The organism is Cedecea selenatireducens (genome assembly GCF_042138895.1).
GTDB classification, from domain to species: Bacteria; Pseudomonadota; Gammaproteobacteria; order Enterobacterales; family Enterobacteriaceae; genus Cedecea; species Cedecea selenatireducens.
The window spans coordinates 57,672-115,342 of sequence record NZ_JBHIKW010000003.1 but is presented as its reverse complement, the minus strand read 5'-3'; the positions used below and the strand labels follow the sequence as shown (position 1 = coordinate 115,342).

53 protein-coding genes and 1 other annotated feature (1 of these 54 only partly in view) are annotated in these 57,671 nt (G+C 55.1%); of the genes, 36 read left to right on the top strand and 17 right to left on the bottom strand.

The genetic code is table 11. The features are described from left to right. Positions 1-110 precede the first annotated feature (110 nt). Positions 111-584 (top strand): protein CreA, encoded by a 474-nt coding sequence (gene creA, locus ACE38U_RS05910; RefSeq protein WP_038475740.1) that lies wholly within the window; start codon positions 111-113, stop codon positions 582-584. Positions 585-727: 143 nt separating this feature from the next. Further along, entirely contained in the window at positions 728-1,630 is a 903-nt protein-coding gene (locus ACE38U_RS05905; RefSeq protein ID WP_038475737.1) for a LysR substrate-binding domain-containing protein, read from the top strand. Between the two features lie 129 nt (positions 1,631-1,759). Here ACE38U_RS05905 and ACE38U_RS05900 read toward each other — a convergent pair whose 3' ends face one another. Further along, positions 1,760-2,059, bottom strand: a complete 300-nt coding sequence (locus ACE38U_RS05900; protein WP_038475734.1) for a CBU_0592 family membrane protein — start codon at positions 2,057-2,059, stop codon at positions 1,760-1,762. A 192-nt stretch (positions 2,060-2,251) separates the two neighbouring features. Between ACE38U_RS05900 and ACE38U_RS05895 the strand changes: the two genes are divergently transcribed. Genes ACE38U_RS05895 through ACE38U_RS05875 form a run of 5 tightly spaced genes read left to right on the top strand, consistent with a single transcriptional unit; the run spans position 2,252 to position 9,259 of the window. Beyond that, positions 2,252-3,841: an ABC transporter substrate-binding protein gene (locus tag ACE38U_RS05895; protein WP_375529338.1), complete on the top strand. Its 1,590-nt coding sequence runs from the start codon at positions 2,252-2,254 to the stop codon at positions 3,839-3,841. Beyond that, positions 3,841-4,788, top strand: coding sequence for an ABC transporter permease (locus tag ACE38U_RS05890; protein WP_038475728.1), 948 nt, complete (start codon positions 3,841-3,843; stop codon positions 4,786-4,788). The genes ACE38U_RS05895 and ACE38U_RS05890 overlap by 1 nt, the downstream gene beginning before the upstream one ends. A 3-nt stretch (positions 4,789-4,791) precedes the next feature. Beyond that, complete coding sequence (locus ACE38U_RS05885; protein WP_038475725.1) at positions 4,792-5,622, top strand: ABC transporter permease; 831 nt, start codon at positions 4,792-4,794, stop codon at positions 5,620-5,622. Further along, the gene (locus ACE38U_RS05880) at positions 5,619-7,241 is read left to right on the top strand and encodes an ABC transporter ATP-binding protein (protein ID WP_176982205.1); all 1,623 of its coding nucleotides are present in this window, start codon (positions 5,619-5,621) and stop codon (positions 7,239-7,241) included. The genes ACE38U_RS05885 and ACE38U_RS05880 overlap by 4 nt, the downstream gene beginning before the upstream one ends. Continuing rightward, on the top strand, positions 7,238-9,259 hold the full coding sequence (locus ACE38U_RS05875; RefSeq protein WP_375529337.1) for a CocE/NonD family hydrolase: 2,022 nt from the start codon (positions 7,238-7,240) through the stop codon (positions 9,257-9,259). Before ACE38U_RS05880 ends, ACE38U_RS05875 begins: the two co-directional genes overlap by 4 nt. Positions 9,260-9,315: 56 nt before the next feature. On the opposite strand, the gene arcA is transcribed toward ACE38U_RS05875, so the two are convergent. Then, the gene (gene arcA / locus ACE38U_RS05870) at positions 9,316-10,032 is read right to left on the bottom strand and encodes a two-component system response regulator ArcA (protein ID WP_008461663.1); all 717 of its coding nucleotides are present in this window, start codon (positions 10,030-10,032) and stop codon (positions 9,316-9,318) included. 96 nt (positions 10,033-10,128) lie between these two features. Between arcA and yjjY the strand changes: the two genes are divergently transcribed. The 6 genes from yjjY (at position 10,129) to thrC (ending at position 16,390) form a co-directional block, all read left to right on the top strand. Continuing rightward, positions 10,129-10,269 (top strand): YjjY family protein, encoded by a 141-nt coding sequence (gene yjjY, locus ACE38U_RS05865; protein ID WP_144244039.1) that lies wholly within the window; start codon positions 10,129-10,131, stop codon positions 10,267-10,269. Positions 10,270-10,672: 403 nt separating this feature from the next. Continuing rightward, positions 10,673-11,359, top strand: a complete 687-nt coding sequence (locus tag ACE38U_RS05860) for a tRNA/rRNA methyltransferase (RefSeq protein ID WP_375529336.1) — start codon at positions 10,673-10,675, stop codon at positions 11,357-11,359. 197 nt (positions 11,360-11,556) lie between these two features. Continuing rightward, positions 11,557-11,625 carry a thr operon leader peptide gene (gene thrL / locus ACE38U_RS05855; RefSeq protein WP_071530522.1) on the top strand — a complete coding sequence of 23 codons (69 nt, stop codon included), beginning with the start codon at positions 11,557-11,559 and terminating at the stop codon, positions 11,623-11,625. Next, positions 11,564-11,681 (top strand) — a sequence feature (Thr leader region). Its footprint overlaps the gene before it by 62 nt. Positions 11,682-11,706: 25 nt before the next feature. Next, a complete protein-coding gene (thrA, locus tag ACE38U_RS05850; protein WP_038475716.1) occupies positions 11,707-14,169 on the top strand; it encodes a bifunctional aspartate kinase/homoserine dehydrogenase I in 2,463 nt (820 codons plus the stop codon). A gap of 1 nt (position 14,170) precedes the next feature. Beyond that, positions 14,171-15,100 carry a homoserine kinase gene (gene thrB, locus ACE38U_RS05845; protein ID WP_375529335.1) on the top strand — a complete coding sequence of 310 codons (930 nt, stop codon included), beginning with the start codon at positions 14,171-14,173 and terminating at the stop codon, positions 15,098-15,100. A 3-nt stretch (positions 15,101-15,103) separates the two neighbouring features. After that, positions 15,104-16,390, top strand: coding sequence for a threonine synthase (gene thrC / locus ACE38U_RS05840; protein ID WP_375529334.1), 1,287 nt, complete (start codon positions 15,104-15,106; stop codon positions 16,388-16,390). A gap of 158 nt (positions 16,391-16,548) precedes the next feature. Here the strand turns inward: thrC and yaaA are convergent, their stop codons facing one another. Both yaaA and ACE38U_RS05830 read right to left on the bottom strand, forming a co-directional pair. Continuing rightward, a complete protein-coding gene (gene yaaA / locus ACE38U_RS05835; protein WP_176982202.1) occupies positions 16,549-17,322 on the bottom strand; it encodes a peroxide stress protein YaaA in 774 nt (257 codons plus the stop codon). Positions 17,323-17,394: 72 nt separating this feature from the next. Continuing rightward, complete coding sequence (locus ACE38U_RS05830; protein ID WP_375529333.1) at positions 17,395-18,834, bottom strand: alanine/glycine:cation symporter family protein; 1,440 nt, start codon at positions 18,832-18,834, stop codon at positions 17,395-17,397. 217 nt (positions 18,835-19,051) lie between these two features. Between ACE38U_RS05830 and tal the strand changes: the two genes are divergently transcribed. The 3 genes from tal to ACE38U_RS05815 all read left to right on the top strand — a co-directional run bounded on the left by tal (position 19,052) and on the right by ACE38U_RS05815 (position 22,138). Further along, on the top strand, positions 19,052-20,005 hold the full coding sequence (gene tal / locus ACE38U_RS05825; protein ID WP_038475706.1) for a transaldolase: 954 nt from the start codon (positions 19,052-19,054) through the stop codon (positions 20,003-20,005). A gap of 109 nt (positions 20,006-20,114) precedes the next feature. Next, entirely contained in the window at positions 20,115-20,702 is a 588-nt protein-coding gene (mog, locus tag ACE38U_RS05820; RefSeq protein WP_176982200.1) for a molybdopterin adenylyltransferase, read from the top strand. Between the two features lie 125 nt (positions 20,703-20,827). Beyond that, positions 20,828-22,138: an MFS transporter gene (locus ACE38U_RS05815; protein WP_375529332.1), complete on the top strand. Its 1,311-nt coding sequence runs from the start codon at positions 20,828-20,830 to the stop codon at positions 22,136-22,138. A gap of 52 nt (positions 22,139-22,190) precedes the next feature. On the opposite strand, the gene satP is transcribed toward ACE38U_RS05815, so the two are convergent. Next, positions 22,191-22,757, bottom strand: coding sequence for an acetate uptake transporter (gene satP, locus ACE38U_RS05810; RefSeq protein WP_038475702.1), 567 nt, complete (start codon positions 22,755-22,757; stop codon positions 22,191-22,193). Positions 22,758-23,054: 297 nt separating this feature from the next. Here satP and dnaK point away from each other — a divergent pair, with 297 nt between their 5' ends. The 4 genes from dnaK (at position 23,055) to nhaR (ending at position 28,524) form a co-directional block, all read left to right on the top strand. Beyond that, positions 23,055-24,977 (top strand): molecular chaperone DnaK, encoded by a 1,923-nt coding sequence (gene dnaK / locus ACE38U_RS05805; RefSeq protein ID WP_375529331.1) that lies wholly within the window; start codon positions 23,055-23,057, stop codon positions 24,975-24,977. Positions 24,978-25,061: 84 nt separating this feature from the next. Beyond that, the gene (dnaJ, locus tag ACE38U_RS05800) at positions 25,062-26,195 is read left to right on the top strand and encodes a molecular chaperone DnaJ (RefSeq protein ID WP_038475698.1); all 1,134 of its coding nucleotides are present in this window, start codon (positions 25,062-25,064) and stop codon (positions 26,193-26,195) included. A 196-nt stretch (positions 26,196-26,391) separates the two neighbouring features. Then, positions 26,392-27,564 carry a Na+/H+ antiporter NhaA gene (nhaA, locus tag ACE38U_RS05795; RefSeq protein ID WP_375529330.1) on the top strand — a complete coding sequence of 391 codons (1,173 nt, stop codon included), beginning with the start codon at positions 26,392-26,394 and terminating at the stop codon, positions 27,562-27,564. A gap of 66 nt (positions 27,565-27,630) precedes the next feature. Continuing rightward, positions 27,631-28,524, top strand: a complete 894-nt coding sequence (gene nhaR, locus ACE38U_RS05790) for a transcriptional activator NhaR (protein ID WP_038475694.1) — start codon at positions 27,631-27,633, stop codon at positions 28,522-28,524. 64 nt (positions 28,525-28,588) lie between these two features. Here the strand turns inward: nhaR and rpsT are convergent, their stop codons facing one another. After that, the gene (gene rpsT / locus ACE38U_RS05785; protein WP_008461694.1) at positions 28,589-28,852 is read right to left on the bottom strand and encodes a 30S ribosomal protein S20; all 264 of its coding nucleotides are present in this window, start codon (positions 28,850-28,852) and stop codon (positions 28,589-28,591) included. A gap of 326 nt (positions 28,853-29,178) precedes the next feature. Here rpsT and ribF point away from each other — a divergent pair, with 326 nt between their 5' ends. From ribF to ACE38U_RS05745, 8 genes are all read left to right on the top strand, one after another. Further along, a complete protein-coding gene (gene ribF / locus ACE38U_RS05780) occupies positions 29,179-30,111 on the top strand; it encodes a bifunctional riboflavin kinase/FAD synthetase (protein WP_038475692.1) in 933 nt (310 codons plus the stop codon). A 32-nt stretch (positions 30,112-30,143) separates the two neighbouring features. After that, entirely contained in the window at positions 30,144-32,960 is a 2,817-nt protein-coding gene (ileS, locus tag ACE38U_RS05775) for an isoleucine--tRNA ligase (RefSeq protein WP_375529329.1), read from the top strand. After that, a complete protein-coding gene (gene lspA, locus ACE38U_RS05770; RefSeq protein WP_038475688.1) occupies positions 32,960-33,463 on the top strand; it encodes a signal peptidase II in 504 nt (167 codons plus the stop codon). The genes ileS and lspA overlap by 1 nt, the downstream gene beginning before the upstream one ends. Positions 33,464-33,466: 3 nt before the next feature. Beyond that, positions 33,467-33,937 carry an FKBP-type peptidyl-prolyl cis-trans isomerase gene (gene fkpB, locus ACE38U_RS05765; protein ID WP_038475687.1) on the top strand — a complete coding sequence of 157 codons (471 nt, stop codon included), beginning with the start codon at positions 33,467-33,469 and terminating at the stop codon, positions 33,935-33,937. Continuing rightward, positions 33,918-34,868: a 4-hydroxy-3-methylbut-2-enyl diphosphate reductase gene (ispH, locus tag ACE38U_RS05760; RefSeq protein WP_375529328.1), complete on the top strand. Its 951-nt coding sequence runs from the start codon at positions 33,918-33,920 to the stop codon at positions 34,866-34,868. The genes fkpB and ispH overlap by 20 nt, the downstream gene beginning before the upstream one ends. A gap of 71 nt (positions 34,869-34,939) precedes the next feature. Beyond that, entirely contained in the window at positions 34,940-35,857 is a 918-nt protein-coding gene (gene rihC / locus ACE38U_RS05755) for a ribonucleoside hydrolase RihC (protein WP_375529327.1), read from the top strand. Positions 35,858-36,007: 150 nt separating this feature from the next. Continuing rightward, a complete protein-coding gene (locus ACE38U_RS05750; protein ID WP_038475683.1) occupies positions 36,008-36,568 on the top strand; it encodes a glucose-6-phosphate isomerase family protein in 561 nt (186 codons plus the stop codon). After that, positions 36,561-37,343, top strand: coding sequence for a glucose-6-phosphate isomerase family protein (locus ACE38U_RS05745; RefSeq protein ID WP_038475681.1), 783 nt, complete (start codon positions 36,561-36,563; stop codon positions 37,341-37,343). The genes ACE38U_RS05750 and ACE38U_RS05745 overlap by 8 nt, the downstream gene beginning before the upstream one ends. A 36-nt stretch (positions 37,344-37,379) precedes the next feature. Here the strand turns inward: ACE38U_RS05745 and ACE38U_RS05740 are convergent, their stop codons facing one another. Genes ACE38U_RS05740 through ACE38U_RS05720 form a run of 5 tightly spaced genes read right to left on the bottom strand, consistent with a single transcriptional unit; the run spans position 37,380 to position 41,687 of the window. Next, entirely contained in the window at positions 37,380-38,198 is an 819-nt protein-coding gene (locus ACE38U_RS05740) for a PTS system mannose/fructose/sorbose family transporter subunit IID (RefSeq protein ID WP_038475679.1), read from the bottom strand. Next, the gene (locus ACE38U_RS05735) at positions 38,198-38,992 is read right to left on the bottom strand and encodes a PTS mannose/fructose/sorbose/N-acetylgalactosamine transporter subunit IIC (RefSeq protein ID WP_038475677.1); all 795 of its coding nucleotides are present in this window, start codon (positions 38,990-38,992) and stop codon (positions 38,198-38,200) included. Before ACE38U_RS05735 ends, ACE38U_RS05740 begins: the two co-directional genes overlap by 1 nt. A gap of 10 nt (positions 38,993-39,002) precedes the next feature. Continuing rightward, positions 39,003-39,497: a PTS sugar transporter subunit IIB gene (locus ACE38U_RS05730; protein ID WP_038475675.1), complete on the bottom strand. Its 495-nt coding sequence runs from the start codon at positions 39,495-39,497 to the stop codon at positions 39,003-39,005. A gap of 9 nt (positions 39,498-39,506) precedes the next feature. Beyond that, positions 39,507-39,935, bottom strand: a complete 429-nt coding sequence (locus tag ACE38U_RS05725) for a PTS sugar transporter subunit IIA (RefSeq protein WP_038475673.1) — start codon at positions 39,933-39,935, stop codon at positions 39,507-39,509. Positions 39,936-39,938: 3 nt separating this feature from the next. Further along, positions 39,939-41,687 carry a class I mannose-6-phosphate isomerase gene (locus tag ACE38U_RS05720; protein ID WP_375529326.1) on the bottom strand — a complete coding sequence of 583 codons (1,749 nt, stop codon included), beginning with the start codon at positions 41,685-41,687 and terminating at the stop codon, positions 39,939-39,941. Between the two features lie 195 nt (positions 41,688-41,882). Here ACE38U_RS05720 and ACE38U_RS05715 point away from each other — a divergent pair, with 195 nt between their 5' ends. The 8 genes from ACE38U_RS05715 (at position 41,883) to folA (ending at position 52,267) form a co-directional block, all read left to right on the top strand. Beyond that, on the top strand, positions 41,883-42,896 hold the full coding sequence (locus ACE38U_RS05715) for a LacI family DNA-binding transcriptional regulator (protein ID WP_176982191.1): 1,014 nt from the start codon (positions 41,883-41,885) through the stop codon (positions 42,894-42,896). Between the two features lie 153 nt (positions 42,897-43,049). Then, complete coding sequence (dapB, locus tag ACE38U_RS05710; protein WP_375529325.1) at positions 43,050-43,871, top strand: 4-hydroxy-tetrahydrodipicolinate reductase; 822 nt, start codon at positions 43,050-43,052, stop codon at positions 43,869-43,871. Positions 43,872-44,329: 458 nt separating this feature from the next. Then, positions 44,330-45,478, top strand: coding sequence for a glutamine-hydrolyzing carbamoyl-phosphate synthase small subunit (gene carA / locus ACE38U_RS05705; protein WP_038475665.1), 1,149 nt, complete (start codon positions 44,330-44,332; stop codon positions 45,476-45,478). Positions 45,479-45,494: 16 nt separating this feature from the next. After that, positions 45,495-48,719, top strand: a complete 3,225-nt coding sequence (carB, locus tag ACE38U_RS05700; RefSeq protein WP_038475663.1) for a carbamoyl-phosphate synthase large subunit — start codon at positions 45,495-45,497, stop codon at positions 48,717-48,719. A gap of 139 nt (positions 48,720-48,858) precedes the next feature. Then, the gene (locus ACE38U_RS05695) at positions 48,859-49,092 is read left to right on the top strand and encodes a YgdI/YgdR family lipoprotein (protein ID WP_038475661.1); all 234 of its coding nucleotides are present in this window, start codon (positions 48,859-48,861) and stop codon (positions 49,090-49,092) included. A 104-nt stretch (positions 49,093-49,196) separates the two neighbouring features. Then, on the top strand, positions 49,197-49,727 hold the full coding sequence (gene kefF, locus ACE38U_RS05690; protein WP_038475659.1) for a glutathione-regulated potassium-efflux system oxidoreductase KefF: 531 nt from the start codon (positions 49,197-49,199) through the stop codon (positions 49,725-49,727). After that, entirely contained in the window at positions 49,720-51,582 is a 1,863-nt protein-coding gene (gene kefC, locus ACE38U_RS05685; protein WP_375529324.1) for a glutathione-regulated potassium-efflux system protein KefC, read from the top strand. Before kefF ends, kefC begins: the two co-directional genes overlap by 8 nt. A 205-nt stretch (positions 51,583-51,787) precedes the next feature. Further along, positions 51,788-52,267 carry a type 3 dihydrofolate reductase gene (gene folA / locus ACE38U_RS05680; protein ID WP_176982189.1) on the top strand — a complete coding sequence of 160 codons (480 nt, stop codon included), beginning with the start codon at positions 51,788-51,790 and terminating at the stop codon, positions 52,265-52,267. Between the two features lie 37 nt (positions 52,268-52,304). On the opposite strand, the gene apaH is transcribed toward folA, so the two are convergent. The 6 genes in view from apaH to lptD are tightly spaced (at most 58 nt apart) and all read right to left on the bottom strand, a layout consistent with a single transcriptional unit that may run on beyond the window. Beyond that, positions 52,305-53,156 (bottom strand): bis(5'-nucleosyl)-tetraphosphatase (symmetrical) ApaH, encoded by an 852-nt coding sequence (gene apaH, locus ACE38U_RS05675; protein ID WP_038475653.1) that lies wholly within the window; start codon positions 53,154-53,156, stop codon positions 52,305-52,307. A gap of 4 nt (positions 53,157-53,160) precedes the next feature. Then, a complete protein-coding gene (apaG, locus tag ACE38U_RS05670; RefSeq protein WP_038475651.1) occupies positions 53,161-53,538 on the bottom strand; it encodes a Co2+/Mg2+ efflux facilitator ApaG/CorD in 378 nt (125 codons plus the stop codon). A 3-nt stretch (positions 53,539-53,541) separates the two neighbouring features. After that, a complete protein-coding gene (gene rsmA / locus ACE38U_RS05665; protein ID WP_038475649.1) occupies positions 53,542-54,366 on the bottom strand; it encodes a 16S rRNA (adenine(1518)-N(6)/adenine(1519)-N(6))-dimethyltransferase RsmA in 825 nt (274 codons plus the stop codon). Further along, on the bottom strand, positions 54,363-55,352 hold the full coding sequence (gene pdxA / locus ACE38U_RS05660) for a 4-hydroxythreonine-4-phosphate dehydrogenase PdxA (protein ID WP_176982188.1): 990 nt from the start codon (positions 55,350-55,352) through the stop codon (positions 54,363-54,365). The genes rsmA and pdxA overlap by 4 nt, the downstream gene beginning before the upstream one ends. Further along, the gene (gene surA, locus ACE38U_RS05655; RefSeq protein WP_375529323.1) at positions 55,345-56,637 is read right to left on the bottom strand and encodes a peptidylprolyl isomerase SurA; all 1,293 of its coding nucleotides are present in this window, start codon (positions 56,635-56,637) and stop codon (positions 55,345-55,347) included. Before surA ends, pdxA begins: the two co-directional genes overlap by 8 nt. Before the next feature lie 58 nt (positions 56,638-56,695). Then, positions 56,696-57,671, bottom strand: the final stretch of a protein-coding gene (gene lptD / locus ACE38U_RS05650) for an LPS assembly protein LptD (RefSeq protein ID WP_038475643.1). 1,388 nt of this gene lie beyond the right edge of the window; only the last 976 of its 2,364 coding nucleotides appear in the window; its start codon lies beyond the right edge, outside the window; its stop codon occupies positions 56,696-56,698.

Below are 57,671 nucleotides of genomic sequence, written 5' to 3'. Positions count from 1 at the left end.
CCAAATTTGCCGATTGTGGAGGCAGGTTTTGCTAATAATGTGATATTCAACGATTTTTCATCCAATTGTTGAATAGTCCCGCAGGGTGATCTTTGAAAAATGGTAACAATATGAAATATAAAGCTTTAGCACTTTGCAGTGCGATTCTGGCCGCCAGCTTTGGGGCGAGCGCAGAGCAGATTGGTTCGGTCGATACGGTGTTTAAGGTCTTTGGCCCCGATCACAAGATCGTTGTGGAAGCTTTTGACGATCCCGATGTGAAGAACGTGACCTGCTATATCAGCCGCGCTAAAACCGGCGGTATCAAAGGCGGCCTTGGCTTAGCCGAAGATACTTCTGATGCGGCAATCTCCTGCCAGCAGGTTGGGCCGGTTGAGCTGAGCGACAAAATTAAAGCCGGCAAAGCGGAGGGCGACGTGGTGTTCCAGAAACGGACCTCGTTGGTGTTTAAAAAGCTGCAGGTTGTTCGTTTCTATGACGCCAAACGTAACGCTCTGGCCTACCTTGCCTACTCTGACCGGGTGGTAGAAGGCTCGCCGAAGAACGCTATCAGCGCGGTGCCGATTATTCCGTGGGGTAAATAATCCGCTGCACCCACGCACAACCTATGTGCACCCGCGATACCTTCATGAGAAGCCTGATGTATTTCTGATGCATCGGGCTTGTCAGCCCCTGCCTTCCTTATTAGTGTGTTGAGACCGTTCCGTTGCCTTTTAAGGCTTCATTGATGCAGATTGAGCCGCTACCGCCCCTCAATACCCTTATCGCCTTCGAATGCGTTGCCCGCTACGGCAATATTTCTCGTGCTGCGGAAGAGTTAAACCTGACGCAAAGCGCGACCAGCCGCCAGATCCTGCAGCTGGAGGAAATGCTGGGCTGTAAGCTTTTTACCCGAACTCAGCGGCGCGTATTGCTCACGCCGAGGGGTGAAGCGTATGCCACTCACGTGCGGCAACAGCTGGCGGCATTGTCACATGCTACGGCGGAAGTGATGGGCTGGACGGGGTTGCCGCAGGTGACCATCGCCTGCACCAGCGCCATGAGTTCGCTTTGGCTGTCGTCGCGCCTTTCGGCGCTGCATCGTGAGCTGCCGGATTTGCAGGTTCGCATGAAAATCACCGACAATTTCTCCGAACTGCGTTCATCGGAATTTGATCTGGCTATTTTTTACCTTCGGGATGTTCCGGTGGGGTTTCATGCCACGCCGATTTTCGACGAGGTCTGCTACCCGATGTGCTCGCCGGCGTTTCTGTCACGCATCGGGCCTGGCGCTCCCGCAGAAGCGCTGCTGCAGCACACGCTGCTGATTCAGGACGATCCGCAGCGAGAGTGGACCGGCTGGAGCGACTGGTTTGCTTCGCAGAGTGTCCTGAGCTTTGTCCCGCGTCAGACCTGGCGCGCCAATAACTATCCGTTTTTGGTTGAGACTGCGGTGCGAGGAGACGGGATATTACTCGGCTGGGAAGGGCTGGTGCAGGATTATCTTAATAGGGGAGAGCTTGTTGCGGCGCACCCTGGAAAGCTGGCGGCCGCCAGTAAATGTTTCCTGCTTATCCCTCAGGATCGCTATATGAAGCCGATTGTTCGCCATGTCATGAACTGGTTGCAGCGACAGCCTTCGGCGGAATAAGCAGAAAACAGACGTTAATCATATAAGATGATTATTTTATTATTGCCGCGATCAATAAATTATTTAACCTTTCTTTAAGCCATAACCTTTTCTTATATAAAGGCGAGAAAAAGAAACATTTAAAACATCTTAATCCTTTGGTTTATTTATGGTGTCCAGATCCAGAGGCGGTATTTTATTTTTTAACTCCCCCCGGCGGCGATAAGAAGTATGCATACCTACCAGCGTGAAGACCAACCACATCGACTGTGATATGACCGACGCCAAATTAAAGTCATGGCTCAGTGAATACAGCCCGCCCACGCACCCCGCGATGTTAAGACAAGCATAACCATTTGAATCTATTGATAGCCTTCGCATCTGAACCAGTGCGTAGGCCAGCAGGTAACAAAAGACGCCAATTAAGCCTACAAGGGTATGCAGTTCCACATTTTCTTTCCTGGTGTGACTCCGTGATCGGGAAATTATCTTTTTTGCTGCGGCTCTGCTGCGCGTTTTTTTCATAGTCTGATACGAAAAACTCATGCATCAGTGTTTAGCGGTTTTGATATAAATCATAAATAGATGTGCTATGGCATCTGGCCGGTGGTCAGACAAACAAATAATAACGGAGAAAAATAAATGAAAGACGATCGTTCAGACGTGAAAAAATACCTGCAAGGCGTGAACATGAGCCGCCGTTCATTTATCAACACGGCGGCGCTGATTGGGATGGGCAGTGCGTTATCGCTTTCGCCGTTGGCGGGTTTTGCCGGCGAGGCCACGCCTAAAAAAGGCGGCGTGCTCAAGCTGGGAATGTCGGGAGGCAATACCAGCGATTCTCTCGATCCTACGCTCTTTAGCGACTGGGTGCCGCTCAATCAGGCCTACATGCTGATGAACGGTCTGGTAGAAATTGATGAAACTAACCAGGCCACGCCGGAGCTGCTGGAAAGCTGGGAGGCGAAGCCGGGCGCGCAGGAATGGACGTTTAAAGTGCGCCAGGGCGTGACCTTCCACAACGGTAAAACCCTCACCGTCGAAGATATTCTCTACTCGATCAACCTGCACCGTGGCGACCAGTCGCGTAGCGCGATCAAAACTCAGCTGGCGGCCATCAAAGAGCTGAAAAAGAGCGGCGAGAACGAAATTACCTTAACCCTGGACAGCGGCAACGCCGATTTACCGTTCCTGTTGGCGGACTACCATCTGGTTGTGGTCCCGGACGGATTTACCGACTGGAAGCACCCGATTGGCACCGGCGGCTTCGTCTTTGACCAGTATCAGCCGGGCGTGCGCTCCTACTTCAAGCGCAACCCTAATTACTGGAAGCCAAACCGCGCGTTTGTGGATGCCGTTGAAGTGTTGGTTATCAACGATGCGACCGCGCGCACCAATGCCCTTATCTCGGGCCAGGTACACGCCATCAACCGCGTTGACTTTAAAACCGTCGATTTCCTGAAGCGCAGCCCGGCGTTAAACATTGTGCGCGCGGCCGGGGGGCAGCATTTCACCTTCCTGATGGACTGCCGGGTAGCCCCGTTTAACAACAACGATGTGCGTACGGCGATTAAATACGGTATCGATCGTGAAAAATTACTGGCTACCGTCCTTCGGGGTTACGGCACGCTCGGCAACGATCATCCGATCCCGAAAACCGATCGCTTCTTCAACAAGAGCCTGGAGCAGCGTGCCTACGATCCTGATAAGGCGAAGTTCTTCCTGAAAAAAGCGGGGCTTAGCGCGCTGCCGCTCGAGCTGTCCTCATCGGATGCGGCTTTTGCCGGGGCGCTGGACGCCGCCGCGCTGTTCCAGGGCGAAGCCGCCGCGGCGGGGATCCAGGTCAGCATCAAACGTCAGCCGGCGGACAGCTACTGGGATGACGTCTGGATGAAAGCACCGTTTAGCATGGGCTACTGGGGCGGGCGCCCAACCGCGGATCAGATGTTTTCCACCGCCTGGCAGTCAACGGCGAAATGGAACGACACCCACTGGAAAAACGACAAGTTCGACAGCCTGCTCATTCAGGCACGTTCGCTGCTGGACGAGCAAAAACGTGCGGAAATTTATGGCGAGCTGCAAAGCATTGCCCGTGATGAAGGTGGCGCAATGATCCCGCTGTTTGGTGACTACCTGGATGCCACCAGCAAGAAAGTCGGCGGCGTAAAACCTCACCCGCTGTTCAACTTCATGGGTGGCCGCCTGGCCGAACGCGTCTGGCTGGAGTCGTAATGAAAAAACAGATCCTTCATCGTTTATTGCTGGGCGTGCTGACGCTGTGGCTGGTTTCGGGGCTGATCTTCGTCGGTACCGAGTTACTGCCCGGCGACGTGGCGAGCGCCATCCTGGGCCAGAACGGCACGCCGGAAACCATCGCCGCGCTGCGCCTACAGCTGGGCCTCGATCAGCCTGCGGTTTACCGCTACCTGCACTGGCTGTCCGGTGTGCTGCACGGTGACCTGGGCACTTCGCTTGCCAATAACCAGCCTATCGGTGCCGAGCTGCTGCCTCGCCTGGCGAACACGCTGTTCCTTGCCGTTTATGCCGCGCTGATAGCGATTCCGTTAGCGGTGGTGCTGGGCATTGCCTCGGCGGTATGGCGTGGCTCCTGGTTCGACCGCCTGGCGAATACGCTGACGCTGATGAGCATTTCGGTGCCGGAGTTTTTCGTGGGCTACCTGCTGGTAATCTTCTTTGCCATTCGCCTGGCCTGGTTCCCGAGCCTGGCGCTGGTCGACCCTGATGCCAGCCTCCTTGAGCGGCTCTATGCCTGCACGTTGCCTATGCTGACGCTGGTGCTGGTGGTCCTGGCGCATATGCTGCGCATGACGCGTGCCTCAGTCGGCGCGGTGATGTCCAGCAGCTATATCGAAACGGCGCTGCTAAAAGGGCTTTCCCGCTGGCGGATCGTGCTCAGCCACGCGCTGCCGAACGCGCTGGCGCCGATCATCAACGTCATTGCTTTTAACCTGGCGTACCTGGTGGTGGGCGTCATCCTGGTCGAGGTGGTCTTCGTCTACCCGGGCATTGGGCAACTGATGGTGGATGCGGTAACGAAGCGTGACCTGCCGGTAGTACAGGCCTGCGGGCTGCTGTTTGGCGGGACCTATATCCTGCTGAATACGGCGGCGGACCTGCTGGCTATCTGGTGCAACCCACGCCTGCGACATGCGAGGTAGTCTATGAAAAATATTAAAATTCGCACGGTGCCGCTGTCGGCAATATTGGGCCTGGCCATCATTGCCATCAATTTGATTGCCGCGCTTTTTGCTCCCTGGCTGGCGCCACACAGCGAAACGGCGCAGGTGGGTGACATCTGGATGCTGCCGTCCAGTTCGATGCCGTTCGGCACTGATAGCCTCGGGCGGGACATGCTTTCGCGCATTCTGTTCGGTGCCAGAACTACCATTGCCATCGCGCTGGCGATCACCGCTATCTCGTTTGTGGTGGGCATTATTACCGGGTTTACCGCCGCTATTTACGGGCGCTGGGTGGACGTCGTGCTCACCCGCATCGTTGATACGCTGATGTCGATTCCGGTCCTGATTTTGGCGCTGATCGTGCTGTCCGTGCTGGGAACGTCTATTCCCGTCCTGGTCGGGACTATTGCGCTATTAGATGCGACCCGTGTTTTCCGCCTTGCCAGGCTTGTCGCACAGGGGATTGTTTGTCTCGAGTACGTGGAGGCGGCACGCCTGCGTGGAGAAGGGCTGTGGTGGATTGTGCGCAAAGAGTTTCTGCCTAACGCCATGCCGCCGCTGCTGGCAGAGTTTGGTATGCGCTTTTGTTTTACCTTCCTGTTTATTGCCGGGCTGAGCTTCCTTGGGCTGGGTATTCAGCCGCCGTGGGCGGACTGGGGCAGTATGGTGCGCGACAACGCTCAGGCCATCAATTTTGGTCAGTTTGCTCCGCTTTACCCTGCCGCGGCCATTGCCCTGCTGACGATTGGCGTCAACCTGGTGGTCGACTGGCTGCTGGTGCGTAATAACCTTTCGCTGGGAGAAGAGGGATGACACAACCGATCTTACAGATGCGCGATTTACGCATTGAGACCGAGCAGGGGCTGCCGCTGGTGAAAGGTATCTCTCTAAGCCTGATGCCCGGTGAAGTGCTGGGACTCATTGGTGAGTCCGGCGCAGGTAAATCGACCATTGGCCTGGCCGCTTTGGGCTACGCCAGGCCGGGTTGCCGTATTGCGGGCGGTGAAGTGCTGGTTGCCGGGCAAAACATTGTGGCGCTTTCCAGCAAAGAGAAACGGGAGTTTCGCGGTAAACGCGTGGCCTATGTTGCGCAGAGCGCCGCCGCGGCGTTTAACCCGGCGCTAACCATCGGCAAGCAGGTTTGCGAGGGGCCACTTCGGCACGGTTTGATGAATCAGGAGGAGGCGCAGGCCTGGGCCGTGACGCTGTTTAAAGCGCTGGATCTCCCCGAACCTGAAACGATCGGCCAGCGTTATCCGCATCAGCTCTCTGGCGGCCAGCTCCAGCGCGCGATGGCGGCGATGGCGATGTCCTGCAGGCCGGATATTCTGGTGCTGGATGAACCTACCACCGCGCTGGACGTCACCACCCAAATCGAGGTGCTGGTGATGCTGCGTAAGCTGGTCAGAGAATTTAATACCGCCGCGCTGTACATCACCCACGATCTGGCGGTCGTGGCCCAAATTGCCGACCGCATCATGGTCCTGCGGCAGGGAAGCGAAGTGGAAAGCGGCAGCACCGCCGATATTCTGCAAAATCCTGCCGAAAGCTACACCCAGCGGCTGGTGTCGGAACGTGCTCATGCCCTGACGCCGGTTCACGCCGGAAGTAAACCTGAAGGGCGGCTCCTTGCGCTGGAAAATCTCTCAACCGGGTACAACGGTAAGGCCGTCGTGCACAACGTCTCTCTGAGTATTGCCAAAGGAGAAACGATGGCCATTATCGGCGAGTCCGGCAGCGGGAAGAGTACGCTGGCTCGCGCCCTGTGCGGCCTGCTGAGCGACACGAAGGGAACGGTCACCTTCGCCGACAAGACGCTGGCCAACCGCTACCAGCAGCGTGATAAAGAGACGCTGCGGCGTATTCAAATGATCTATCAGCTGCCCGACGTGGCGCTCAACCCAAGACAGACCGTGCTTGAGGCTATTGGTCGCCCGGTGGCTTTTTATTTTGGCCTCGATAAACAGCAGGTTCGTGCGCGGGTGCTTGAGTTGCTGAAGCTGACCGAACTCCCTGATTACCTCCTTGACCGCTACCCAGGTTCGCTTTCCGGTGGCCAAAAGCAGCGGGTATGTATTGCGAGAGCGCTGGCCGCAAAGCCAGATCTGATTATCTGCGATGAGGCAACCTCCGCGCTCGATCCGCTGGTGGCAGAAGAGGTTCTGAAGCTGCTGCGAAACCTGCAGGAACAGCTGGGGCTGTCTTACTTATTCATCACCCACGATCTGAGCACGGTAAAACGTATCGCCCAGCAGGTTGCCGTGATGTATCAGGGCAACGTTGTGGCACAGGGGCCGACCGGGCAGGTATTCAGCGCCCCGATGCACAGCTATACCGAAAAACTGCTGACCTCGGTGCCGGAAATGCGCGCCTCCTGGCTGGACGAGGTGCTGGGTCAGCGTCAGTTAAACGCGATGGCAGGAGCCTCATGAAAACTCTGATAACGCAATTTCCCCACAGCGTGAGCGTGATGGAACACCTGTGGATCGTTCTGCAAGACGGGACTCGCCTGGCCGCGCGTATGTGGCTGCCCTTGTCGGCCTCGCAGCAGCCGGTGCCCGCTATCCTCGAGTACATCCCCTACCGCAAGCGCGACGGAACACGTACTCGTGATGAGCCGATGCATGGCTATTTCGCCGGCAATGGTTACGCGGTACTGCGTGTGGACATGCGCGGCAGCGGCGACTCTGACGGGTTGATGGCCGACGAGTATCTGCTGCAGGAGCAGGAGGATGCCCTGGAAGTGATCGACTGGATCAGCCGTCAGGCCTGGTGCAACGGCGCCGTGGGGATGATGGGCAAATCCTGGGGTGGGTTTAACTGCCTGCAGCTTGCCGCTCGTCGCCCTCCGGCCTTAAAAGCCATCATTACGGTTTGCTCGACGGACGATCGTTACAACGACGATATCCACTACAAAGGCGGCTGCCTGCTGAATGATAACCTGTGGTGGGGCGGGATTATGCTGGCCTATCAAAGCCGCCCGCAGGATCCGGAGCTGGTGGGGGAGGGCTGGTATCAGGCCTGGCTCAATCGTCTTGAAAACATGCCTTTCTTCCCGGCACTGTGGATGGAGCATCCGTTGAAGGATGATTACTGGAAACACGGCTCGGTCGGTGAGGACTGGCAGGCCATTACCTGCCCTGTAATGGCGGTGGGCGGCTGGGCGGATTCCTACAGCAATGCGGTCTTCCGCCTGATGGACAATCTCGACGTTCCTCGTAAGGCGATTCTCGGTCCGTGGGCGCATATTTATCCGCAGGACGGTTCACCTGCTCCGGCTATCGGCTTTCTGCAGGAGGCGGTGAGTTGGTGGGATCGCTGGCTGAAGCAGGTCGACAATGACGTGCTGGACGGCCCGCGCATTCAGGCGTGGCTCAACGACAGCCAGCGGCCCGATTCGCAGCGTCCGCAGGCCTTCGGGGAGTGGATTGCCATTGAGGATGATACGGATGCGGTGACCCTCCCTCAGCGCTGGCATTTGCAGCCAGGCCGGCTGATGACAACGCCGTTGGCAAATGCATACCGGCAGGAGATCCGTAGCGTACAGAACCACGGGCTGTTTGCCGGGGAGTGGATGGGGGCTGGCGTGCTGGGGGAAAGCCCGAGCGATCAGCGGATGGACGAAGGCCTTGCTGAAAGCTTTGACAGCGCGCCGCTGGACGAAAGCCTGGCGATCTACGGTTTTCCGCAGTTTGACGTTACGCTCGCCAGCGATAAACCAGCGGCCATGCTGTATGTCCGCTTGTCGGACGTTGCCCCAGACGGGGCGTCGACCCGCGTCAGTCACGGTTGGGTGAACCTGAGTCATTTGCAGGGGCAGGAGCAGAACGTCGCGCTGGTGCCCGGCGAAAAGGTCAACGTCACCGTGCAGCTGGACGGCATAGCCTGGCGCTTTGCCGCAGGGCATCGGCTGCGTGTTTCTCTGGCGACCACGTTCTGGCCGATGATCTGGCCGATGGCTGAAAACGCAACGCTTAGCGTTGACCTGGCGAGCGCCCGGCTGCAATTGCCGGTTTGCCGGGAAGTGAAGCCGATAGCCGGGCCTAATCCTCAGCCGGAAACTGCGGCAAATACGCCTCTTACGATCCTGTCCCCTGGGCGAGTCGAACGCGAGCTGCGCTATGACGCGGTGAGCGATAGCTGGCAGAGCATTACCGAGGGCGTGGGCGGCGTGTTTGGCGAGGGCGTGTACCGTTTTGACGATATCAATACGACCGTCGATCATAGCCTTCGGCGTCAGCTGACCGTGCAGAATGCTGACCCGCTCTCGGCGCATTATCTGCTGACTCAGAACATGAAAATTGGGCGAGAAGGCTGGTGGACGGATACGGATATTGTGCTGGAGATGCGCAGCGACCTGACGCATTTTATCGTTAGCGGAAAAATGACGGTTAAACACAACGAAGAGACGGTCTTTACCCGCGACTGGGATGAACGCATTGCTCGCTGAATGACGGGCATAAAAAAGGGCTGACGCTGGTCAGCCCTTTTCGTAATCTTTCTTGCTTATTCCTGCAGATCGCCGCAGAAACGGTAACCTTCGCCGTGGATCGTGGCGATGATTTCCGGCGTATCCGGCGTGGATTCGAAGTGTTTACGAATACGGCGGATAGTCACATCGACGGTGCGGTCATGCGGCTTCAGCTCGCGACCGGTCATTTTCTTCAGCAATTCAGCACGAGACTGAATTTTGCCTGGGTTTTCACAGAAGTGCAGCATCGCGCGAAATTCACTACGCGGCAGCTTGTACTGTTCACCGTTCGGGCTAACCAGTGAGCGGCTGTTGATGTCCAGCTCCCAGCCGTTGAATTTGTAGCTCTCAACGGAGCGACGCTCTTCGCTGATAGCGCCTAAGTTCATCGTACGGGACAGCAAGTTGCGTGCACGAATGGTCAATTCACGCGGGTTGAATGGCTTGGTGATGTAGTCATCTGCGCCAATTTCAAGACCCAGGATCTTGTCCACTTCGTTATCACGGCCCGTCAGGAACATCAGCGCCACATTGGCTTGCTCGCGCAGTTCACGCGCCAGCAGCAGGCCGTTTTTACCCGGCAGGTTGATGTCCATAATGACGAGGTTGATGTCATTATCGGCAAGGATTTGATGCATCTCTGCGCCATCGGTCGCTTCAAAAACATCATAGCCTTCCGCTTCAAAAATGCTTTTTAGCGTGTTGCGTGTTACTAATTCGTCTTCGACGATAAGAATGTGCGGGGTCTGCATGTTTGCTACCTAAAATTGCCAACTAAATCGAAACAGGAAGTACAAAAGTCCCTGACCTGCCTGTTACATGCCATAAATTAACATGCCGGGCTTAACGTGACTAAAGTACGTAATTGCGTTCTTGATGCACTTTCCATCAACGTCAACAACATCATTAGCTTGGTCGTGGGTACGTTCCCTTTTGACCCGACGGTGTCAAAAACGGCTATTATCCTAACCATTTTAACAGCAACATAACAGGCTAGTGCTGCTTAGACACCTGATAAAACTACGCTTCGTTGACATATATCAATTTCAATTGTAGCACGTTAACAGTTTCATTAAATCATCGTAGCTCAATGCTAGCTTTTGTCACAACTATTTAATAATCAAGATCGTAAAGCGTTAAAAAAACCAGGCCGAATCTGGCCTGTGGCTTCCACCGGCTCGTAAAGAAATAAACCATGCTAAACAAATGGATATAAGATGTATTTACAACGTTCTTATGCCATATAATCATGTAAAAGCATAAGCTTAAGTTATACGCTGCGCGAGTGGCTACAGTTATAATATATGTTGCAACAAAGTAAATTTGCGATGCGTATTATCAAAATTTGTGCATCACTTCGCACGTTTTTACGAATTTTAGAAGAGAGTTCCAATGCGTTTGCCAATTATCCTGGTTTCACCAGCCAGAGCTGAGAACGTCGGGGCTGCCGCCCGGGCCATGAAAACGATGGGTTTTACGGAACTGCGCATCGTCGCCAGTGATGCACATCTCCAGCCTGCCGCGCGTTGGGTTGCCCACGGGGCGGGCGATATCCTTGACGGCGTGCGCCACTACGACACCCTTGCCGAAGCCCTGAGCGACGTTGATTTTTCGATAGCGACGACGGCCCGAAGCCGGGCGAAATTCCACTACTACGCCACGCCGGAGCAGCTGGTGCCGCTGCTGGAAGAGAAGCGTCAATGGGTAGGGGGTGCGGCGCTGGTGTTTGGCCGGGAGGATTCCGGGCTGACTAACGAAGAGCTGGAGCTGGCGGATGTTTTAACCGGCGTACCGATGGTTGCGGATTATCCTTCGCTCAACCTGGGTCAGGCCGTGATGGTTTATTGCTACCAGCTTTCCGCCCTGATGCAGCTCCCGCCGGTGGAAAATCCAGAGGGTGATGGTCAACAATTGAACGCTTTGCGCTTACGGATTGCCGCGTTGTTAAACCGGCTTGAGGTTGCCGGTGACCAAAAAATGGTCGACTGGGTACAGCAGCGCCTGGGGCTGCTCGAGCAGAGAGACACCGCAATGCTGCACCGTTTGCTCCATGACATCGAAAAAAAATTACCAGAATAAAATTTCTTTAAATTTAATTTATTTGAAGTTTATATCTAATTTAATGCCGGTTTTTCGTGTTTTTACCACCATTTTTGGCGGATTTACCAGCGTGACCGAACAAGTCGATTTTTTGTGACAGAACTAAAAAAAATTGACTTGATAAGGGGATTGCTTTAACCAATAGAGCTAATACAAATTTAGAGCACACAACATCCATGTTCCGCTTCAGCCTGATTACCACAATTATCACAACCACCATTACCACAGGTAACGGTGCGGGCTGACGCATACAGGTAAAAATGAAAAAAGCCCGCACCTAAACAGTGCGGGCTTTTTTTTCGGGAAAAAATCAAGGGGTCACAACAATGCGAGTGTTGAAATTCGGCGGTACTTCGGTGGCAAATGCGGAACGTTTTCTCCGCGTTGCCGATATCCTGGAAAGTAATGCCAAACAGGGGCAGGTGGCGACCGTGCTGTCTGCTCCGGCAAAAATTACTAACCACCTTGTGGCGATGATAGAGAAAACTATCGGTGGCCAGGATGCAGTGCCGAATATCAGCGACGCCGAGCGTATTTTCTCCGAACTGCTGACTGGCCTGGCAGAGGCGCAGCCGGGCTTCCCGCTGGCCGAGCTAAAGGCCGTGGTGAATCAAGAGTTTGCCCAGCTTAAGCACGTTCTGCACGGCATCAGCCTGCTGGGACAGTGCCCGGACAGCATCAACGCGGCGATCATTTGCCGGGGTGAGAAGCTGTCGATCGCGATTATGTCTGGCGTGCTGCAGGCCCGCGGCTACCAGGTTACGGTTATCGATCCCGTCGAGAAGCTGCTGGCCGTGGGCCACTATCTGGACTCGAGCGTGGATATTGCAGAATCTACCCGCCGTATCGCAGCCAGCCGCATTCCTGAAGATCACATGATCCTGATGGCTGGCTTTACCGCCGGTAACGAGAAAGGTGAGCTGGTGGTGCTGGGCCGTAACGGCTCCGACTATTCTGCCGCCGTGCTGGCCGCCTGTCTGCGAGCCGACTGTTGTGAGATCTGGACTGACGTCGACGGCGTTTATACCTGCGACCCGCGCCAGGTCCCGGACGCCAGGTTGCTGAAGTCGATGTCTTATCAGGAAGCGATGGAGCTTTCCTACTTCGGCGCTAAAGTTCTTCACCCTCGCACGATCACCCCGATTGCACAGTTCCAGATCCCTTGCCTGATTAAAAATACCGGAAACCCTCAGGCGCCAGGCACCCTTATTGGCGATAAAAGCGACGATGAAGGACTGCCGGTTAAGGGCATTACCAATCTGAATAATATGGCAATGTTCAGCGTGTCCGGCCCGGGCATGAAGGGCATGGTCGGCATGGCCGCGCGCGTGTTTGCCGCGATGTCCCGTGCTGGCATCTCCGTGGTGCTGATTACCCAGTCTTCTTCTGAATACAGCATCAGCTTCTGCGTGCCGCAGGCTGACTGTGGCCGTGCCCGCAAGGCGATGGAAGATGAATTCTATCTCGAGCTGAAAGAAGAGCTGCTGGAGCCGCTGGCGGTGACCGAGCGTCTGGCGGTTATCTCCGTCGTGGGTGACGGCATGAAGACGCTGCGCGGTATCTCCGCCAAGTTCTTTGCCGCGCTGGCTCGGGCAAATATCAATATTATCGCTATCGCCCAGGGTTCCTCCGAGCGTTCGATCTCCGTTGTGGTGAACAACGACGATGCCGTGACCGGCGTGCGTGTCACCCACCAGATGCTGTTTAACACCGACCAGGTTATCGAGCTGTTCCTTGTTGGCGTTGGCGGCGTGGGCGCGGCTTTGCTCGAACAGGTTAAGCGTCAGCAGGCGTGGCTGAAGGCGAAGCACATCGACCTGCGCGTCTGCGGCGTGGCGAACTCTAAAGCGCTGCTGACCAACGTTCACGGCCTCGATCTTGAAAACTGGCAGCAGGCGCTGGAGCAGGCGAAAGAGCCGTTCAATCTTGGCCGCCTGATTCGCCTGGTGAAAGAGTACCATCTGCTGAACCCGGTCATTGTGGACTGTACCTCCAGCCAGGCCGTGGCGGATCAGTACGCCGACTTCCTGAGCGAAGGTTTCCACGTGGTGACGCCAAACAAAAAGGCCAACACCTCGAGCATGAATTACTATCACCAGATGCGTAATGCCGCCGAGAAATCGCGCCGTAAATTCCTCTACGACACCAACGTTGGCGCGGGTTTACCGGTGATTGAAAACCTGCAAAATCTGCTGAATGCGGGTGATGAACTGCAGCGTTTTTCCGGCATTCTTTCCGGATCGCTCTCTTACATCTTCGGCAAGCTGGACGAGGGGATGAGCTTCTCGCTTGCCACCAGCACCGCCCGTGAGATGGGGTATACCGAACCGGATCCGCGTGACGATCTTTCCGGCATGGACGTTGCTCGTAAGCTGTTGATTCTGGCCCGTGAGACCGGAAGCGATCTGGAACTTTCGGATATCGAGATCGAATCTGTGCTTCCGGAAAATTTTGATGCGAGCGGAGACGTCGAGTCTTTTATGGCACGCCTTCCTCAGTTGGATGATGAGTTTGCGGCTCGTGTGAGGAAGGCGCGTGACGATGGGAAAGTGCTACGTTACGTCGGCATTATTGAAGAAGACGGCAGCTGTAAAGTGAAAATAGATGCCGTAGACGGCAACGATCCGCTGTATAAGGTGAAAAATGGCGAAAACGCCCTGGCCTTCTACAGCCACTATTATCAACCGTTGCCGATGGTTCTACGTGGCTATGGCGCGGGTAATGATGTTACCGCAGCCGGTGTTTTCGCGGATCTGCTTCGTACCCTGTCATGGAAGTTAGGAGTTTAAGATGGTTAAAGTATATGCCCCGGCTTCCAGCGCCAATATGAGCGTCGGATTCGACGTGCTGGGCGCGGCGGTGTCGCCCATTGATGGTTCACATCTCGGTGATTATGTCACGGTGGAGGCGGCGGACAGCTTCAGCCTCACCAACCTTGGGCGCTTCGCCAGCAAACTGCCGGATGAGCCGCGTGAGAACATTGTTTATCAGTGCTGGGAGCGTTTTTGCCAGGAGATAGGTAAAACGATCCCCGTGGCGATGACGCTTGAGAAAAACATGCCTATTGGTTCTGGCCTGGGTTCCAGCGCCTGCTCTGTGGTTGCTGGCCTGATGGCGATGAATGAATTCTGCGGCAAGCCTCTTAGCGACACGCGTCTGCTGGGGCTGATGGGCGAGCTGGAAGGGCGTATTTCCGGCAGCATTCATTACGACAACGTAGCGCCTTGTTTCCTCGGCGGGATGCAGTTGATGATCGAAGAAAGCGGCATCATCAGCCAGCAGGTGCCAGGCTTTGATGAGTGGCTGTGGGTGCTGGCTTACCCTGGCATTAAGGTTTCGACCGCAGAAGCACGTGCGATTTTACCTGCCCAGTATCGCCGCCAGGACTGCATCAGTCACGGTCGCCATTTGGCCGGTTTTATTCATGCCTGCCACACCCGCCAGCCTGCGCTTGCCGCAAAATTGATGCGGGATGTCATCGCCGAGCCTTACCGCGCCAAACTGCTGCCTAAGTTTGATGAGTCCCGTAAGGCCGTCGCGGATATTGGCGCGCTGGCGAGCGGGATTTCGGGTTCCGGCCCGACCTTATTTGCACTGTGCGATAACACCGACACCGCACAGCGCGTGGCTGACTGGCTCAGCCAACATTATTTGCAGAACCAGGAAGGTTTTGTACATATTTGCCGTCTGGATACGGCTGGCGCACGAGTTTTGGGATAAAGCATGAAACTGTACAACCTTAAAGATCACAACGAGCAGGTCTCTTTTGCACAGGCCGTTACCCAGGGGCTGGGCAAGCAGCAGGGTCTGTTCTTCCCGCACGACCTGCCGGAGTTTGAGCTGACTGAAATCGACGCCATGCTGGATATGGACTTTGTCAGCCGCAGTAGCAAAATTTTGTCTGCGTTTATCGGCGATGAGATCCCGCAGGAGATTCTGGCAGAGCGCGTGCGAGCGGCTTTCGCCTTCCCTGCACCGGTCAATATGGTCGAACCGGACGTAGGCTGCCTGGAGCTGTTCCACGGCCCGACGCTGGCGTTTAAAGACTTTGGCGGGCGCTTTATGGCCCAGATGCTGACCCACATCAGCGGCGACAAACCGGTGACCATTCTGACCGCTACATCAGGCGACACCGGCGCGGCCGTGGCTCATGCGTTTTATGGCATTGAGAACGTACGCGTAGTCATTCTTTACCCACGGGGGAAAATCAGCCCGCTGCAGGAAAAACTGTTCTGTACCCTCGGCGGCAATATCGAAACCGTGGCGATTGACGGTGATTTCGATGCCTGTCAGGCGCTGGTAAAACAGGCGTTTGACGATGAAGAGCTGAAAGTGGCGCTCGGGTTAAACTCGGCGAACTCCATCAATATCAGCCGCCTGCTGGCGCAGATTTGCTACTACTTTGAAGCCGTGGCTCAGCTGCCGCAGGAAGCCCGTAACCAGCTGGTGGTTTCCGTGCCGAGCGGCAACTTCGGTGACCTGACTGCGGGCCTGCTGGCGAAATCACTCGGCCTGCCGATTAAGCGTTTTATCGCCGCCACGAATGCCAACGACACCGTTCCACGCTTCCTCGCAGAAGGCCAGTGGGCGCCTAAAACGACTGTTGCAACGCTTTCCAACGCGATGGACGTAAGCCAGCCTAACAACTGGCCGCGCGTGGAAGAATTGTTCCGCCGCAAAATCTGGCGCCTGACCGATCTGGGCTATGCCGCAGTCACCGATGAAACCACCAAAGAGACGATGCGTGAGCTGAAGGCTATTGGTTATGTTTCTGAACCGCATGCGGCCATTGCTTACCGTGCCCTGCGCGACCAGCTGCAGCCTGGCGAGTTTGGCCTGTTCCTGGGGACTGCGCATCCGGCGAAGTTTAAAGAGAGCGTGGAAGAGATTCTGGGTGAAGCGCTGCCGCTGCCGCAGGAGCTGGCATCCCGCGCCGACCTGCCGCTGCTGTCCCACAATCTTCCGGCTGATTTCGCCGAACTGCGTAAGTTCATGATGGTTAATGCTTAATCCTGAAGCCCCATTTGGTTGGTAAAATGGGGGCTTTTTCTCTGCTGGCAGCGCCATGCACAATTCGATGGCCCGCCGCGCTATCATCATGATGACCGTTGGGATAGATGACCGGCGCTAGTGCAAATTAAAACGCCAGCTTAGCGCTGGCGTTTTTTTTACTGCTCGTGGCGCTTAAATACCAGTTCGTTTTTCTGTGAGGCGTCTGCATCAAAGAAGTAGCCGTCGGTATTAAACGCTTTTAGCTGTTCGGGCTTCGTCAGGCGATTCTCAATGATGTAGCGGCTCATCATCCCACGCGCTTTTTTCGCATAGAAGCTGATGACTTTAAACTTGCCGTTTTTCTCATCCAGGAAGACGGGCTTGATGATTTCCGCATTCAGCTTCTTCGGCTTAACCGCCTTAAAGTATTCATCAGACGCCAGGTTTACCACGATGTTGCCGCCCTGTGTCGCCAGCACCTGGTTGAGCTTCTCGGTTATCGTGTCGCCCCAGAAGTGGTAGAGATCTTTGCCTTTCGGGTTTTCCAGGCGAATGCCCATTTCCAGGCGGTAGGGCTGCATCAGATCCAGCGGGCGCAGTACGCCGTACAGCCCGGAAAGCATACGCAGGTGCTGCTGGGCGAAATCAAAGTCCGCTTCGCTGAATTCTTCAGCCTGCAGGCCGGTATAAACATCGCCTTTAAACGCCAGAATAGCAGGGCGCGCGTTTTGTGGAGTGAACGCCGGCTGCCACTCGTGGAAGCGCGTTTCGTTCAGTGAAGCCAGCTTGTCGCTGATGCTCATCAGCGAGGCAATTTGCGGCGCGCTAAGCTTGCGGGCAACGCTGATTAACTGCCGGGAGTATTCCAGCATTTCCGGCTGTGTATAGCGGTCCGTAGGCAGCTCGCTTTGGTAATCCAGCGTCTTGGCAGGTGAGATAAGAATTAGCATGTCCACTCCTTGCATGGTTTGGCCGTTACTTTAGCAAATTTCCCGGACGTAGCGGCCTATGGCTGCAATCAGCTAAGTTTTTTTTTCCACGTCTCTGTCCCAAACGCCGGGCGCAAGCTGGTTCTTAATGTCCGGGAAACGGTTTGGGTTGAATATTGGGGAGATCCCGAGCTTTTGCTGGCGCAAATAATCCGCCGCTATCGCTTTCACCACCGGGGAAAGCAGCAGAATCGCCGTGATATTGGTTATCGCCATAATAGCCATCGCCACGTCTGCCAACTGCCAGACCAGCGGCAGGGCTGCCTGCGTACCGAACATCACCATCGTTAGCACCATAAAGCGCAGTAAAAATTTCAGCACGCGGCTGTCCTGGTTCAGGAACAGCAGGTTGTTCTCTGCGTAGGTGTAGTTCGCCATGATGGAAGTGAAGGCAAAGAGGAAGACAACGATCACGATAAAACCGCTGCCCCAGCCGCCCACGGCTGAGCTAAGCGCCTGTTGAACCAGAATAATGCCGCTACGTGAGGTTTCAATGCCGTCTATCATGCCGGACATCAGCACGATGGCGGCGGTCGCGGTGCAGATGATTAGCGTGTCGATTAACACTCCAAACATTTGTACCACGCCCTGAGTCGCCGGGTGCGGAGGCCATGCAGCCGCCGCCGCTGCCGCGTTGGGGGTGGAGCCCATACCCGCCTCGTTGGAAAACATCCCGCGCTGAAAACCGTTGGTGATGGCCTGGCTGACGGTATAACCCAACGCACCTGATGCGGCTTCATGCCAGCCAAAAGCGTGGCTGAAAATCAGCCTGATAACCTCCGGGAAGCGTTCAATGTGCAGGACAACAACATACAGGCTCATGCACACCCACAGTAACGCCATCAGCGGCACCAGCCATTGCGAGAGTCGCGCGATGGTTCTCATGCCTCGCCAGATAACCAGCGCGGTCATGGCAACCAGGAAAACGCCCACCCAGATTTTCGGCACGTCAAACGCATAGTGGGTGGCGATAGCGATGGAATTAGCCTGGACGGCGTTAAAGACCATACCGAAGGCTACGATCAAAAAGACGGAAAACAGCACGCCCATCCAGCGCATGCCCAGCCCGCGCTCCATGTACCACGCCGGGCCGCCGCGATAATTGCCCTCTTTGTCCCGGCTCTTATAAAGCTGGGCAAGTGAGCATTCGGCAAAAGCGGTGGCCATGCTGAGTACCGCCGCAACCCACATCCAGAATACTGAACCTGGCCCGCCTGCGGAGATAGCCAGCGCGATGCCCGCAAGGTTCCCGCTGCCTACGCGGGCGGCAAGGCTGGTGCAGAGCGCCTGGAATGAGGATATTCCGGAAGGATCCGGTGAGTCGCTGTTACGGAGGAAAATGCGTAAACGGGTAAAATAGCGGAACTGGACGAAGCCGCTGCGGAACGTGAACCAGATGCCCGCGCCAATCAGCAGCCAGAGCAATACAGAGCCCCAGAGTACTTCGTTGATAAAAAATAAGAAATCTGTCATTAACGTCCCTCTTGTTAATGCGTGATGGCGGCGAGGTTGACGGGCCCGTGCCATGCAATCCATTACGTTACAGATAAATTGGCGGCCGAGTTTATCATATTCTGGTCCACTGGACGGACAGCACTTGTCGCGGTTGCACCTGATGGGCGGCGTGATATCATCAAGTCAGACCGGTTACATCTCCCTAACAAGCTACACCTGAAGAGAAACACTCATTATGACGGATAAATTGACTTCTTTGCGTCAACTGACCACCGTGGTTGCTGACACCGGAGATATCGCGGCAATGAAGCTGTACCAGCCGCAAGATGCTACTACCAACCCTTCTCTGATTCTTAACGCTGCGCAGATCCCTGAGTATCGCAAACTGATTGACGAAGCGATTACCTGGGCTCGTAGCCAGAGCAGCGACCGCGCTCAGCAGGTGGTTGACGCTTCCGATAAGCTGGCTGTGAACATCGGCCTGGAAATTCTGAAGCTGATCCCTGGCCGTATTTCTACCGAAGTGGATGCTCGCCTGTCTTATGACACCGAAGCCAGCATCGCTAAAGCGAAACACCTGATCAAGCTCTACAACGACGCGGGCATCAGCAACGATCGCATTCTGATTAAACTGGCTTCAACCTGGCAGGGCATTCGCGCTGCAGAGCAGCTGGAAAAAGAAGGCATCAACTGTAACCTGACCCTGCTGTTCTCCTTCGCTCAGGCGCGTGCCTGTGCTGAAGCTGGCGTATTCCTGATTTCTCCGTTCGTTGGCCGTATCCTCGACTGGTACAAAGCTAACACCGACAAGAAAGAGTACGCCCCGCAGGAAGATCCAGGCGTGGTTTCCGTGACCGAAATCTACCAGTACTACAAGCAGCACGGCTATGAAACCGTAGTTATGGGCGCAAGCTTCCGTAACGTCGGTGAAATTATCGAGCTGGCTGGCTGTGACCGCCTGACCATCGCTCCTGCTCTGCTGAAAGAGCTGTCTGAAAGCGAAGGCGCGCTCGAGCGTAAGCTGAGCTACACCGGTGAAGTGAAGGCGCGTCCTGAGCGCATCACCGAGTCCCAGTTCCTGTGGCAGCACAACCAGGATCCAATGGCCGTAGACAAGCTGGCGGACGGTATCCGTAAGTTTGCTATCGACCAGGAAAAACTGGAAAAAATGATCGGCGACCTGCTGTAATCATTCCCGTGGCCGGCGCCTGTCGGCCACGCTTTTCACCGCTTCTCCTGTCTGCATCCTCTTTCCCCGTGTATCATTCCGCTCAGGCTTGCTGATTTCCGGAAACTTTATGAATACCTTACGCATTGGACTCGTGTCCATTTCTGACCGCGCTTCCAGCGGCGTGTACCAGGACAAGGGCATCCCTGCGCTGCAGGAATGGCTGGAAAATACCCTGACTACGCCCTTTGAGATGCAAACTCGCCTGATCCCCGATGAACAGCCCATTATTGAGCAAACGCTTTGTGAGCTGGTTGATGAGATGGGCTGCCATTTGGTGCTGACCACCGGCGGAACCGGCCCCGCGCGCCGCGACGTAACGCCGGACGCTACGCTTGCGGTTGCTGACCGCGTGATGCCCGGGTTTGGCGAGCAGATGCGTCAAATCAGCCTGCATTTTGTTCCGACGGCGATCCTTTCGCGTCAGGTGGGGGTTATCCGTAAACAGGCGCTGATCGTTAACCTGCCGGGGCAGCCAAAATCAATTCAGGAAACGCTGGAAGGCGTGAAGGACGAAAGCGGGAAAGTTGTCGTGCCGGGTATTTTTGCAAGTGTACCGTATTGTATACAGTTGCTTGATGGGCCTTATATCGAAACCGATGCCGGGGTCGTAGCAGCTTTTCGTCCTAAAAGCGCACGTCGCGAAACAAAACCCTGAATAATCAGCTTTTGTGACATAAGATCGAATTGTTATGGAGTGTTAACATTTAACCGTTATAGTAACTCTGGCTTTACATACAAACGGAAAAAATAATTAACACTCCTCTTTACAAGCGGTCCCCTATGTCAAAACAGCACGCCAGACCTCTTAATCGCCAGGACTATAAAACCCTGACGCTTGCCGCCCTCGGCGGTGCCCTCGAATTCTACGACTTCATCATTTTCGTCTTCTTTGCGGCCGTATTGGGAGAGCTTTTCTTCCCGGCTGACATCCCCGAGTGGCTGCGCCAGGTGCAAACGTTCGCCATCTTTGCTGCGGGCTATCTCGTGCGTCCTCTGGGCGGTGTCGTCATGGCGCATTTTGGCGATCTGGTGGGGCGCAAAAAGATGTTTACCCTCAGCATTCTGCTGATGGCTGTTCCGACGCTGGCTATCGGCCTGTTGCCGACCTATGCGTCGTTAGGGATTGCGGCTCCGTTGCTGTTATTGCTGATGCGTATCCTGCAGGGTGCGGCAATTGGGGGAGAAGTCCCTGGAGCCTGGGTGTTCGTTTCCGAACACGTTCCGGAAAAGCGCATCGGTATTGCCTGCGGTATCTTAACGATGGGGCTGACCGTCGGGATTCTGCTGGGTTCTGTAGTGGCAACCATCATCAATACCTCAATGACTCAGCAGGCTATTCACGATGGCGGCTGGCGTATTCCTTTCTTCCTGGGCGGGATTTTCGGCCTGGTGGCGATGTACCTGCGCCGCTGGCTGCGTGAAACGCCTGTTTTCCTCGAAATGCAGCAGCGCAAGGCGCTGGCCGAAGAGCTGCCGCTCAAATCGGTGATAGTTGGCCATAAAAAAGCGGTGGTGGTTTCAATGCTGCTGACCTGGCTGCTTTCCGCCTGCATTGTGGTCGTCATTTTGATGTCCCCCATCTGGCTGCAAAAACAGCACGGTATTGCGCCAGCCCTGACGCTGCAGGCGAACAGTATCGCGACGATTATGCTGTGCGTTGGCTGCCTGCTGGCAGGGCTGGCGGCCGATCGCTTCGGCGCGGGGAAGACCTTTACCGTAGGCAGTTTCCTGCTTGCCGTTTGCAGCTGGATGTTTTATCACCTGAGCGGGACTCACCCTGAGCATCTGTTCCTGCTGTATGGCCTGGTCGGGCTGAGCGTGGGCGTGGTGGGTGCGGTGCCGTTTGTTATGGTACGTGCGTTCCCGGCGCAGGTGCGTTTTACCGGCATATCGTTCTCTTACAATCTGTCGTATGCCATTTTCGGCGGCCTGACGCCAATTGCGGTGACCATGCTGATGGGCGTTTCGCCAATGGCACCGGCCTGGTACGTGCTGGGGCTGGCTATCGTGGGGTTGGTGATGGGGATTTGGCTAAGAAAAGATATTCATCATCAGGATAAGATAGAAAAAGGGGCGCTGACGCAATCCTGAATAAAAAAAACGCGGAGCAGGGCTCCGCGTTTTACTTTCCACTAAAGGAAGATCAGTGTTTTTCGCCGATTGGCAGCACGGTGCGGCCAAACTGCTCGTTCAGCACTTCACCCATTGCGAGGTAGATAGCGCTTGCGCCACAAACCAGGCCAATCCAGCCAGCAACCTTAACGATAGCTTCGTTATCTGCCAGGTGGCCAATCGCCAGCAGGGCAAACAGCACGGTCAGGCTGGCAAACACGAACTGCAGCATGCGTGGCGCTTTCAGGGTGCCGAAGAACATGAACAGCGTGAATACGCCCCACAGGCCCAGGTACGCGCCGAGGAAGTGGCCGTTGGCCGCATCACTCAGGCCCATTTTAGGCATCAGCAGAATCGCCACCAGCGTCAGCCAGAAAGAGCCGTAAGAGGTGAAGGCGGTTAAACCGAAAGTGTTCCCTTTTTTAAACTCCAGCAGGCCCGCGAAGATTTGCGCGATCCCACCGTAGAAAATCCCCATCGCGAGGATAGTAACGTCAAAACCAAAAATACCTGCGTTATGCAGGTTGAGCAAAATGGTGGTCATGCCGAAGCCCATTAAGCCCAGGGGAGCTGGATTAGCCAACTTAGTGTTGCCCATAGTTCCTCTGAAAAATTCATCTGAAATGTAATGTCAATTAATGCCACGCAGCCGGGAGTCCGGTTGCGGGCGCGGCATAATAATCAGGCTGCACGTCGCCGTCTATGATCTGAGCGGGGGGAAAGCAGAAAATTTTTTTTCACCTGCCCCTTGATGGCAGGCGTTGCGACCCCATCTTGTATGCAACCGCAGTTGGCGGACCTGAAAAAAAACGCTTCGGGCAGTTGAAACAGATGCTTTTGCCCGCATAACAGGTTCACAACCACATGATGACGAATTTTTAGTGGAGACGTTTAGATGGGTAAAATTATTGGTATCGACCTGGGGACAACCAACTCTTGTGTCGCGATTATGGATGGTACAACTGCTCGTGTGCTGGAGAACGCCGAGGGCGACCGCACCACGCCTTCTATCATTGCTTACACTCAGGACGGCGAAATCCTGGTAGGTCAGCCGGCTAAACGTCAGGCAGTGACTAACCCGCAAAACACTCTGTTTGCGATCAAACGCCTGATTGGCCGCCGCTTCCAGGACGAAGAAGTGCAGCGTGATGAAGCCATCATGCCTTACAAAATCATCGGCGCTGACAACGGCGACGCATGGATTGATGTAAAAGGTCAGAAAATGGCACCGCCGCAGATCTCTGCAGAAGTGCTGAAGAAAATGAAGAAAACCGCTGAAGATTACCTGGGTGAGCCGGTAACCGAAGCTGTTATCACCGTACCTGCATACTTCAACGATGCTCAGCGTCAGGCAACCAAAGACGCCGGCCGTATCGCGGGTCTGGAAGTCAAACGTATCATCAACGAACCAACCGCAGCCGCGCTGGCTTACGGTCTGGATAAAGAAGTTGGCAACCGTACTATCGCGGTTTACGACCTCGGTGGTGGTACTTTCGATATCTCTATTATCGAAATCGACGAAGTTGACGGCGAAAAAACCTTCGAAGTTCTGGCAACCAACGGTGATACCCACCTGGGTGGTGAAGACTTCGACAGCCGCATGATCAACTACCTCGTTGACGAGTTTAAGAAAGATCAGGGCATTGACCTGCGTAACGATCCGCTGGCCATGCAGCGCCTGAAAGAAGCGGCAGAAAAAGCGAAAATCGAGCTTTCTTCTGCACAGCAGACCGACGTGAACCTGCCGTACATCACTGCAGACGCGACCGGTCCAAAACACATGAACATCAAAGTGACTCGTGCGAAACTGGAATCCCTGGTTGAAGACCTGGTAAACCGTTCTATCGAGCCGCTGAAAGTTGCCCTGCAGGATGCTGGCCTGTCCGTTTCCGATATCCAGGACGTTATCCTGGTCGGCGGTCAGACTCGTATGCCAATGGTGCAGAAAAAAGTTGCTGAGTTCTTCGGTAAAGAGCCGCGTAAAGACGTTAACCCGGATGAAGCTGTTGCTATCGGTGCAGCGGTTCAGGGTGGTGTTCTGACGGGTGAAGTGAAAGACGTACTGCTGCTGGACGTTACCCCTCTGTCTCTGGGTATCGAAACCATGGGCGGCGTGATGACTGCACTCATCAACAAAAACACCACGATCCCGACCAAGCACAGCCAGGTGTTCTCTACCGCTGAAGACAACCAGTCTGCGGTAACCATCCACGTGATTCAGGGTGAGCGTAAACGCGCATCCGATAACAAATCACTGGGTCAGTTCAACCTGGACGGGATCAGCGCGGCACCGCGCGGTATGCCACAGATCGAAGTCACCTTCGACATCGATGCTGACGGTATCCTGCACGTTTCTGCAAAAGATAAAAACAGCGGTAAAGAGCAGAAGATCACCATCAAGGCATCTTCTGGTCTGAACGAAGACGAAATCCAGAAAATGGTTCGTGATGCAGAAGCTAACGCCGAAGCTGACCGTAAGTTCGAAGAGCTGGTTCAGACCCGCAACCAGGGTGACCATCTGCTGCACAGCACCCGTAAGCAGGTTGAAGAAGCAGGCGACAAACTGCCGGCTGACGACAAAACTGCTATCGAGTCTGCGCTGACCGCGCTGGAAACGTCTCTGAAAGGCGAAGACAAAGCGGACATCGAAGCCAAAATCCAGGCACTGGCTGAAGTTTCCCAGAAGCTGATGGAACTGGCTCAGCAGCAGCACGCTGAACAGCAGGCTGGCAATGCCGCAGATGCAGGCCACGCCAACGCCGGCAAAGACGACGATGTTGTTGATGCCGAGTTCGAAGAAGTTAAAGATAAAAAATAATCGCCCTGATGCAGGGTAATTAACCGGCACGGGCGCGGAGTTTACTCCACGCCCGTGCTCGTATGTTAAGGGCAGAAAAAAGAGATGGCGAAGAGAGACTATTACGAGGTTTTAGGCGTTCCGAAGTCAGCGGAAGAGCGTGAAATCAAAAAGGCTTACAAGCGCCTGGCGATGAAGTTCCATCCGGACCGTAACCAGGGCGATAAAGAGGCCGAGGCGAAGTTTAAAGAGATCAAAGAAGCCTACGAAATCCTTACCGACGATCAAAAACGTGCGGCCTACGATCAGTATGGCCACGCCGCGTTTGAGCAGGGCGGCATGGGCGGCGGTGGCGGCTTTGGCGGCGGCGGTGCGGACTTCAGCGATATCTTTGGCGACGTATTTGGCGACATTTTTGGTGGCGGACGCCGTCAACGTGCGTCTCGTGGCGCGGACCTGCGCTACAACATGGACTTAACGCTTGAAGAAGCGGTTCGTGGCGTCACCAAAGAGATCCGTATCCCGACGCTGGAAGAGTGTGACGTTTGCCACGGCAGCGGCGCGAAAAAAGGTTCTTCTCCGCAGACCTGTCCAACCTGTCACGGACAGGGCCAGGTGCAGATGCGTCAGGGCTTCTTCACCGTGCAGCAAAGCTGCCCGCACTGTCAGGGCCGCGGCACCATCATTAAAGATCCGTGCAACAGCTGTCACGGCCACGGTCGCGTAGAGAAAACCAAAACGCTGTCGGTGAAAATCCCGGCTGGCGTGGATACCGGCGACCGTATTCGTCTGTCGGGCGAAGGCGAAGCGGGTGAACACGGTGCGCCGTCAGGCGATCTGTACGTTCAGGTTCAGGTGAAACAGCACCCAATCTTCGAACGTGAAGGCAATAACCTGTACTGCGAAGTGCCGATCAACTTTGCTATGGCTGCGCTGGGTGGGGAAATTGAAGTCCCAACTCTGGACGGTCGAGTTAACTTGAAGGTGCCGGGCGAAACGCAAACCGGCAAGCTGTTCAGAATGCGCGGTAAAGGCGTGAAGTCTGTACGCGGCGGTGCGCAGGGCGACCTGCTGTGCCGTGTGGTTGTAGAGACGCCGGTTAGCCTGAACGAAAAGCAGAAAAAGCTGCTGCGTGACCTGGAAGAGAGCTTCGGTGGCCCAACCGGGGCGAATAACAGCCCGCGCTCGAAGAGCTTCTTCGACGGCGTGAAGAAATTCTTTGACGATTTGACCCGCTAATTTCTTCCGGCTGCAATACTGCAAAAACCTGAACTGCTTCATTCGGTTCAGGTTTTTTTATGCCTGCCGCAATTGATCGGTTTTAACGATCATTGTTTGCCATATAAGCTGTTTTTAACGATGTGTCATTATCGCTATGCTGGCTACCATATTAGTGTTCAGGATGAATCGGCTACTTAGAGAGTTAGGTGAAATAATGACTAAAAATCTGCAACGCTTTTTTCAGAATGATGCCGCTGGCGGTATTTTTTTGATTGTTGCCGCCGTGCTGGCGATGCTGCTGGCGAACATGGGAGCAACCAGCGCCGGTTACGAGGCATTTCTCGCCGCGCCCGTTGAGGTGAGAATTGGGCCGTTGGATATCAGTAAAAATCTGCTGCTGTGGGTGAACGACGCCCTGATGGCGATTTTCTTCCTGATGATAGGTCTGGAGGTGAAGCGGGAGATGGTGATCGGTTCGCTAGCCGATCGTCGTCAGGCTTCGTTTCCGGTCATTGCCGCCCTGGGTGGGATGGTCGTGCCGGCTCTGCTTTACCTGGTTTTCAACTATGCTGATCCTGTCACGCGTGAAGGCTGGGCTATCCCGGCGGCAACGGATATCGCGTTTGCTTTGGGGATCCTGGCGTTGCTGGGCAACCGAGTTCCGCTGGCGTTGAAGGTCTTCCTGATGGCATTGGCGATTATCGATGACCTTGGGGCGATTGTGATTATCGCGCTGTTTTATACCCACGATCTCTCGATGATGTCGTTGGGCGTTGCGGCGGCGGCCATCGTTGTCCTGGCGCTGCTGAACCTGTTTAACGTTCGCCGTACAGGCGTCTACATCCTGGTTGGCATTATACTTTGGACGGCGGTATTAAAATCAGGCGTGCACGCTACGCTGGCGGGAGTCATTATTGGCTTCTTCATCCCGCTAAAAGAGCAGAAAGGGCGCTCGCCCGCTCAGGAGCTGGAGCATGTGCTACACCCCTGGGTTGCTTTCCTGATCCTGCCGCTGTTTGCCTTTGCCAACGCCGGGGTTTCGCTCAACGGGGTGACGCTGGAGGGGCTGACGTCTCTGCTACCGCTCGGCATTATTGCCGGACTGTTTATCGGCAAGCCGCTGGGCATTAGCCTGTTCTGCTGGCTGGCGCTCAAACTGAAGCTTGCCTCGCTGCCGGAGGGCACAAGCTTCAGGGATATTATGGCGGTGGGCGTGCTGTGCGGCATTGGTTTTACGATGTCGATTTTTATCGCCTCGCTGGCATTTGGCGACGTGGATGCGGAGCTTATTACCTGGGCGAAGCTGGGGATTTTGCTGGGATCGTTACTTTCCGCGGTCGTAGGTTTTACCATGCTAAAAGCACGGTTGCCTAAGGCTGCTTCATGACGGTACTGGCTGCCGGGTCATCGTCAGATGACCCGATAATGGATTAACTCTCAGGGAGTGAAGGGCATGTCCCATATCAATTACAACCATCTTTATTATTTCTGGCACGTGTGCAAAGAAGGGTCAGTCGTCGGTGCCGCTGAGGCACTGTTCCTGACCCCGCAAACCATCACCGGGCAGATTAAAGCGCTTGAAGAGCGCCTGCAGGGCAAGCTATTCCGTCGTCAGGGAAGGGGGCTTGTGCCTTCCGAGCTGGGGCAACTGGTGTTCCGCTATGCCGACAGAATGTTTACCCTAAGCCAGGAAATGCTGGATATCGTTAACTACCGTAAAGAGGCCAATATCCTGTTTGATGTTGGCGTCGCGGATGCGTTGTCCAAGCGCCTGGTCAGCGGCGTGCTGGACGCAGCGGTCGTTGGGGATGAGCAGATTCACCTGCGCTGCTTTGAATCTACCCATGAAATGCTGCTCGAGCAGCTGAGCCAGCATAAGCTGGATATGATCATTTCGGACTGCCCGATAGACTCGACTCAGCAGGAAGGGCTGTTTTCGGTGAAGCTCGGCGAGTGCGGTATCAGCTTCTGGTGCAAGGGGCCTGCGCCGGAGCAGTCTTTCCCTGCCTGCCTTGAAACACGCCGTCTGCTTATTCCCGGGCGCCGCTCCATGCTCGGGCGCAAGCTTCTCAACTGGATTAACATTCAGGGGCTGAAGATTGAGATTCTGGGCGAGTTTGATGATGCCGCATTGATGAAAGCGTTTGGTGCAGCGCACAACGCTATCTTTGTTGCTCCGACGCTGTACGCGCAGGACATCTACAGCGGTGACAACATCGTCGAGATAGGCAGAATGGATAACGTGCTGGAGGAGTACCACGCCATTTTTGCTGAGCGTATGATTCAGCATCCCGCCGTGCAGCGCATCTGCAGCAAGGATTATTCGGCGCTCTTCAAAGTTGGCTGAGTGACAGGCATAAAAAAACCGGCGTTAGCCGGTTTTTTTATCAAAGCTCACAGCAAAAAGGCGATTAAGCCAGTTTGTTGATTTGCGCAGTCAGGTTTGCTTTATGACGCGCAGCTTTGTTTTTGTGGATCAGACCTTTAGCAGCCTGACGGTCCACGATTGGTTGCATTTCGTTAAATGCTTTCTGTGCAGCAGCTTTATCGCCAGTTTCAATCGCTGCGTATACTTTCTTGATGAAAGTACGCATCATAGAGCGACGGCTTGCGTTGTGCTTACGAGCCTTTTCAGACTGTACAGCACGTTTCTTAGCTGATTTGATATTAGCCAAGGTCCAACTCCCAAATATGATCTATGTGGACAATTCAAAGGCCGAGGAATATGCCCCGTTAGCCTTCTTTTGTCAATGGATTTGTGCAAATAAGCGTCGTTAAATTTCCGACACCTCTTACGTGTGATGGCGCGGATTCTACCAGCATCAGGCTTGGGAATACAGTCTTTCGCATCAAAATTCGTCAAGACAAATGCGAAGCGGGTGCAAAGCCCTTCCCAGTACAATGAATTCATTCAAGCTTTACGTTAAAGGCGGTAATCGTCGGTTAACCTTAATCGCGGTAGTTGGTATAATCCGCCAATTTCCACTGTTTTGAGCCAGCCATGAAGCTGATACGCGGTATACATAATCTGCGCCGGGAGCACCACGGGTGTGTACTCACCATTGGTAACTTCGACGGCGTACATCGTGGCCATCAGGCACTGTTAAAGGGCCTGTGTGAAGAGGGGCGTGCGCGCAATCTCCCTGTGATGGTCATGATTTTCGAGCCTCAGCCGCTCGAATTGTTTGCACCGGAAAAGGCACCAGCTCGCCTGACTCGTCTGCGAGAAAAGCTGCGTTATTTGGCCGAGTGTGGCGTGGACTATGTTCTGTGCGTTCGCTTCGACCGTCGTTTCGCCGCGTTGAGCGCGCAAAACTTTGTCAGCGATCTTCTGGTTGACCGTCTCGGGGTGAAATTCCTCGCGGTCGGCGATGATTTCCGCTTTGGCGCTGGTCGCCAGGGGGATTTCTTGTTATTACAGAAGGCTGGCCGCGAATACGGTTTTGACATCACCAGCACCCAAACGTTTTGTGAGGGGGGCGTGCGCATCAGCAGTACTGCGGTGCGTCAGGCGCTGGCCGATGACGACCTGCCGCAGGCCGAAAGCCTGTTGGGGCATCCGTTCATGATCTCCGGTCGCGTAGTGCACGGTGATGAACTGGGCCGCACGATTGGTTTCCCAACGGCGAACCTGCCGCTGCGCCGCCATGTCTCCCCGGTGAAAGGGGTTTATGCGGTTGAAGTCTCAGGCCTCGGCGAAAAGCCGATTGCCGGCGTGGCAAACATTGGCACTCGCCCTACGGTGGCGGGAATACGCCAGCAGCTTGAAGTCCATTTATTGGACGTTGTAATGGACCTTTATGGTCGCCATATAGAAGTAGTGCTGCGTAAAAAGATACGTAATGAGCAGCGATTTGCTTCACTCGATGAGCTGAAGGCGCAAATCGCCAGAGATGTGGTATCAGCCCGAGAATTTTTTGAGTCAAATGCCTGAAAGGCTAACCGAAATACGGAACCGAGAATCTAATGAGTGACTTTAAATCTACCCTAAATTTGCCTGAAACAGGGTTCCCGATGCGCGGCGATTTAGCCAAGCGCGAACCGGGTATGCTGGCGCGTTGGAATGATGACGATCTGTACGGCATCATCCGTAATGCGAAAAAAGGCAAAAAAACCTTTATTTTGCATGATGGCCCTCCTTATGCGAACGGTAGCATTCACATTGGTCACTCAGTTAACAAGATTCTGAAAGATATTATCATTAAGTCCAAAGGGCTCTCCGGCTTCGACTCTCCGTACGTGCCGGGCTGGGACTGTCACGGCCTGCCAATCGAGCTGAAAGTTGAGCAACTGATCGGTAAGCCGGGTGAGAAAGTGTCAGCCGCTGAGTTCCGTGCCGCGTGCCGCAAATATGCCGCCGAGCAGGTTAATGGCCAGCGCGAAGACTTCATTCGCCTGGGCGTGCTGGGCGACTGGTCTCGTCCATACCTGACCATGGACTTCAACACCGAAGCCAACATCATTCGTGCGCTGGGTAAAATCATCGGCAACGGCCACCTGCACAAAGGGGCTAAGCCGGTTCACTGGTGCGTTGACTGCCGTTCCGCGCTGGCGGAAGCGGAAGTCGAGTATTACGACAAAACGTCCCCGTCTATCGACGTGACGTTCAACGCTGTAGATGTCGATGCGGTCAAAGCTAAGTTTGGTGCCTCAGCCGTCAATGGCCCGGTCTCCCTGCTTATCTGGACCACCACGCCGTGGACCCTGCCGGCTAACCGCGCTATCTCCCTGGGCGCTGAGTTTGACTACGTGCTGGTGCAGATTGAAGGCCAGGCGCTGATCGTGGCGAAGGACCTGATGGAAAGCGTGCTGAAGCGCGCTGGCGTGACCGATTACCAGATCCTCGGCACCGTAAAAGGCGCTGAGCTTGAGCTGCTGCGCTTTAAGCATCCGTTCATGGGCTTTGACGTTCCGGCCATTCTTGGCGACCACGTTACCCTGGACGCGGGTACCGGGGCGGTACATACCGCCGGTGGCCACGGCCCGGACGACTACACCATCAGCCAAAAATATGGCCTGGAAATCGCTAACCCGGTTGGCCCGGACGGCAGCTATCTGCCGGGTACCTACGAAGGCCTGGACGGCGTTCAGGTATTCAAAGCTAATGACCTGATCGTGAACATCCTGCGTGATAAAGGCGCTCTGCTGCACGTTGAAAAACTGCTGCACAGCTATCCGCACTGCTGGCGCCACAAAACGCCGATCATCTTCCGTGCAACGCCGCAGTGGTTTATCAGCATGGATCAGAAAGGCCTGCGCGCGCAGTCCCTGAAAGAGATCAAAGGCGTGCAGTGGATCCCTGACTGGGGCCAGGCTCGTATCGAATCCATGGTGGCGAACCGCCCAGACTGGTGTATCTCACGTCAGCGTACCTGGGGCGTGCCGATGTCTCTGTTCGTGCATAAAGACACCGAAGAACTGCACCCACGCTCGCTTGAGCTGATGGAAGAAGTGGCTAAGCGCGTTGAGCAGGACGGCATCCAGGCGTGGTGGGATCTCGACCCGCGCGACATCATGGGTGACGACGCCGACAACTACGTGAAAGTGCCTGATACCCTGGACGTTTGGTTCGACTCCGGTTCAACCAATTACTCCGTGGTCGACGCACGCCCTGAGTTCCACGGCCATTCTGCGGATATGTACCTGGAAGGTTCCGATCAGCATCGCGGCTGGTTCATGTCCTCCCTGATGATCTCCACGGCGATGAAAGGCAAAGCGCCTTACCGCCAGGTACTGACCCACGGCTTCACCGTTGATGGTCAGGGCCGTAAGATGTCCAAGTCTATCGGCAACACCGTTAGCCCGCAGGACGTGATGAACAAGCTCGGCGCGGACATTCTGCGTCTGTGGGTGGCGTCTACCGATTACACCGGTGAAATGGCAGTTTCTGACGAGATTCTGAAACGTTCCGCTGACGCTTATCGTCGTATCCGTAACACCGCGCGCTTCCTGCTGGCAAACCTGAGCGGCTTCAACCCTGAAACCGACATGGTGAAACCAGAAGATATGGTGGTGCTGGATCGCTGGGCCGTTGGCTGCGCGAAAGAAGCTCAGGCGGATATTCTCGCCTCTTACGAAAACTACGATTTCCACGAAGTGGTGCAGCGTCTGATGCGCTTCTGCTCCGTCGAAATGGGCTCGTTCTACCTCGACATCATCAAGGATCGTCAGTACACCGCGAAGGCCGACAGCGTAGCTCGTCGCAGCTGCCAGACCGCGCTGTATCACATCTCTGAAGCGCTGGTGCGCTGGATGGCGCCGATCATGTCCTTCACCGCCGACGAAATCTGGGGCTTCCTGCCAGGTGCGCGCGAGAAGTATGTGTTCACCGGCGAGTGGTACGAAGGTCTGTTTGGCCTGGCGGAAAGCGAAGGGATGAACAATGAGTTCTGGGATACTCTGCTGACCGTGCGTGGCGAAGTGAACAAGGTCATCGAGCAGGCTCGTGCTGATAAGCGCATCGGCGGTTCTCTGGAAGCGGCAGTCACCCTGTACGCTGACGCTGAGCTGGCGGCGAAGCTGAACAGCCTGAGCGATGAATTGCGATTTGTCCTGTTGACCTCGGCCGCTGCCGTTGCCGATTATGCGCAGGCGAGCGATGACGCTCAGCAGAGCGAAATCCTCAAGGGGCTGAAAGTTGCCTTGCGTAAAGCCGACGGTGAGAAGTGCCCGCGCTGCTGGCATTACACCACCGATATCGGTCAGGTAGCGGAACACGCAGAAATCTGCGGCCGCTGTGTCAGCAACGTAGCCGGCGACGGCGAACAACGTAAGTTTGCTTGATGAAACCAATTTTCTCTACCGGGTTGTGCTGGCTGTGGCTGGTGGTGGTAGTTCTGATTGTGGATCTGGGCAGTAAATACCTGATCCTCCAGCACTTCATGCTGGGGGATACGGTGCCACTGTTCCCTTCCCTGAATTTGCACTACGCCCGTAACTATGGCGCCGCATTTAGCTTCCTGGCCGACAAAGGCGGCTGGCAGCGCTGGTTCTTCGCGGGGATCGCGATCGGTATCTGCGTGGCGCTGGTGTGGATGATGTATCGCGCTAAAGCGAGCCAGAAGCTGAATAACATCGCCTATGCGTTAATCATTGGCGGTGCGCTCGGCAATCTGTTCGATCGCTTGTGGCACGGCTTTGTCGTCGACATGATCGATTTCTACGTTGGCGACTGGCACTTTGCCACCTTCAATCTGGCCGATACCGCAATCTGTATCGGCGCGGCGCTGATTGTGCTGGAGGGCTTCTTTGTCTCCTCCGACAAGCCCGCAAAGCAAAAAGGGTAATCCATGGCTGAGTCCGTACAAACCAACAGCGCGGTGCTGGTGCATTTCACGCTAAAGCTTGAGGATGGCTCCACAGCGGAGTCAACCCGCGCGAACGGTAAGCCTGCGCTGTTCCGCCTTGGGGATGAGACACTGTCCCCTGGCATGGAAGATCAGCTGGTTGGCCTGAAGGCTGGTGATAAAAAAGCGTTCTCGCTGGCACCAGAGTCGGCCTTTGGCATTCCAAGCCCGGATATGATTCAGTACTTTTCGCGCCGTGAGTTTGTCGAGGCGGGTGAGCCTGAGCCGGGTGCGATTATGCTGTTTACCGCAATGGATGGCAGCGAAATGCCGGGCGTGGTGCGTGAAGTTAACGGCGACTCGATAACCGTGGACTTTAACCATCCGCTTGCCGGGCAGACTATCCATTTTGATATTGAAGTACTGGAAGTTAATCCGGTACTGGAGGCGTTGAATGCAGATCCTGTTGGCTAATCCCAGAGGCTTTTGTGCTGGGGTCGACCGCGCTATCAGCATTGTCGAAAACGCGCTGCAGATTTACGGCGCGCCAATCTACGTTCGCCACGAAGTTGTGCATAACCGCTACGTGGTGGACAGCCTGCGCGAGCGTGGGGCGATTTTCATCGAGCAGATCAGCGAAGTGCCGGACGGCGCGATCCTGATTTTTTCGGCGCACGGCGTTTCTCAGGCGGTGCGTAACGAAGCCAAAAGCCGCGAGCTGACGGTCTTCGATGCCACCTGTCCGCTGGTGACAAAAGTGCATATGGAAGTGGCGCGTGCCAGCCGTCGCGGCGAAGAGTCGATTCTGATCGGCCATGCCGGCCACCCGGAAGTCGAAGGCACCATGGGCCAGTACAGCAACCCGAAAGGCGGAATGTACCTGGTCGAGTCGCCGGATGATGTCTGGACGCTTGAGGTTAAAGACGAAAGCAATCTGTCGTTTATGACCCAGACCACGCTTTCCGTGGACGATACTTCGGACGTGATTGACGCCCTGCGCAAGCGCTTCCCGAAAATCATCGGCCCGCGTAAAGACGACATTTGCTATGCCACCACTAACCGCCAGGAAGCGGTGCGTGCGCTAGCCAGTGAAGCCGATGTGGTGCTGGTTGTAGGGTCTAAAAACTCCTCTAACTCCAACCGCCTTGCCGAACTGGCACAGCGAATGGGGAAGGCGGCCTACCTGATTGATGACGCCGCGGATATCCAGGAATCCTGGGTAAAAGAGGCAAATTGCGTCGGCGTTACCGCCGGGGCTTCTGCGCCGGACGTGCTGGTGCAGAACGTCATTACCCGCCTGCGTGAGCTGGGCGGCAGTGAAGCCCAGGAGCTGACCGGGCGCGAAGAGAACATCGTGTTTGAAGTGCCGCGTGAGCTGCGGGTCGACATCCGTGAAGTAGATTAGCGTCGTCGATTTACGTTTATGAGAAGATGCCAGCTGGTGTATGCCCGCTGGCATTTTTTATGGAGAAAAGCATGACCAGAACCCCGATTATTCTTGATACCGATCCCGGTATCGACGATGCGGTTGCCCTCGCGGCGGCCCTGTTTGCACCCCAGCTGGATTTGAAACTGATCGCCACCGTCGCCGGGAATGTGTCGGTGGAGAAAACCACGCGGAATGCGCTGCAGCTGCTGGAGTTTTGGCAAAAAGATACGCCCGTTGCCAGGGGCGCTTCGGTACCGCTGCTGCGTCCATTGCGGGATGCTGCCTACGTGCACGGCGAATCGGGGATGGAAGGTTATGTCTTTACCGAAACGTCTCGTCATGCGCTGCCGGTGCCCGCATTTCAGGCTATGTACGATTGCCTGATAAACAGCGATGAGCCGGTTACTTTGGTCACCATTGGCCCGCTGACCAACGTCGCTTTGCTGCTGACTCAGTACCCGGAGTGCAAGGCGCGCATTAAGCGTGTGGTTATGATGGGCGGATCTGCGGGGCGAGGGAACTTTACGCCGACCGCCGAATTCAACATCGCTATCGATCCTGAAGCCGCGGCCCGTGTTTTTGAGAGCGGCCTGGAGATAGTCATGTGCGGGCTGGACGTTACCAGCCGGGCCATACTTTCCCCTGAGTACCTGGCTCGCCTGCCTGAGCTGAACCGCACCGGGAAAATGCTGCATGCGCTATTCAGTCATTACCGCAGCGGCAGCATGGAAACCGGGCTGCGAATGCATGATTTGACCGCCATTGCGTGGCTGGTTAAACCCGAACTGTTTCAAACTTACTCTTGTTTCGTTGCGGTGGAAACGCACGGGACTTATACCAGCGGAACCACGGTCGTGGACCTGGAGCATCGCCTGGAGCGCCCGGCAAACGCTCAGGTTGCGTTGGATATCGACGTTCCCGGTTTTCAGGCGTGGGTCTCTGAGGTGCTGGCGCTGGCGCCTTGAGTGGAATCCAGCATAGGGATATTTCGGTGAGCTCTGCCTTCCGGTTCCAGGAGTGTGATTGCGTTCGCAAGCTTGTTCATTCGTCTTCAGGTTAATCGATTAATCTGTTAGTGTGTCGATGAAGTTGTTCTCCTCGGGCCGGAGATAAACATGACACTTTCTACTCTCGTGCCACCCCATGTGGCATGGCAAACGGGCGCGCTGAAAAATGGCCCCGTTATCCGCAAAACCACCGATATAGCCGCGCTGGCTGGCGTTTTTGCCGACACAAAAAGCTGGCAACGATGTGAGCCTGGCCAGGCTGTCTATGATGTTGACGTTCTGCAAACTGAAACTTGCGAAGGTGCGCTTTTTACCGGCGTGACTCACGTACACCCAGGCCGGGTTGGCGATGAGTTTTTTATGACTCGTGGCCATTTTCATGCGCGCCGGGAGCAGGGCGAAGTCTATTTCGGCCTGCGCGGCTGCGGATTATTGCTGCTGCAAAACGAACGAGGTGAAGCCCGGGTCGAGATAGTTACCGCCGGATCCGTGCATATCATTCCCGGGTATACAGCGCACCGGCTCATCAATACGGGCGGCGAAATTCTTTCCGCTCTTGCTGTTTGGCCAACGGTTGCCGGGCATGATTACGCCACTCTGTCGGACGGATTTTCCGTCAGGATCAAGACCGACGGCACTGGCTGGCGCGCGGAGGCTAGCCATGACTGACAGCGTAAAAAAATACGGCCTGGATATGCTGATTCATCATCAGCCTATGGGGTTCAGCTATGGCGAAGAAACGCTGGGGCCTTTGCCTGAAATCCGCACGCTGGATCAAATCCGAGCTTCTCTGCGGGATCCTGAATGTACAGGGCCGGAACAGGTGTATGCGATTGCAATGGACGTCGCCCGGATAAGTGATATTGCCGAACTGAAGAAGCGAATGTTGCTTTTTGGCGTGGTGACCTATGCGTCCGGGCGTTTGGGCGAAGAACCCATTCGCAGCCAGGGGCATATTCATCGGGTCAGCGCTCACAGCGGCTGGTCGCCGCCCGAACTGTATGAAATCTGGCAGGGGAAGGCGATTATCTATATGCAGGAGTTTGTGGCCGACGATCCGGGCCGTTGCTTTGCAATATTGGCTGAAGCTGGCGATAAGGTGCTGGTGCCACCCGGCTGGGCCCATGCTACCGTTTCTGCTTCGCCGCACGAGCCTTTAACGTTTGGGGCGTGGTGCGACAGGGAATACGGTTTTGAATATGAGGCGGTGCGGGCCTACAAGGGGCTGGCGTGGTATCCGATTTTGCAGGATGAGCACGTTGCCTGGCAGCATAACCGACATTATATGCCGGGTCGCCTGCACACGACCTCCCCGCGTAAATATCGGGAGTTTGGGATTACAGATGAGCCGCTATATCAGCAATTTGTGGACGATCCGGCTCGTTTTCAGTTTATTTCAAAACCGGGAATGGTTGCCGAGAAGTGGGTGAATTTTCACCCTTGAAAATGTCCCCTCCTCCGTGCGGAGGAGGGGGTAACGTTAAGCTGCAAATAATCCAACCGCGACACCAAGAGCTGCAATAACCAGCAGCATCAACATTGCCTTAACCGGCGACAGGCCGCGTTTTGCCATCAAATACCAGGTCCCCAGTACCACCACCAGCGGTAAAAGCTGCGGGAAAATACCGTCCAGCATTTGCTGTAAATGGATATTCACGCCGTCTTTAGTGATGAACTCCAGCCCGGTGCCTAATTTGACGTAGCTCGCAGCCACGCCGCCCATCACAAATACGCCGAGCAGCGAAAGCGCTTCGCGCAGCCGGTTTGATTTGCTGCTGACCAGCATCTCAACCGACGTTGAGCCCATCCGGTAGCCTTTAAGGAACAGGAACCACGAGCCGGGAACAATGATTGCCAGCCAGGCCACGCAGTAGAACAGCGGTCCAAGAATATTGCCGCCTGCCGCCAGCGCCATCCCGATGCTTAACAGGATAGGAATCAGCATACCGGGAATCATGGAGTCGCCAATCCCTGCGACCGGCCCCATCAGCCCCACTTTCAGGGTGTTGATGGTTTCACCGTCGATAGGTTCTCCGTTGGCGCGTTTCTCTTCCAGACCCAGCACCATGCCGTTAACGATAGCGCCCAGCTGCGGTTCCGTGTTGTAAAACGACGCATGCCGTTTGAGCATCTCCTTACGCTGCTGAAGATCCGGATAAAGCTTTTTCGCCACGGGCAGCATACTCAGGCAAAAGCCGAAGGATTCCAGGCGTTCGAAGCTCATTGAAGAAAGGTTATACATCATCCAGCTGCGCCAGCAGCGGCGCAGATCCTGGCGGGTGAGTTTGCGATCTTCCATCAGAATTCATCCTCGTCATCGGCCGGTTTCGCCGTATTTGCTGGCTGTGGCTCTGGCTTGTAGTTGTAATGGATTAGGGCTAAAAGGCTGCCGACGATAACCAGCGCCACCATATTTAGCTTCAGGAAAACGATGCAGATAAAGCCCACCAGGAAGTAGATCAGCATGCTGTAGTTTTTGATGATTTGCTTCAACAGAATGGCGATGCCTACCGCAGGCAGAATGCCGCCGAGCACGTTCATCGTCGATAGCACGACGTGTGGCAGGCTATCCATAAATCCATTGATGTACTGTGCGCCAAAATAGACGGCGATGAAGGTCGGCACAAAGCGCATCAGGAAGTTGGTGGCCTGGGGCCAGATGGCGCTGTTGAGGTAAATACCGCGCTCATCACCTTTCTCCAGTGCAATGTCCGCCCGATGGTTCCACCACGAGTTCAGCACCAGCATGGCGTTAAACAGTACCGTGCCCGCAATGCCGATGGTCGCGGCAAGCGCTACGGCCACTTCCGGCCCTTTATTCGATAAGATCCCCAGCGCAATCGCCGGGAAGGCGACAAAGTTAAGGTCTGCCGGCATCGATCCTCCGGGGGTTACCATCGCAATGTAGACCGCCTGCACGGCCACGCCGATGATAATCCCGGTTTGCACATCGCCAAGGATAAACCCCACCAGCATGCCTGAAACCAGCGGGCGGGTAATCAGATACCAGCCGCCGGTGAGCCCGAGCAGCCAGGGGCTGCTGAGCGCACCGAGGTAACAGAGAATGCCGATTAACGCAGCTTCAAAAGCCATGATGCACTCCTTATTTTATTTTTTGACGGGCGTCCTGCCAGCTATAGCAGCTTGCGTCCGGCACCAGGCGAAACTCAATCTGATGCCCACGCTCTGCCAGATAGTCGAATGCCGAAGCTTCTTCTCCGCTGACCGCCTGGTTTGGCCCAATAGTGGTGGTGTTGGCGCGGGCGCTCATCGGCCCAACGTTAATTTTACGGTTAGCGTTTTGCAGGCTGACGCCCGCCTGCTCGATGCGCTGAAGCGTGACCGGTGACTTGCCAATCACGAAATAGCGCTTTTCGCTGGCGATGATTTTCGGCAGCTTCTCAATGGCGGTGGCGGTATCGAACAGCCAGACTTTGGTATCCTGTACCGCGCCTTTCATCACTGAGGAAAGCAGCGGATCGGCTGCGACGGCGTCATCAATGGCCACGATACCGTCACAGGGCAGCTCTTTTGCCCATCGGGTGATCAACTGACCGTGGATCACCCGGTCGTCAATCCGTACAAATGAAATACTCATCTTGCCCCCTTAAAAATCATCAGATTGCTGGGTTTCAACCAGGCGAGCCTGAACAACCGCATCTTTCGTTTGCTCAAGCAGTACGGCGGCGGCTTGTTCTACGTCGGTGAGTGTTTTTTGCTCGTCGCTGAGTAACAGCATCGGGAAGTTAACGCCGCCCAGCACCGCGATTGGCGGTGTCGTTGAGGGAGCGAATGCATGATGGCAGGCAACATTCCACGGCGTACCGCTCTGTAAATCGCACAGCACCAGTACGCCGTCAGCACCTTTGCTTGCTTGCTGAAGCACGCCAGCAAACTCATCCTGGAAGCCGTTGATGCCCTTGGTTTCGCTCAACATAACCGGAAAAACGTGCGGCAGTTCGCCGTAGACCATGCGTGCGGTTGCCAGCATCGCCTCCGCCAGCGGACCGTGTGTTGCAAGAATGACGTTAATCATGATTTATCCCCTTACCCAGGCTTTCATCGTGGCGAGCTGCTGCCCGACGCCCTCGCCATAAGGTGAGATTCGATATTCGCCCACGGCGGCCGGAACGATGAATGTTTCCGCATAATGAACAACAAACGGTTCAAAGGCGTGAGTTGGGCTTTCCACCACCGCTTCGCTGCCCTCCACCAGATTAAGCACGTTCACGCCACCGTGAGTGTGGTGCGTAACCGGCTTGCTGAACCAGTGGCGCCGGGTTTCAATAAACTCACGCTCATGAAGCCCGGTTCGTTCTTCGTGCCAGCCATCTCCCTCGGCTATTGGCTCGAAATGGTTTATCAGATGCTGTTCGACCCAGCGCGTATCCCTCTGCCAGTCGATAACTTGAGCACCGTGTTCCAGATGCACGGGGCGCGGTAAACCATCCAGCCCCAGTCGGCCCCAGTCCCACAGTTTGAAGGTGAAGATGTAAGGCGTGGCGCTGATTTCCAGCACCATAGCGCCTGAGCCAGAACAGTGAACGGTACCCGCAGGGATCAGGAAATGGTCGTGCTTGTGCGCCGGGAAACGATTAACAAATTTCTCGTCATCAAAGGTCTTTTCACCGCGCTGAGCGGCGGCAAGATCGTCCAGCATTTCCTGCGGGTTGATGCCAGTTTTGGTCCCCAGATAGACCTCTGCTCCCGGCTCGGCTTCCAGCAGGTAGTAGCTTTCATCCTGGGTGTAATGCATGCCGAAATGCTGTTGGATGTACTCGGTCAGCGGATGAACCTGAAAGCTGAGATTCTGACCGCCGACGGTATCCAGAAAATCAAAGCGGATCGGGAACTCTGCGCCAAAACGAGCATGAACTTTTTCGCCAAGCAGCGGGCGAGGGTAGAGCAGCACCAGATCCTGAGAGGGGATCTCGATCCGCACGTCACCGATACGCAGTAACAGGCTGTTTTCCTCGGGCACACAGTCAAAACACCATGCGTAGTTTGGCTTCGAGGGATCGAGATCGAATTTTTCCTTCATCCACTGTCCGCCCCAGACTCCAGGGTCGAAGAAGGGCACGACGCGGAAAGGCTGCCGGGTTGTTTGCTGTAACGCGTGGCGCAGTGCCTCGCCCGTCACCAGGGCTGGGGAATCCTTCTGATTGGTATCCAACAGAAAATTCGCGCGTTTCAGCAACGGCGTTTTATGGCGGTCGAACACGCGCCATTCAATAAAGAAGGCGCGTTTGTAGCGGCGCAGTATATCTTCGTGCTGATTCTCCGTTCCCCAGTTGCCCAGCTCGCCGCTTCGGAAACGCTGCTGGATCTCCCAGCGCGCCAGGTCGGCATACACCAGCACATCACCTTCATGAACCAGCGCGGCACCGGAGCCATAAACCACCGCCAGGCCAGCATCCATTTCCTCTATTTCATGCTGCATCTGCGCCAGCTTCTCAGCGTCGAAAAACTCGATAAGCTGGTGGCAGGAGAGGACGCCAAAAACGCGATCGTCGGTCAGATTTCCGGCCAGCAGGTCATGCAGATGCTGCTCGCTGTGGCGTGCCTCTTCGACATTAATGACTCTTGCCGGACATAGCTCATCAATGAGCTGTGGGCGTAACTCGTCCAGGCGTACACCTGGATAACAATCGATCACCAGCACGGTTTTTCCGCTTTGAGAAAGCGTCGACTTTACCGCCTGGGCGATCGCCTCCCAGCCCTGGCAGGCGTGGCCGGCATACTCAGCAACCTGGACTTCAGGAAATTTGTTATACGCTGCCTGTTTCATAAGTACTCCCTGTTTTCATTTAAGATAAGATTAATCGATTAACCTTTTTTGAACAGAGTGGTAAACATGATTAACCCGCCATTTTTCGCAATGATGAGGATTTTTACCGGCTATCTGTGATGGCTTTCACATAGAAAGATGCAAGTTTCAGGTTATTCGATTAATCTTTGCTGATATTGATTTCAAGGAGGGCCGATGACTTCTGTAACTCTTGCTCAGGTCGCTGAGCGGGCGGGTGTCTCAACCGCAACCGTATCGATGGTGCTACGAAATCGTGGGCGTATTTCAGATGCCACCCGGCAGCGGGTATTACTCACGCTGGATGAGATGGGGTATGTGTATAACCAGACCGCCGCCAATTTGCGTAACAGAACCAGTAATCAGGTGGGGCTGTTACTGCATGATATTACCAACCCTTTTTATGGTGAAATGACCGCCGGGCTAAGCCATGAGATGGAGCGTCACGATCTGCTGCTTTTTCTGGCAAACAGCGAAGAGTCCTGCGAACGCCAGCAGAAATTTGTCGACTCTCTGATGCGTAATAATGCCTGCGGCATGGTGCTTTGTGGTGCGAGAGAGACTCCGCCGCTGTTCTTTGAAACGCTGAGAAGAAGAAACATCCCGGCGATTATGGTGGTTCGTCCCTTTGAGGATGTCGATTTCGACTTCGTTGGCACCGATAATTTCCTGGGAACACAGTTGGCTACTCAGCATTTGTTACGCCTCGGGCATAGGCATATTGCTTTTATCGGCGGGAGCAACGGCTCTACCAGCCGGGCGCAGCGTATCGGTGGGTATACCAGCAAGCTGCTGGAGCACAATATTCAGCCTGAAAGCGAATGGATTGTGGCCTCGCAGGCCTCTCAAAGTGACGGCGCCAGAGTCGCAGAAGGGCTTTTTACCCGTTTCCCGCAGATCACCGCGGCGGTGTGTTACCAGGATATTGTCGCCCTGGGCGTGATGCAGACGCTGCGCAAGATGGGGCGTGTTGTCGGAAAAGATTTTGCGCTCGTTGGGTTCGATGACGTGACCGAAGCATCGCTGGTACAGCCTGCGCTTACCACGGTCTCTGTCGCCGCTAAAGAGATTGGCCGCAAAGCAGGAGAGCTGCTTTATAGCCGAATTCAGGGAAACGATGAGCCGGCAAAAAGAATTATTTTGCCGCCGACGCTTATCGTCCGCGAGTCATGCGGTTTTAGTCAGAATTAAGCCTTATTAATTAAATGGTTTTAATGTCCGTTATTGATAACTGACGGGCCATGACAGTAAATTCTAATTATGGGTGTTTTCGGCTGGCGGCCCGGCAGCGGGCTGGTTAACCTGAGAGCGTTTCTACGAATTATTTAACCAAAGAGTAATGATATGCATGATGCACAGATTCGCGTAGCCATCGCGGGAGCGGGCGGCCGTATGGGGCGCCAGTTAATTCAGGCGGCTCTGCAGCTGGACGGCGTCCAGCTTGGCGCTGCGCTTGAGCGCCCGGGATCTTCTCTGGTCGGCAGCGACGCGGGTGAACTGGCCGGTGTGGCTAAAACCGGCGTGCTGGTGAGCGATAGCCTGGACGCGGTAGCTAATGATTTCGACGTCTTTATTGATTTTACCCGCCCGGAAGGGACGCTGGCTCACCTCGCATTTTGCCTCAAGCATGGCAAAGGCATGGTTATCGGCACGACGGGTTTTGATGATGCCGGCAAGCAGGCTATTAACGATGCGGCGCGTGAGATCCCGATTGTCTTCGCGGCGAACTTTAGCGTGGGCGTGAACGTGATGCTGAAGCTGCTCGAGAAAGCGGCCAGGGTCATGGGCGATTACACCGATATCGAAATCATTGAGGCGCATCACCGTTACAAAGTGGACGCTCCCTCCGGCACCGCGCTGGCAATGGGCGAGGCTATTGCCCAGGCGATGGACAAAGATCTCAAAGACTGCGCGGTTTACTCTCGGGAAGGGCATACCGGTGAGCGAGTGCCTGGCACAATTGGTTTTGCTACCGTGCGTGCGGGCGACATTGTCGGGGAGCATACCGCGATGTTTGCAGATATTGGGGAGCGCGTTGAGATTACCCATAAGGCTTCAAGCCGCATGACCTTTGCTAATGGCGCGGTTCGTTCCGCTTCGTGGCTTAAAGGTAAAAAGAACGGTATTTTTGATATGAGAGACGTGCTTGATCTCAATAATTTGTAGTTAAACCTATCCTTATAAATGTGGTTGTTTGTTTTTAATTGATTGATTTTAGGGTGATTTATATCACCCTTTTGTTTTTATAAGCTACTTGATTTATAAGTGTTCATTTGTGCTTAAAATTAGCGGTTATCTCTCTTTTTTGTGTTGTTGTAATGTTAATTTTGACCATCTGGTCTACTTTTTCACTGCTATCCCATCACTTTTCCACTATTCATAGCCGGCAACCGATTACTTTTCCCTGGTTAGCTGGTTATTTTGACCCTCGAATCAGATATTTTTACTCTGAGCGGCGAAATAGACATAAAAACTTCGTCTTAAGGTAGACTTTCGCCCGGCTTGTCTCTAGAATGCCGCCGTTTGCCAAAAATCCGTAGGGCAGACGCTTTTTGCATTTGATTCAGCCGTTAGTTTTGAATTAATATGCGAATAAATTGAATGTTTATTCCCTGGAGGACGTTTTGATTAAGTCAGCGCTGTTGGTTCTGGAAGACGGAACCCAATTCCACGGTCGGGCCATTGGGGCATCGGGTACGGCAGTGGGTGAAGTCGTTTTCAATACCTCATTGACCGGTTATCAAGAAATCCTCACTGATCCTTCCTACTCCCGCCAGATCGTCACTCTTACTTATCCTCATATCGGCAATGTCGGCACCAATGAAGCCGACGAAGAATCCTCCCAGGTCCATGCGCAAGGCCTCGTCATTCGTGACCTGCCGCTGATTGCCAGCAACTTCAGAAGCACCGAAGACCTTTCTTCTTACCTTAAGCGCCATAACATCGTGGCCATTGCCGATATCGATACCCGCAAGCTGACCCGCCTGCTGCGTGAAAAAGGTGCTCAGAACGGCTGCATTATCGCGGGCGATAACGTAGACGCGGCCCTGGCGCTGGAAAAAGCGAAAGCGTTCCCTGGCCTGAACGGCATGGACCTCGCCAAAGAAGTGACGACCAAAGAAGCTTACACCTGGCAGCAGGGGAGCTGGACCCTTGAAGGCAATCTGCCGGAAGCGGCAAAAGCAGAAGATTTACCTTTCCACGTAGTGGCTTATGACTACGGCGCAAAACGCAATATTCTGCGCATGTTAGTCGACAGAGGCTGCCGCCTGACGGTTGTTCCGGCACAAACGCCGGCGGAAGAAGTGTTGAAGATGAACCCGGATGGCATCTTCCTTTCTAACGGCCCTGGCGACCCGGCACCTTGCGACTACGCCATTAGCGCAATCAAATCCTTCCTGGAGACAGACATTCCTGTCTTTGGGATTTGCCTCGGCCACCAGCTGCTGGCGCTGGCGAGCGGCGCTAACACCGTGAAGATGAAGTTTGGTCACCACGGCGGTAACCACCCGGTGAAAGACCTGGATAAAGACTGCGTGATGATCACCGCCCAGAACCACGGTTTTGCGGTGGATGAGACGACGCTGCCTGCCAACCTGCGTGTAACGCACAAATCTCTGTTCGATGGCACCCTTCAGGGCATCCATCGCACCGATAAAGCCGCGTTCAGCTTCCAGGGCCACCCTGAAGCCAGCCCGGGGCCGCACGATGCCGCGCCGCTGTTCGACCACTTTATCGAACTTATCGAGCAATACCGTAACACCGCTAAATAATCAGGAGCGAAATAAAATGCCAAAACGTACAGATATAAAAAGCATCCTGATCCTCGGTGCCGGCCCGATTGTTATCGGCCAGGCCTGTGAGTTCGACTACTCTGGTGCTCAGGCTTGTAAAGCGCTGCGTGAAGAGGGTTACCGCGTTATTCTGGTGAACTCCAACCCGGCAACCATCATGACCGACCCGGAAATGGCTGATGCGACCTACATCGAGCCTATTCACTGGGAAGTGGTGCGCAAAATCATCGAAAAAGAGCGCCCGGACGCGGTGCTGCCAACCATGGGCGGCCAGACCGCGCTGAACTGTGCGCTGGAGCTTGAGCGCCAGGGCGTGCTGGAAGAGTTCGGCGTCACCATGATCGGCGCCACCGCAGACGCTATCGACAAGGCTGAAGATCGCCGTCGCTTCGACATCGCGATGAAAAAAATCGGCCTCGACACCGCGCGCTCCGGCATTGCACATAATATGGAAGAAGCGCTGGCCGTTGCGGCCGACGTGGGCTATCCGTGCATCATCCGCCCCTCCTTTACTATGGGTGGCTCCGGCGGCGGTATCGCCTATAACCGCGAAGAATTTGAAGAGATTTGCGAGCGCGGCCTGGATCTCTCCCCAACCAAAGAGCTGCTGATTGATGAATCGCTGATCGGCTGGAAAGAGTACGAGATGGAAGTGGTGCGTGATAAAAACGACAACTGCATCATCGTCTGCTCTATCGAAAACTTCGACCCGATGGGCATTCATACCGGTGACTCAATTACCGTGGCGCCAGCGCAAACGCTGACCGATAAAGAATACCAAATCATGCGTAACGCCTCGATGGCGGTGCTGCGTGAGATCGGCGTGGAAACCGGGGGCTCAAACGTTCAGTTCTCCGTTAACCCGAAGACTGGCCGCCTGATCATCATCGAGATGAACCCACGCGTGTCCCGTTCCTCCGCGCTGGCGTCTAAAGCAACGGGCTTCCCGATTGCAAAAGTTGCCGCGAAGCTGGCGGTAGGTTATACCCTCGACGAGCTGATGAACGACATCACCGGCGGCCGCACTCCGGCTTCCTTCGAGCCTTCCATCGACTATGTCGTGACCAAGATCCCTCGCTTTAACTTCGAGAAATTTGCCGGCGCAAACGACCGCCTGACCACCCAGATGAAATCCGTGGGTGAAGTCATGGCTATCGGCCGCACCCAGCAAGAGTCCCTGCAGAAAGCGCTGCGTGGCCTGGAAGTTGGTGCCATGGGCTTTGACCCGAAAGTCAGCCTGGATGACCCGGAAGCGCTGACCAAAATTCGTCGCGAGCTGAAAGACGCAGGCGCCGAGCGTATCTGGTATGTGGCAGACGCGTTCCGTGCGGGCCTGTCCGTAGACGGCGTGTTCAACCTGACCAACATCGACCGCTGGTTCCTGGTGCAGATTGAAGAGCTGGTGCGCCTGGAAGAGCAGGTGGCTGAAATTGGTATCACCGGCCTGACCCACGACTTCCTGCGGATGCTGAAGCGCAAAGGTTTTGCGGATGCGCGTCTGGCGAAACTGGCTGGCGTTCGTGAATCCGAAGTTCGCAAACTGCGTGAGCAATATAACCTGCACCCTGTCTATAAGCGCGTGGATACCTGTGCGGCAGAGTTTGCTACCGACACCGCTTACATGTACTCCACGTACGAAGATGAGTGTGAAGCTAACCCGAACAACGACCGCGATAAAATCATGGTGCTGGGCGGTGGTCCAAACCGCATCGGCCAGGGCATTGAGTTCGACTATTGCTGCGTACACGCCTCTCTGGCGCTGCGCGAAGATGGTTACGAAACCATCATGGTTAACTGCAACCCGGAAACCGTCTCCACCGACTACGACACTTCCGACCGCCTCTACTTTGAGCCGGTGACTCTGGAAGACGTGCTGGAAATCGTCCGCGTTGAGAAACCGAAGGGCGTTATCGTGCAGTATGGCGGCCAGACTCCGCTGAAGCTGGCTCGTGCGCTGGAAGCGGCCGGTGTGCCGGTTATCGGCACCAGCCCGGATGCTATCGACCGTGCGGAAGACCGTGAGCGCTTCCAGCATGCCGTTGAACGCCTGAAGCTGAAGCAGCCTGCTAACGCCACCGTGACGGCCATTGAGCAGGCCGTAGAGAAAGCCGTGCAGATTGGTTACCCGCTGGTGGTTCGTCCTTCTTACGTGCTGGGCGGCCGTGCGATGGAAATCGTCTACGATGAAGCGGACCTTCGCCGCTACTTCCAGACTGCGGTTAGCGTCTCTAACGACGCCCCGGTGTTGCTCGACCGCTTCCTTGATGACGCGGTTGAAGTGGACGTGGACGCCATTTGTGACGGTGAAACCGTACTGATTGGCGGCATCATGGAACACATTGAGCAGGCGGGCGTTCACTCCGGTGACTCTGCGTGTTCTCTGCCGGCTTACACTTTGAGCCAGGAAATCCAGGACGTAATGCGCCAGCAGGTGCAGAAGCTGGCCTTCGAGCTGCAGGTGCGCGGTCTGATGAACGTGCAGTTTGCGGTGAAGGACAACGAGGTTTACCTGATTGAAGTTAACCCGCGTGCCGCGCGTACCGTGCCGTTTGTTTCCAAAGCAACAGGCGTGCCGCTGGCGAAAGTTGCCGCTCGCGTCATGGCAGGTAAAACGCTGGTTGAGCAGGGCGTGACCAAAGAAATCATTCCACCGTACTACTCGGTGAAAGAAGTGGTGCTGCCGTTCAACAAATTCCCAGGCGTTGACCCGCTGTTAGGGCCAGAAATGCGCTCTACCGGGGAAGTGATGGGCGTGGGCCGTACCTTCGCTGAAGCTTTCTCTAAAGCGATGCTGGGCAGCCAGTCCACGATGCGTAAGCCGGGCCGCGCGCTTCTCTCCGTGCGTGAGGGCGATAAAGAGCGCGTAGTAGACCTGGCCGCTAAGCTGCTGAAACAGGGCTTCGAGCTGGATGCTACCCACGGTACCGCGATTGTTCTGGGTGAAGCTGGCATCAACCCACGCCTGGTGAACAAGGTGCATGAAGGGCGTCCGCACATTCAGGACCGTATCAAGAATGGCGAATACACCTACATCATCAACACCACCGCGGGCCGCCAGGCGATTGAAGATTCCAAGCTGATTCGCCGCAGCGCGCTGCAGTACAAAGTGCATTACGACACCACGCTGAACGGCGGCTTCGCTACGGCGATGGCGCTGAACGCAGATGCCACCGAGAAGGTGATCTCGGTGCAGGAAATGCACGCGCAGATTAAGGGCTGATACTCATCAGCCTGAAAGAATATTCCGAAAACAACGCCAACGGCCTCTGAAAAGAGGCCGTTTTTGCTTCGGCCTCAGCGAGATAGTCTACAGTTAACCTGCACACAACTGAAAATGACTAACACGCTGGGAGAACACCATGCAGAAACATACTTTACTCGCTTCCCTTTTCGCTGCCGTAACGCTTCTGACCGTAGCAGGCTGCTCGTCGAATCAGGCCGTTAAAACTAGCGATGGCAAAACGATTGTGACCGATGGCAAACCGCAGGTAGACAAAGATACCGGCCTGGTGTCTTACAAAAATGCCGAAACGGGGAAAACCGAGCAGATCAACCGTGACCAGGTGAAAGAGATGAGCGAGCTGGATAACTAGTTAAGAAATATCCAACAACACGCTCAGCAATATTGACTGTTAGCCTGTCGATTAACTGACTAAACTCACTGTCATTAAAGGCAGTAGTGAAGACAGGCTTAACAATGATTCTTATAATTTATGCGCATCCCTATCCCCAGCATTCGCACGCCAACCGGCAAATGATTGAGCGGGCGAAAACGCTGCCGGGGGTAGAGATTCGTTCCCTCTACGAACTTTATCCCGACTTCAACATTGATATTGCCGCTGAACAGCAGGCGTTGAGCCGCGCTGATTTGGTTATCTGGCAGCATCCTATGCAGTGGTATAGCGTGCCGCCGCTGATGAAACTGTGGATAGATAAGGTCCTCTCACACGGCTGGGCATACGGTAAGGGCGGAAACGCTCTGCACGGTAAAGACGTTATCTGGGCGGTAACAACCGGCGGAAGCGAAAAGCATTTCGAGCTGGGTGACCACCCCGGATTTGACGTTCTTGCCCAGCCATTGCAGGCGACAGCGCTTTACTGCGGCATGAACTGGCTGCCGAGTTTTGCCATTCACTTTACCTTTGTTTGCGACGAATTCACGCTTGCCCGCCAGGCGGACGACTATAAGCAACGCTTAATTGACTGGCAGGAGGCTCGCCGTGGATAGCCATAGCTTAATTCAGGCGCTTATTTACCTCGGTTCAGCCGCGCTTATCGTGCCGATTGCCGTAAGGCTCGGGCTGGGATCGGTACTTGGCTACCTGATAGCCGGCTGTATTATCGGGCCGTGGGGGCTGCGGCTGGTGACGGATGCCGAAACTATTCTGCATTTTGCCGAGATTGGCGTGGTGCTGATGCTCTTTGTCATCGGGCTGGAGCTTGATCCGCAGCGGCTATGGACGCTTCGTGCCTCGGTGTTTGGCGGCGGTTTCCTCCAGATGGCGACCTGCGGGCTGGCGCTGGGCGCTTTCTGTATCGTGATGGGGCTCGACTGGAAGATAGCGTTGCTTATCGGTCTGACGCTTGCCCTCTCATCGACCGCGATTGCTATGCAGGCAATGAACGAGCGTAACCTGACCGTTACGCCAATGGGGCGCAGCGCGTTTGCGGTGCTGCTGTTCCAGGATATTGCCGCGATTCCTTTGGTGGCAATGATCCCGCTGCTGGCCAGCAGCGGCGGTACGATGACCTTTGCAACCTTCTTAATTTCCGCGCTTAAGGTGGTTGCTGCGCTCGTCCTGGTCGTGCTGCTTGGCCGCTATGTGACCCGGCCAGTGCTGCGGTTTGTGGCGCGTTCCGGGCTGCGTGAAGTGTTCAGTGCCGTTGCGCTTTTCCTGGTCTTTGGCTTTGGCCTTCTGTTAGAAGAGGCCGGATTGTCGATGGCGATGGGGGCGTTTCTGGCCGGGGTGCTGTTAGCCAGCTCCGAATATCGACACGCGCTGGAAAGCGATATCGAACCGTTTAAAGGCCTGCTGCTTGGGCTGTTCTTTATCGGCGTGGGGATGTCCATCGACTTCGGGACGTTACTCGAAAATCCGCTACGCATTCTCATCCTGCTGGTCGGCTTCCTGATGATTAAAACGCTGATGCTCTGGCTGGTGGCTAAGCCGCTGAAGGTGCCACGCAGGCAGCGGCGCTGGTTTGCCGCTTTGCTGGGGCAGGGAAGTGAGTTTGCCTTTGTTATCTTCGGCGCGGCGCATATGGCGCAGGTGCTGGACGACGGCTGGTCTAAATCGCTGACCCTTACCGTGGCGCTCTCGATGGCGGCGACGCCTCTGCTGCTGGTGTTACTGAACCGGCTGGAGAAAACGGGAAGCGAGCAGGCAGGAGAAGCCGACGAGATTGATGAAGAGCAGCCTCGGGTCATCATTGCCGGCTTCGGGCGCTTTGGGCAGATTGCAGGTCGTTTACTGCTGACCAGCGGCGTGAACGTAGTCATCCTGGATCACGATCCAGACCATATTGAAACGCTGCGAAAATTCGGTACAAAAGTGTTTTATGGTGATGCCACCCGCGTTGACCTGCTTGAGTCCGCCGGCGCAGCGGGCGCTGAAGTGCTGATTAACGCCATTGACGATCCCGAAGCGAATATGCAGCTCACGGAGCTGGCGAAAGAGCATTTCCCCCATCTGCAGATTCTTGCCAGGGCGCGCGATATTAATCACTACATTCGCCTGCGTCAGGCGGGTGTAGAGATGCCGGAACGTGAAACGTTTGAAAGCTCGCTGAAGATTGGCCGCCGTGCGCTGGAAGGTTTGGGCGTAGGGAAATACGAGGCACGAGAAAGGGCCGATCACTTCCGTCGCTTTAACCTGCAGATGCTTGAAGAGATGGTGCCAACCGACGATAAGACCGCCGAGCGGGCGGACGTCTTTAAGCGTAACAGCGCCATGCTGACAGAGGTGATTAACGAGGATCGGGCGCACCTGCACGTGATTCAGCAGGACGGCTGGCAGGGCACCAAAGAAGGCCTTCACAGCGGCAAACTTTCTGACGAACCCCCGGCCAGGCCGGCAGAGTGATGTTGCTGAAAAATATTTACTTTTCCTTATAGTGAACGGGGGTTAACGCTAACCCCTTGTTCCATATCCCGCAGTTGAATATTTAGGCGCTCCGGGCGGCGCAGAATAAAAAAAATTCTCGTTACGCGGCTCACCCCCTGTCGACGAAAGATTGCGCTTTCCGTATAGTGGCGGCAATTTTTTTCATCATCCTTAGGTTATACGAATGATCAGTCTGATTGCTGCTTTAGCGGTAGATCGCGTTATCGGTATGGAAAACGCCATGCCATGGGATTTGCCTGGTGACCTGGCCTGGTTCAAGCGCAATACGCTAAACAAGCCCGTCGTTATGGGACGCCTGACCTGGGAGTCGATTGGCCGCCCGCTGCCGGGACGTAAAAACATCGTCATCAGCAGCAAAGCTGGAAATGACGATCGCGTTGAGTGGGTGACATCGGTTGAAGAGGCCATCAAAGCCTGTGGCGATGCCGAAGAAATCATGGTGATTGGCGGTGGGCGTGTGTACGAACAGTTTCTGCCGAAGGCGCAGCGCCTTTACCTGACCCACATTGATGCGGAAGTGGAAGGGGACACGCATTTCCCGGATTACGATCCTGACGAATGGCAGTCAACCTTCAGCGAATTCCATGATGCCGACGAGAACAACTCGCACGGCTACTGCTTCGAAATTCTGGAACGTCGCTAAGTTTTTAGCTCTCTCCCGCCAGGGAGAGAGCTCTGTCTCAGGAGGCGACGGCCGCCTGACCTTCATCGCTATCCTGCTGGCGGTTTGAAGGCTGTACGAACCAGCTTTTATCTTCCCAGCGCAGGCAGGTCAGATCTCCCCCCCAGCAGCATCCCGTATCCAGCGCATAGATGCCTTCCGGCGCGCCTTTCCCTTCTAAAGATGCCCAGTGACCAAAGGCCACGGAATATTCGGCGGTGACGGGGCCGGGAATTGCAAACCAGGGCTTCAGCGGCGAAGGCGCCTTCTCTGGCGTATCTTTGCAGTACATATCCAGCTGGCCGTTAGGGAAGCAGTAGCGCATGCGGGTGAGCGAGTTGGTGATGAAACGCAGGCGTGCCAGGCCGGACAGATCGCTGGACCAGTTGTTTGGCATATCGCCATACATTGCGTCCAGGAAGAGCGGATAGCTGTCGCTCGACAAAACGGCCTCTACGTCACGCGCACAGGCCTGCGCGGTTTCGATATCCCACTGCGGCGTGATCCCCGCGTGCGACATGACGAGTTTTTTCTCCTCATCCACCTGAATGAGCGGCTGGCGGCGAAGCCAGTTAAGAAGCTCGTCGGCGTCCGGGGCTTCCAGCAGCGGCGTGATGCGGTCTTTAGGCTTGTTACGGCTGATGCCCGCGAAGACGGCCAGCAGATGCAGGTCGTGGTTCCCAAGCACCATACGTACGCTGTCCCCAAGGCTGCGAACATAGCGCAGCACCTCCAGAGAAGCAGGGCCCCTGGCCACCAGGTCGCCCGTCAGCCAGAGCGTATCTTCTTCAGGATTGAAATTAACCTGCTGCAATAACGCGATCAGTTCATCGTAGCAGCCGTGAACATCGCCAATCAGATATGTAGACATGGTATCAGTGAATGAAGGTTGGAATGGCCAGACGGAAAACGGGAATCTCGACCTTGAAGGCCTCTCCCTGCGCATCGACCATTGTGTAATGGCCCTGCATAGTGCCGAGCGGCGTTTCGATGACCGCTCCGCTGGTGTACTGGTAGTCGTTACCCGGCTCAATGTGCGGCTGCTCGCCAACAACACCTTCGCCCTGAACCTCGGTTTCCCGACCGTTACCGTTGGTGATCAACCAGTAACGGCCAAGTAGCTGAACCGCCGTTCGCCCCAGGTTGCGGATAGTGACGGTGTACGCAAATACGAAACGCTCGTCCTCAGGCGAGGACTGCGACTCAATATAAAAGCTTTGTACCTGAACACATACGCGGGGCGAATCAAGCATGGTTTAGCTCTCCGACGGCTGCTGTGGGTTATCAGCCAGATAGTTTGCAAGCTTGCAGTACTGAGCAACGGAAATGTTTTCTGCACGCAGTGTAGCATCGACGCCCAGCTCCGCCAGCACTTCGGCACTGAACAGGTGGCCAAGGCTATTACGGATCGTTTTACGACGCTTATTAAATGCTTCCGTAGTGATGCGGCTCAGCACGCGCAGCTCTTTTACCGGATTCGGTAAGGTGGCGTGTGGCACCAGACGCACGACGGCAGAGTCTACCTTCGGTGCCGGAGTGAACGCCGTAGGCGGTACTTCAAGCACCGGAATGACGTTGCAATAGTACTGCGCCATCACCGACAGACGACCGTAAGCTTTACTGTTTGGTCCGGCAACCAGGCGGTTAACCACCTCTTTTTGCAGCATGAAGTGCATGTCCGCAATAGCATCAGTATAGCTAAAGAGGTGGAACATCAGCGGCGTAGAGATGTTATATGGCAGGTTACCAAAGACGCGCAACGGCTGGCCGATTTTCTGCGAAAGCTCGCCGAAATCCATGGTCATGGCGTCCTGCTGATAAATTGTCAGCTTAGGTGCAAGGAACGGATGCGTTTGCAAACGGGCGGCGAGATCGCGGTCCAGTTCGATAACGGTCATTTTATCCATGCGTTCACCCACCGGCTCGGTTAAGGCCCCGAGGCCCGGCCCGATTTCGACCATCGCCTGGCCTGGCTGTGGATTAATAGCGGAGACAATACTGTCGATAACGAACTGGTCATTAAGGAAGTTTTGTCCAAAACGTTTGCGGGCAAGGTGGCCCTGGTGGACTCGAGTATTCATTGACTATTAACAATCATTTTAATGGCGAGATTAAGCGCCGTAATAAAACTGCCGACGTCGGCTTTTCCCTGGCCTGCCAGCTCTAGAGCCGTGCCGTGGTCAACCGATGTGCGGATAAAAGGTAATCCCAGAGTGATATTCACCGCGCGGCCGAAGCCCTGGTATTTCAACACGGGCAGCCCCTGATCGTGATACATCGCCAGTACGGCGTCAGCACTATCGAGGTATTTGGGCTGGAATAGCGTATCTGCCGGAAGTGGGCCAGAAAGGTGCATCCCTAAAGCGCGCATCTCATTTAACACCGGGATAATGGTGTCTATCTCTTCGGTGCCCATATGGCCACCTTCCCCGGCGTGCGGATTGAGACCGCAGACCAGCACATGCGGCTGCGGGATACCAAATTTGGTCTGCAGGTCATGATACAGGATGGTGACAATCTGGCGTAGCAAATCCGGCGTAATGGCGTCAGAAATTGCTTTCAGCGGCAGGTGTGTGGTGGCCAGCGCAACGCGAAGCTCTTCTGTCGCCAGCATCATCACCACTTTTTCGCTGTGCGAACGTTCTTCAAAGAACTCGGTATGGCCGATAAACGGAATGCCGGCATCGTTGATGATGCCTTTATGCACCGGACCGGTAATCAGGGCTGCAAACTCTCCGCTCAGACAGCCATCGCAGGCGCGAGCCAGCGTATCAACCACATAAGCGCTGTTACGCACATCCAACTGCCCTGGAACGACCGACGCGCGCAGTTCAACGGGCAGCACGGTCAGCGTGCCTGCGGCCTGTGGTTTTGCCGGTTGATCGGCCTGGAAAGGCTGTAGCGTCAGTGGGAGGCCGAGCAGGGATGCTCTGGAGAGTAACAATTCGGGAGAAGCGCAGACGACCAGTTCAACGGGCCAGTCGCGTTGCGCTAACGCGACGACCAGGTCGGGACCAATCCCGGCGGGTTCGCCGGGAGTGATGGTCACACGAAAGATGTTAGCCATTGCTGCCTATGATTTTCACGTAAGCGCTGGCGCGCTGTTCCTGCATCCAGGTTTGCGCTTCTTCGGAGAACTTGCGGTTGAACAGCATGCGGTAGGCACGATCTTTTTGTGCCGCATCGGTTCTGTCGACTTTGCGGGTGTCCAGCAGTTCGATCAGGTGCCAGCCAAAGGAAGAGTGTACCGGCGCGCTCATCTGGCCTTTGTTCAGCTTCTGCAGCGCATCACGGAAGGCTGGGTCATAAATATCCGTTGCCGCCCAACCCAGATCGCCGCCCTGATTTGCTGAGCCCGGATCGTCAGAGAACTCTTTTGCCGCCGCGGCGAACGTAGTTTTTCCGCTCTTAATATCAGCAGCAATCTGCTCCAGTTTCTGGCGTGCCTGAGTATCGTTCAGGATCGGTGACGTTTTCAGCAGGATGTGACGAGCGTGAACTTCGGTAACCGAAATATTCTGGCTCTGGCCACGCAGATCGTTAACTTTCAGGATATGGAAGCCCACGCCTGAACGAATCGGCCCGATGATGTCGCCTTTCTTCGCCGCGCTTAATGCCTGGGCAAAAATTGAAGGCAGCTCCTGAATACGACCCCAGCCCATCTGGCCGCCTTTCAGCGCCTGCTGATCGGCCGAATAGCTGATAGCGAGTTTGCCGAAGTCGGCGCCGTTACGAGCCTGATCGACCACGTTACGTGCCTGCTTTTCTGCGTCATCAACCTGAGCGGAGCTTGGGTTTTCAGGCAGGGCAATCAAAATGTGGCTCAGGTTCAGCTCGGTGCTGCTGTCGTTCTGGTTACCGACCTGCTGCGCCAGGGAGTCAACTTCCTGCGGCAGAATGGAAACGCGACGGCGCACTTCGTTGTTACGCACTTCCGAAATCGTCATCTCTTTACGAATCTGGCTGCGGTAGGTGCTGTAGTTCACGCCATCATAGGCCAGACGGCTACGCATCTGATCCATGGACATGTTGTTCTGTTTGGCGATGTTGGCGATGGCCTGATCGAGCTCATCGTCGGTTATCTTCACGCCCATCTTCTGACCCATCTGCAGGATGATTTGATCCATGATCAGACGTTCAACGATTTGGTGGCGCAGCGTCGCGTCATCGGGAAGCTGTTGCCCCGCGTCGCGTGAGTTCATTTTGACCGACTGCATTAAGCCGTCAACATCGCTTTCAAGGACTACGCCGTTATTGACTACGGCTGCTACTTTGTCGACAACCTGCGGGGCTGCAAAAGCCGTGTTCGCTACGAGGGCGACACCAAGAAGCAGCGTTCTCCAGTTCTTCATACTTTTTCCATTTTACTTAGCCGCAAAGCGGATTATTTAGAGTATTCGTCAAAGTGAATTACATCGAGCTCTGGTACGGCAGAATGTTAGAACGCAACATCTGCGGAATACCCAGGCCATAGTTAGAGCTCAGGCCACGTAACTCGATGTTAAAGCCGATTACGTTATCGTATTTGCTCATGTTATTTTCCCAGCCGTTGATTTTACGCTCGACGCCAACACGAATTGCATAGCAGCAAGAGCTATACTGTACGGCGAACATAGAGTCAGCGGACTGCCGGGCATTGGTATCGTAGTAGTAGGCACCAACGACTGACCAGCGGTCAACGATCGGCCAACTGGCTACCATACCTACCTGCGAGATCCCTTCTTTATACTGATCGGCGGTGGAGTATGCTGGCAACGTTGCCTGAATATACTCCGGACTGGCATAACGATAGGTCAACTGCGCCATACGGTCGGTATCCCGGCGGTATTCAATGGCTCCACTGCCGTTCGCTACGCTGCCAAGACGAGCATCGTACTGCACCCCGCCACGCAGGCCCCAACGATCGGTCATGCGCCAGTAAGTATCACCGGCCCAAAGCATAGAGCCGGTTTTCTTATCTTTCTCCCAGTTAATATTGTCATCCCCGGTACGGGACTGGGTGAAATAGTAGATTTGACCAGCGGATACGTTAAAACGTTCAACGGAAGCGTCATCATAAACGCGAGATGTTACGCCGGTCGTCACCTGGTTGGCGGAGGCAATGCGGTCAAGGCCGCCATAAGTACGGTCACGGAACAGCCCGCTGTAGTCAGACTGCAGCAGGGATGAGTCGTAGTTGTTGATCGCACTTTGGTTGCGGTATGGCACGTACAGGTATTGAGCACGTGGTTCCAGCGTTTGCGTCCAGCCGGCAACGGAGTCCATATCACGATCGAAAATCAGCTTGCCGTCCATTTTAAACTGCGGCAGCGTGCGGTTAACCGTGCTTTCTAGCGTACTCGCACTATTGATGTTCTGTTTGTATTTATCCAGATTGTCCTGCTGA

Bases quoted from the DNA above. Each gene is read 5' to 3' on its own strand.
- creA (WP_038475740.1), top strand. From the start codon at position 111: ATGAAATATAAAGCTTTAGCACTTTGCAGTGCGATTCTGGCCGCCAGC.
- ACE38U_RS05905 (WP_038475737.1), top strand. From the start codon at position 728: ATGCAGATTGAGCCGCTACCGCCCCTCAATACCCTTATCGCCTTCGAA.
- ACE38U_RS05895 (WP_375529338.1), top strand. From the start codon at position 2,252: ATGAAAGACGATCGTTCAGACGTGAAAAAATACCTGCAAGGCGTGAAC.
- ACE38U_RS05890 (WP_038475728.1), top strand. From the start codon at position 3,841: ATGAAAAAACAGATCCTTCATCGTTTATTGCTGGGCGTGCTGACGCTG.
- ACE38U_RS05885 (WP_038475725.1), top strand. From the start codon at position 4,792: ATGAAAAATATTAAAATTCGCACGGTGCCGCTGTCGGCAATATTGGGC.
- ACE38U_RS05880 (WP_176982205.1), top strand. From the start codon at position 5,619: ATGACACAACCGATCTTACAGATGCGCGATTTACGCATTGAGACCGAG.
- ACE38U_RS05875 (WP_375529337.1), top strand. From the start codon at position 7,238: ATGAAAACTCTGATAACGCAATTTCCCCACAGCGTGAGCGTGATGGAA.
- arcA (WP_008461663.1), bottom strand. From the start codon at position 10,032: ATGCAGACCCCGCACATTCTTATCGTCGAAGACGAATTAGTAACACGC.
- ACE38U_RS05860 (WP_375529336.1), top strand. From the start codon at position 10,673: ATGCGTTTGCCAATTATCCTGGTTTCACCAGCCAGAGCTGAGAACGTC.
- thrA (WP_038475716.1), top strand. From the start codon at position 11,707: ATGCGAGTGTTGAAATTCGGCGGTACTTCGGTGGCAAATGCGGAACGT.
- thrB (WP_375529335.1), top strand. From the start codon at position 14,171: ATGGTTAAAGTATATGCCCCGGCTTCCAGCGCCAATATGAGCGTCGGA.
- thrC (WP_375529334.1), top strand. From the start codon at position 15,104: ATGAAACTGTACAACCTTAAAGATCACAACGAGCAGGTCTCTTTTGCA.
- yaaA (WP_176982202.1), bottom strand. From the start codon at position 17,322: ATGCTAATTCTTATCTCACCTGCCAAGACGCTGGATTACCAAAGCGAG.
- ACE38U_RS05830 (WP_375529333.1), bottom strand. From the start codon at position 18,834: ATGACAGATTTCTTATTTTTTATCAACGAAGTACTCTGGGGCTCTGTA.
- tal (WP_038475706.1), top strand. From the start codon at position 19,052: ATGACGGATAAATTGACTTCTTTGCGTCAACTGACCACCGTGGTTGCT.
- mog (WP_176982200.1), top strand. From the start codon at position 20,115: ATGAATACCTTACGCATTGGACTCGTGTCCATTTCTGACCGCGCTTCC.
- ACE38U_RS05815 (WP_375529332.1), top strand. From the start codon at position 20,828: ATGTCAAAACAGCACGCCAGACCTCTTAATCGCCAGGACTATAAAACC.
- satP (WP_038475702.1), bottom strand. From the start codon at position 22,757: ATGGGCAACACTAAGTTGGCTAATCCAGCTCCCCTGGGCTTAATGGGC.
- dnaK (WP_375529331.1), top strand. From the start codon at position 23,055: ATGGGTAAAATTATTGGTATCGACCTGGGGACAACCAACTCTTGTGTC.
- dnaJ (WP_038475698.1), top strand. From the start codon at position 25,062: ATGGCGAAGAGAGACTATTACGAGGTTTTAGGCGTTCCGAAGTCAGCG.
- nhaA (WP_375529330.1), top strand. From the start codon at position 26,392: ATGACTAAAAATCTGCAACGCTTTTTTCAGAATGATGCCGCTGGCGGT.
- nhaR (WP_038475694.1), top strand. From the start codon at position 27,631: ATGTCCCATATCAATTACAACCATCTTTATTATTTCTGGCACGTGTGC.
- ribF (WP_038475692.1), top strand. From the start codon at position 29,179: ATGAAGCTGATACGCGGTATACATAATCTGCGCCGGGAGCACCACGGG.
- ileS (WP_375529329.1), top strand. From the start codon at position 30,144: ATGAGTGACTTTAAATCTACCCTAAATTTGCCTGAAACAGGGTTCCCG.
- lspA (WP_038475688.1), top strand. From the start codon at position 32,960: ATGAAACCAATTTTCTCTACCGGGTTGTGCTGGCTGTGGCTGGTGGTG.
- fkpB (WP_038475687.1), top strand. From the start codon at position 33,467: ATGGCTGAGTCCGTACAAACCAACAGCGCGGTGCTGGTGCATTTCACG.
- ispH (WP_375529328.1), top strand. From the start codon at position 33,918: ATGCAGATCCTGTTGGCTAATCCCAGAGGCTTTTGTGCTGGGGTCGAC.
- rihC (WP_375529327.1), top strand. From the start codon at position 34,940: ATGACCAGAACCCCGATTATTCTTGATACCGATCCCGGTATCGACGAT.
- ACE38U_RS05750 (WP_038475683.1), top strand. From the start codon at position 36,008: ATGACACTTTCTACTCTCGTGCCACCCCATGTGGCATGGCAAACGGGC.
- ACE38U_RS05745 (WP_038475681.1), top strand. From the start codon at position 36,561: ATGACTGACAGCGTAAAAAAATACGGCCTGGATATGCTGATTCATCAT.
- ACE38U_RS05740 (WP_038475679.1), bottom strand. From the start codon at position 38,198: ATGGAAGATCGCAAACTCACCCGCCAGGATCTGCGCCGCTGCTGGCGC.
- ACE38U_RS05735 (WP_038475677.1), bottom strand. From the start codon at position 38,992: ATGGCTTTTGAAGCTGCGTTAATCGGCATTCTCTGTTACCTCGGTGCG.
- ACE38U_RS05730 (WP_038475675.1), bottom strand. From the start codon at position 39,497: ATGAGTATTTCATTTGTACGGATTGACGACCGGGTGATCCACGGTCAG.
- ACE38U_RS05725 (WP_038475673.1), bottom strand. From the start codon at position 39,935: ATGATTAACGTCATTCTTGCAACACACGGTCCGCTGGCGGAGGCGATG.
- ACE38U_RS05720 (WP_375529326.1), bottom strand. From the start codon at position 41,687: ATGAAACAGGCAGCGTATAACAAATTTCCTGAAGTCCAGGTTGCTGAG.
- ACE38U_RS05715 (WP_176982191.1), top strand. From the start codon at position 41,883: ATGACTTCTGTAACTCTTGCTCAGGTCGCTGAGCGGGCGGGTGTCTCA.
- dapB (WP_375529325.1), top strand. From the start codon at position 43,050: ATGCATGATGCACAGATTCGCGTAGCCATCGCGGGAGCGGGCGGCCGT.
- carB (WP_038475663.1), top strand. From the start codon at position 45,495: ATGCCAAAACGTACAGATATAAAAAGCATCCTGATCCTCGGTGCCGGC.
- ACE38U_RS05695 (WP_038475661.1), top strand. From the start codon at position 48,859: ATGCAGAAACATACTTTACTCGCTTCCCTTTTCGCTGCCGTAACGCTT.
- kefF (WP_038475659.1), top strand. From the start codon at position 49,197: ATGATTCTTATAATTTATGCGCATCCCTATCCCCAGCATTCGCACGCC.
- folA (WP_176982189.1), top strand. From the start codon at position 51,788: ATGATCAGTCTGATTGCTGCTTTAGCGGTAGATCGCGTTATCGGTATG.
- apaH (WP_038475653.1), bottom strand. From the start codon at position 53,156: ATGTCTACATATCTGATTGGCGATGTTCACGGCTGCTACGATGAACTG.
- apaG (WP_038475651.1), bottom strand. From the start codon at position 53,538: ATGCTTGATTCGCCCCGCGTATGTGTTCAGGTACAAAGCTTTTATATT.
- rsmA (WP_038475649.1), bottom strand. From the start codon at position 54,366: ATGAATACTCGAGTCCACCAGGGCCACCTTGCCCGCAAACGTTTTGGA.
- pdxA (WP_176982188.1), bottom strand. From the start codon at position 55,352: ATGGCTAACATCTTTCGTGTGACCATCACTCCCGGCGAACCCGCCGGG.
- surA (WP_375529323.1), bottom strand. From the start codon at position 56,637: ATGAAGAACTGGAGAACGCTGCTTCTTGGTGTCGCCCTCGTAGCGAAC.